Raw genomic sequence first — 57,671 nt, 5'->3', positions numbered from 1 at the left:
CGAGTGCGCCGAGCCGGTGCGCGATCCAGCCGTTCGGCCCCCACACCCAGTGCGCCAGCGGCACGTATACGCAGATGACCCAGACCGCGCAGAAGAGCACCCACGCCTTGAACCGGGTGCGGTCGGCGATCGCACCGGAGATCAGCGCCACGGTCAGGATCGCGAAGGTCAACTGGAACGCCATGAACAGCAGCTCGGGCACCGTGCCGTGCAGGTCGGTCGGCTTGGTGCCGGCCATGAACACGTCGCCGAGATCACCGAGCAGCCCGCCGCCCACATCGCCGCCGAAGGCCAGGCTGTAGCCGAAGGCGATCCAGACCACGGTCACCACCGCGATCGCCACGAAGCTCATCATCAGCATGTTGAGCACACTCTTGGCCCGGACCATGCCGCCGTAGAAGATCGCCAGGGCGGGGGTCATCAGCAGCACGAGCGCCGTGGCCACCAGCAACCACGCGGTGTCTCCGGCGTTCGGGGCGTCGGTCGCGACGGTCATGCGGCTCCCTCATGGGCCTGATCGGGTCGGGGACTGTGGTCAGGGTGGGCAGCCCGGGTTTCCTGCCGTATACCTCGGTGTTACGCGCGGGTTAAGGAACCGGCCCCGTGTTACGCGCGGATTGCCCGACGGTGAGCGAGTGCTCACACGGTGAGCGCCCCGACACGCTCACGAAATACACACCCGCGCAGCGCCGATCCGAAACACACCCGCACGGCACCGATCCGAAACACCACGCACGCAAGCAGCGCAGCCGCGGCAGGCATCGCCCACCTCGCGGCACCCATCCGGACCCTGTCTCGGTCCCCGCCCCGCTCCCGCCCCGCCCCCGGCCCTACTCCGGTGCCCGGCCGCCCGACCGTCGGGTGACCAGCCGGGCGACCGCGCCCAACCGCTCGCCGTGGCCCGTCACCCGCCGACCGGTCACCCCCTTGAGGCCGTTCACGGTCAGCGCGACCGCGACCCGACCGGCGGCGTCGAAGACCGGGGCGACCAGGGTCGAGATGTCGTAGACGGTGTCCGGGTCGACCGCGACCAGCTCGTACTCCTCCTCCCCGAGCGCGGCGGCCAACTCGGCCAACCGGTCGCGCAACAGCGTCGCCTCGCACGGGTGTTCGGCCATCCGCTCCAGCGTGTCGCCGATCCGGGTCCGGGTCGGACTGTCCAGGGTGATCGAGTAGCCGCGCTCGCGCACCGCCGCCAGCGTCGGCGGCAGGTGGATCCGGGCCGTACCGCGCACCCGTTCGTCCAGCCGGTCCAGCCACGCGTCCACCTCCGCCGGCGTGGACCAGGCGTGGAAGACCTGGCCCAGCGGTGGCACCATCCGCAACCGCTGCCCCACCCGCACGTCGGCGGAGGCCAGTTGCGGCCGGCCCTCGACGGCCAGGATGACGATCTCGTCGCCCACCGCGACGCTGGCGATCACCTCGGTGTCGAACTCGTCCGCCATCTCCCGCAGTTGGCCGCGAGCCAGGTCCACCGCCGGGTTGCCGCGCAGCGCCGCGTCCCCGAGCGCGACCAGGGCCGGACCCAACTCGTAGGTCTTGCGGCGCGGATGCCGCACCAGATATCCGGCGTCCTCCAGTGCCTGGAGCACCGACAACGCGGACGCGAGATTGATGCCGAGCGCGGCGTGCAGCTCGGACAGCGTGTACGCGCCGCCCGGATGCGCGGCGAAGAAGTTCAGAATCTCGACCGCACGACCGGCGGCCAGGGCGGGACGAACCATGACGGCGACTCTCCGACCCCCGGGCACCTTGTGGCCGGTACCTCGGCGGGTCACACTCGGGACCACGAAATACGGGATTCGAAAACATTTTTCAATATATCGAAAATGGAGTCCGCGATGAAGCTCGACGTGCTCTACGAAGTGGACGTGCCGCGCCCGTGGCACGGTGAACACCCGTACGGCCAACGGCGCGAGGAACAGCGTGCGTATCGCGAGGCGGTCGAGCAGATCCGGCTGGCCGACCGGATGGGCTTCAACACCGTCTGGGCGGTGGAGCACCACTTCCGCGAGGGCCGCTCGCACATGCCGGCCTCCGAGGTCTTCCTCGGTCACCTGGCCGGCATCACCGAGCGGATCCGGATGGGCTTCGGCGTCACGCTGACCCCGTTCGGGTTCACGCCGCCGCAGCGGATCGCGGAGAAGGTCGCGACCGTGGACATCCTGTCCGGCGGCCGGGTCGAGTGGGGGACCGGTCGGTCCACCCCGATGGAGCAGACCGCGTTCGGCGTGGACATCGCCCGCTCGCGGGACGACTGGCGCGAGGCGATCGAGATCGTCACCGGCATGTGGCGCGAGGAGTACTTCGAGTACGAGTCGGAGCGCTTCTCCTTCCCGCGCCGGATGGTCACGCCCAAACCGTTCCAGGACCCGCACCCGCCGTGCTGGATGGCCGCCACGTCACAGGGCTCGGCGGAGATCGCCGGCCGCAACGGGTTGGGCATGTTGTCCTTCTCGATCATGCAGCCGCTGGAGACGATGGCTGCCCAGGTGGCCGCCTACCGGGCGGCGGCACAGACCCCGACGCCGCTGACCGAGGTGACCACGAACAAGGTCGCGGCCTACACCCTGGTGCACACGACCGGACGCAAGCAGATCGACCGGCGGGTCTGGGACTCGGTCGCGTGGTGGTACAAGAACCTGGCGATGTTCACCCTCGAATGGGAACTGCCGCACCTCTCCCCGGCCGAACAGGACAAGACCTTCCCGCTCCTGAAGCCGATGTTCGAAGGCACCGTGCCGGTGGAGACCTTCGACGCGGCGGACATGATCGTGATCGGCGACGTGGAGACCTGCATCCGCAAGATGAAGCGCTACGCCGACCTGGGCGTGGACGAGCTGATCTGCTACGTCCAGTGGGGCTTTTTGGAACACCGCGACATCATGCGGACGATCGAAATCCTGGGCAAGGAAGTCATTCCGGAACTGGAGAAGTACCAGCCGAACACCTGACGCCCGACCCGTGTTGCGCGTCCCGTGCCCCGCAGCCCGCGAGGCGCGACGCCAGGATGTGCGATCCGGGCCGGACGATCCCTCGATTCCGGTGCTCACCAAGCGCGTTCGAGCGATGCGTTGTACGGTCCCTGGGTGACAGTCACACCGCTTGCCCACTGGCCCGCCGACTACCCGAGCGACTACGCGGTGGTGGACGTGGAGACCACCGGGCTCCGTAGTTCGGATCGCATCGTCTCGGTCGCCGTGGAGTTGCTCGATCGAGCCGGTACGGTGACCGACCGGTGGTCGACGCTGGTGGACCCGGAACGGGATCCCGGGCCGGTGCACATCCACGGACTGACCCCGGAACGGCTCGCGGGCGCGCCCACGTTCGACCGGATCGCGGACGACTTGGCCGAGTACCTGGACGGGCGGGTGCTGGTCGCGCACAACGCGCCGTTCGACTGGGGGATGTTGACCTCGGAGTACCGCCGGCTGGACACGCCGTGGCCGATGCGCCGACGGTTGTGCACGATGGCGCTGGCGCGACATCTGGAACTGCCGATCGGCGACTACAAGCTGGCCACCCTCGCGGCGCACTACCGGGTCCGCCAACTGCGCGCGCACGACGCGGTGGACGACGCGCGGGTGCTCGGTGAGATCTTCCGGTACGGCCTGCACGAGGCGGCCGGGGCCGGCCTGCCGCTGCCGTTGGCCGTGCCCGACAGCGGCTCCGGGCTGCGGCGCGGGGCGGCGGCGCGCAAGCGGATCCCGGAGCGGGCCGCCGGGCCGAAGGCGCCCTGCCCGTGGACGAATCCGGGCCGGCTCGACCTCGCGGTCGGTCTGGTCCAGGGCATGCGGGTGGCCTTCACCGGCGGCGCGGGCCATGCGCGCGAGCAGTTGGAGCGACAGGCGGCCGAGGCCGGTCTGTACGTGGCGACTTCGGTCAGCGGCAAGACCTCCGTCCTGGTGACCGAGGACCCGGGCAGCGGCAGCGGCAAGAACCGTACGGCCGCGCGCCTGGGCACGCCGGTGATCGACGAGGCCACCTACCTGCGGCTGTTGGCCCGGGTGCACCCGGGCACCCCGATCGCCGGATCCGCCCCGGTGCGAGTCCCGGCCCCACGCCCGGAGCCGGAACCCGAGCCGGAACCCGCACCCGCCTCGGGGGTGGCCGACACCCCGTCGCCGCCGTCCACCCGCCCGACGGTGCGTCAGGTCCTGGTTCTCCAGGGCCGGGACGAGCACGCCGAGGGCGGCCGGGTGCGCCAACTCGTGAGCGAATCGGGCGCCCGGCTCCGGATCAACCTCACCTCGACCGTGGACACCGTGCTGGTGTTGCCCGGCGCGGCGAGCGATCCCCGGATCGCCCGGGCCCAGGCGTTCGGCGCGGTCTGCCTGACCGAAGCCCAGTGGCGGGCGGCACCGACCGAGGCGCCGACCCCCGCCCCCGCCTCCTCCGGCCCCGGTGCGAGCGCGAGCAACCTTCCGCGCGGCGGCGCGGTGCAACTGCCCGGCGACGCCCGGCCCGGCCGGTGGATCCTGAACGCCTCGTGGGCGTGGGATCGCCCCGACGAGGACATCGACATCGTGGCGTTCCTGCTGGACGAGCACGAACGAGTACGCGGCGATTCCGATTTCGTGTTCTGGAACCAGCCGGTCGCCCCGCTGGACGTGGTCGCACTGGACGCGTCCGGCCCCGCCGAGCAGACCGTCACCCTCGAACTGGATGCGCTGCCACGTGACGTACATCGCGTCGTGGTCGCGGCTTCGGTCGACGGGACGAGCACGTTCGCGGCGGTCGGGCCGATCGAGATCGACGTGGCGCCGTTCCAGGCCACCTCGTTCCGCCGCTCGGTGCTCGACGCCGCCACGGTCGAACGGGTGTTGCTGCTCGGCACGTTCTACCGCCACGGTGTCGGGTGGAAGTTCCGTACGGAGGGTCAGGGCTACGAGTTCGACCTGGCCGGGTTGGCCGGCTCGTTCGGCGTGGAGATCGCCTGAGACCCCGTGCCGACCGGCGGGTAACCGGAGCACGATTCGGTGCCCGGGCGGTGGAGTGGTTTGCTTGACCCGGCCGACAGCAATCGAGGGCAAGGAGTGGTCATGGCGCAGGTCAGGGCAACCGCACACACGACTGTGGCGGCGGAACCGGAGGCGGTTTTCGCGGCCGTCGCGGATTACGCGGACGTGCGGCCCAAGCTGCTCACCGAGCACTTCTCGGAGTATGACGTGCGCGAGGGCGGCAAGGGTGCCGGCACGGTGGCGCACTGGCGCCTGCAGGCCACGAGCAAGCGCTCGCGCGACTGCCTGGTGACGGTCACCGAGCCGGCCGCCCTGACGCTGGTGGAGACCGACGCCAACTCGTCGATGGTCACCACCTGGACCGTGTCGGCGGACGGCGCGGGCAGCCGGGTCGAGATCGTCACGGTGTGGAACGGGGCCGGCGGCATCGGGGGCTTCTTCGAGAAGACCTTCGCGCCGGCCGGGCTCAAGCGGATCTACGACGGCGTGCTCGCGAAGCTCCCCGACGCACTCTGAGCAGACGCAGGCCGGCCCCGCCTCCAGGCGGAGCCGGCCTGCGTCGGGCCGGGACGTGCGTTCGATCCGCCGGCGGGTTCGTGGAACCCGGCGGGGGATCGGGGACCGGTCCCGACGGTCAGGTGAGCAGCGAGCCCGCGCCGAGGCCCAGGGCCGCGGCCGAGACCAGCCCGAAGAAGCCGACCCACACCGCCCCGGGGATCCGGGTCAGGTCGGCGAGCTGGTCCGCGTCCGACCAGGGGGCCCGCCCGCGGCTGCGCATCTGCTGGAGTTCGAGCACCGGCCGTACCCCGGCCACGAGCAGGAACCACACCAACAGGTAGGCGAACGCCGCCTGGATCCGCGCACTGGCCAGCCAGGAGATCGCGAAGATCACCCCGCCGGTCACCAGCAGCACCAGGGCGCCGAACCAGTTGCGTATCGCGATGAACATCAGCGCGAGCAACACCAGCGCCACCCACAACACCATGGTGATGTGCGCCCCCGCGAGCAGCGCCGCGCCACCCGCGCCCAACAGGGACGGCGTGATGTAGCCGGCCATCGCGGTGAGCACCATCCCCAGGCCGCGCGGCCTGCCCACGGACACGGTCACGCCCGAGGTATCCGAGTGCAGCCGGATCCCGGACAATCGACGCCCGCTGAGCAGCGCGACCATCGCGTGACCACCCTCGTGCGCGATCGTCACCACCGACCGCAACGGCCGCCAGGTCGGGCGATACAACACCACCACGACCGCGACCGCCCCGGTCACGAGCGCGAGCCAACTCGGCGGATCCGGTTGGGTCCCGATCACCCGGTCCCACAGATCCTGCAACGACACCGTGTCGACGCTGCTCACGCCACCCCTCTCGTCCGACTTCCGTCCCCGACCCCCGCCGCGAACGCTACCGCCCGCCCCGCCCCGTCCACCCCCACCCCAACCCCCCTGTAACGCGACTGTCGCCAACCCGAACCCCCACCAACACCCCACGCCTCCCCGCGCCCACGGCGGGGGCCGGCCGGGTGCGGTCTGCTGCGCTGAGCTCGCGGGGTGGGCCGGCCGGGTTCGTTGCGCTGACGGGGTGGGTGGGTCGCTGCGTTGTGCTCGCGGGGTGGGTCGGCTGGTTTGTTGCGGTTGCGAAGTGGGTCGGCCGGCTTGCTGCGCTCGCGGGGTGGGTGCGGTGCGGCGCGCTCGCGGGGTCGTTGCGCTTGGGGACTGTGTGGCTTCGTTTGTCGGTCTTGCTTCGGTTTCCTTACCTCGGTGGTTCGTTTGTTGGGTCGAGGTGGTGTTGTGGGAGCTCGACGCGTACCCCGCCGCCCAGGACGAGTCGGTCGTGGGGGGCGAGGAGTTCCTCCGTGTCCGCGTCGAGTGGGCGGCCGGGTTCGTGGGTCGAGCCGTTCCATCGCTCGATTTCCGTGCCGTTGGAGGAGCCCAGGTCGACGGCGAACACGTGCTCGCCGGCCCGCCCCTCCGCGAAGCGCAACAGCACGTGTTGGCGGCTCACATACCGCACCGCCTCGCCGAAGCGGTCCTGTCGGCTGCCCAGGTCGTAGCCGTTCGCGATCCGGCCCCGGCCGAGTACGAGGTTGCTGCCCAATTCCAGCGGGAGGCGCTCGATCGGCTCGCCGGTGGCGTGGTCGGCCAGCTCGACCTGCCGGGTCGGCCGCCGGGGCCCCAGCGCTCGGAGCGGGCTCGCGCACTCCGGGCAGACCGCCCCCGCGCGGGCATCCACGCGGGGCCAGACCGGGAGCCGGCCCGTCCACATGCGCGCGTACACACACAGCGGCTCCTCGCATCGCCACCGGGTGTTCGCGATCCCCGGGTGTTCGCCAGGGTCGAAGTGTTCGTCCCGAAGCCCCGCGAACTCCCCGCCGGCCGTGACCTCGTCGCCACCCGCGACCTCTCGGCCCCGGAACCCCGTGGCCTCCCCGCCCCGATGCCCCGCGCCCGCCCCGTCCTCGGAATCCCCCCGCCCCCGCTCCCGTTCCGCCCCGATTCCGCGCAGCACGAACCGCACTCCCCGGGCGTCCTGGTGCCAGTGATGGAACCGCTCCGGGTGTGCCGGGATCCACGGATGCCGGCGTCGGAAATCGAGGAAGAAGTCGCCGCTGAGCACGTGCAGTCGGTCGGCCTCGGCGCGTTCGAGGACGAGCGTGTCGGCGACCGGGCGCAGGGTCACCTCGCCGTCGGCCACGCGCCGCCGCAGGTCGCGTCGATCGGTCGCATCCAGCGCGTGCAACAACGCCTTGTCCGCGACGAGTTCGATCCGGACGTCGGCGCCGTGCCGAGCCCGCCAAGCGTCCACGGCGGCGTCCAGACGGGCCAGAAACGGCCCCTTCTCGCCGATCGGATACAGCTCTTCGGAGTGACACACATTGGCCACATCCACGATCGCGTCCCACACATCGTCCCCCTGATCGAGCCTCGCCCAATTCCTATCCGAAACCCGGTCGCCCCGCTCGGCTACACGCCCTAACGTGCCACCGTGATCCAGACCCTGGCCCTGTCCGCCCAAACCACCCCGACCGCCGACCTGTTGGCCCGGGCCGCCGTCGCGCGCGGAATGTCCGTCGCGGTGCTCACCGGCCCGCGTCCCGACCTGCGCGGATCCGCGGCCTACTACGGCGGCCCCCGATTCGCCGACACGGTGGTCGATTCGCTGGACGTGGCCCTGCTGGAGCCGGCCGACCACTGGCTGAGCACGCTGCCCGAGCGCTGGACGCGGCGGGAGATCACGGCGACGACCATGGACGAGGCGCGCCGGTTGCGAACGCCGGTCTTCGTCAAGCCGCCGAGCGACAAGTCGTTCGAGGCGGCCGTGTACGCCGACGGCACCCGGCTGCCGCGGACCGTGCCCGGCCGGACGCCGGTCCTTCTCAGCGAGATCCGGACATTCGTCGTCGAGTACCGGTTGTTCGTACTGGACGGCGTCGTGCACACCGGTTCGCGCTACGCGACCTTCGGCCAACTCGACCCGCTGCCGCTCACCGAGGATCCTCGGTCCGGCGAACTACTCTCCTTCGCGGCCGAGTTGCTCGCCCACCCGGACGCCGACCTGCCCGGCGCGGTGGTCGTGGACGTCGGCCTGGCCGGTACCGCCGATTCCGCCGAGGAGCACTGGGTCGTGGTCGAGGCCAACATGGCCTGGTTCAGCAACAGCTACGCCGCCGACCCCACCCGTTGCCTGGACACCGTCCTGGCCGCAGCCGGCCCGCGAACCGCCCTGCCCACCATCGATCGACGCTTCGTCCGCCCTGGATCCCAGCCGTGACCGGCGTCGCGCGTCACGGGGTGGGCCCGGGTCTGGAGCGGGGGTCGGGTCCGGCGGCCTCGGCGGCCAGGTAGACGGCGGCCAGGCTGGTGACGCAGGTCAGGTTGGTGCCCAGGCCCGGGGGGACGATCCAGGTCATCGACGAGCCGGGGTAGGGGCGCGGGCCGGGCAGGGTGAGGCAGCCGCCGTGGCCGACGTAGTGGTATCGCGTGCCGTCGGCCGGGCCGACCGCAGCGAGCCACACCTCGGCGCTGCCGGGCCCGACCAGGTAGGCCCACTTGCCCGCGTGCTCCTCGGCGATCACCGCGCCGGTGGGCTCGGCTGCGGCGGTGAGCAGATCCAGTACGACGGCGCCCAGTCGGGCCCGCATCACGACCGCGTCGAACAGCCGGCCGGTGTCCGCCGCGCGGCGTGCGCCGGGGTTGGTCAGCCAGGTGTACCGCGTGTCGCGCGGATCGCGGGTGGCGGCGCTGATCCACGCGATGCCTGCCTGGTTCACGCCGGCATCTTGCTCCTGCAGCACGTTCCCTCGCCTCCCAATGGTCGGGAAAAGGCGCGACCGGTCACTCGCGGATCGCCTGCCGAGTGGTCGAGGAGTCGCTGTAAGTAGCGTCCTCGGTGAGCGCAATAAGTGCAAGTCAAACAACTCACTCGACTTGCAGCGTGTCGGACATGAGTACCATGACGGCGCACACGGACGACCCCTCGGAAATCTGCGTGTGTCGGGGGTCTTCAGGTTGTTCGAGCTTGGTTTCCGGACCTCGTTCGGGCTTGCCGGATCGGGAGGACCCATGGGCGCCGAGCAATACCCCACAGTGCGCAGACGTGTTCTGGGCGCCAACCTGCGCCGCCTGCGCGAGGACAGGTCGCTGCTGCTCGAGGACGCCGCCGACGCCCTCTCCTGCCATCCCGCGAAGGTCAGCCGGATCGAGTCCGGCCGCAGCGGGATCCGCGCACTCGATCTGAAGGCGCTGCTCGACCTGTACGAGGTACGCGATTCGGCCGCGCGCGAGGGCTGGCTGGCGCTGGCCCGCGAGGGTCGTCGACAACGCTGGTGGCGCGACCTCGCCGATCGACTGCCGCAGGACTTCCTGGACTTGATCGGCTTGGAGGCCGAGGTGGCGTCCTGCCTGGGGTTCCAGCCGAGCATCATTCCCGGACTGTTCCAGACCGAGGAGTACGCCACGGCGGTGATCCGCGGCGGCACCGTGGGTCCGGTCGACGAACAATGCCGCACCCGGGTCCGGGTACGGCTGGATCGACAACGTGTGCTCACCCGCGAGGAACCGGCGCCGCTGGAGGTGCTGATGGTGATCGGCGAGGCCGCGCTGCGCCAGGAAGTGGGCGGACGACGGGTTCTGCGCGAGCAACTCGTTCACTTGATCGAAATTGCGCGACTGTCGAACGTGACCGTGCAAGTACTACCCTTTTCGGCAGGCGCCTATCCGGGCGGCCCCACGCCGTTCTCGATCTACGGATTCCCTCCCCCGTCGGGGATGGAAGTGGTTTCGCTGGAGAACATCACCAGCCACGCGTACCTGGAAAGAGCCCAGGACACCGCTCACTACGGCAAGGTCTTCGCCGACTTGCGGGGCATCGCCCTCAGCCCCGTCGAGTCCGAAGCCTTCATCGCGGCCAGTGCCCAGCACCTCGCAGACCGAGTCACTCGCGACCGGAGCGACTCGCCGACTGAGTAGGAAGAACGCCATGTCCGACAACGCCATGTCCGCGAACACCGCGCCCCGTTGGGCCAAAAGCTCCTACAGCATGCAGAACGGGGACTGCACCGAGATTCGCCCGCACCCGGACGGCACCGTCGACGTCCGGGACAGCAAGGACCCGGCCGTGGGCATGCTGACCCTCGCCCACACCCCCTGGACCACCTTCGTCGGCGCCCTGCGCACCAACCCCTGACCGACGCCACCCGACCGACCACCCCCGACCGACCACCCCTGACCGAGGCCGGCGGGCCGCCCCACCCCCCGAAGGGCGGCCCGCCGACCCACCGCACCGCACCCCCGACGCCGCGATCCGCCACGCCACGCCCGCGCCGCGCCGGAATCGGGTCGAGTCCAGCCCCGGCTCCCGGTACGCTCCGGGGGCATGGTCGCCCCCTCCGGATCCCCCCGCATGCCCGACAAGCCCACGCTCGACGGGCTGGAAGCGAAATGGTCGCGCGTCTGGGAAGAGACGGGCGTATACCGCTTCGACCGGAGCCGGACCCGCGCGGAGATCTACTCGATCGACACCCCGCCGCCCACGGTCAGCGGATCGTTGCACGTGGGACACGTGTTCTCGTACACCCACACCGACGCCGTCGCCCGCTACCGGCGGATGTGCGGACGCGAGGTCTTCTATCCGATGGGGTGGGACGACAACGGCCTGCCCACCGAGCGCCGGGTGCAGAACCACTTCGGCGTGCGCTGCGACCCCGCGCTGCCCTACGACGCCGACTTCGTGCCGCCCGAGCAGCCGGACGGGAAGTCGGACGACAAGCCGGACAAGAAGTCTGCCGGCCGGCAAATCCCCGTTTCCCGCCGGAACTTCATCGAACTCTGCGAGCAACTGACCCACGAGGACGAGAAGGCGTTCGAGGAACTGTGGCGGCTGCTCGGCTTGTCCGTCGACTGGACGATGACCTACCAGACCATCGACACGGCTTCGCGCACCGCCTCCCAGCGGGCCTTCCTGCGCAACCTGGAGCGCGGCGAGGCTTATCCGGCCGAGGCGCCCACGCTGTGGGACGTCACCTTCCGCACCGCGGTCGCCCAGGCCGAGTTGGAGGACCGGGAGCGTCCCGGTGCCTTCCACCGACTGGTGTTTCGCGGGCCGACCGGCGACGCGCTGGAAATCGCCACCACCCGGCCGGAGTTGTTGCCCGCGTGCGTCGCACTGGTCGCGCATCCCGACGACACGCGCTACGCCCACCTGTTCGGGAGCAGCGTGCGCACCCCCCTGTTCCGGGTGCCGGTGCCGGTCTACGCGCATCCGCTGGCCGACCCGGAGAAGGGTTCCGGGATCGCCATGGTGTGCACGTTCGGCGATACCACCGATGTCACCTGGTGGCGTGAACTACGTCTGAACACACGGGCCGTGCTCGGTCGGGACGGCCGCTTCCGGAGCGATCCACCGGCCGGGCTCGACACCCCCGAGGCGGTCCGCGCGTACGCCCGGCTGGCCGGCGCGACCGTGTTCACCGCGCGCGAGCGGATCGTGGCGATGTTGCGCGAGAGCGGCGAACTGGTCGGCGAACCGAAACCGATCACGCACGCGGTCAAGTTCTACGAGAAGGGCGACAAGCCGCTCGAAATCGTCACCACCCGGCAGTGGTACCTGCGCAACGGCGGGCGTGACGCGGACCTGCGCGACCGACTGCTGGCCCGAGGCGCCGAGTTGACCTGGCACCCCGCGCACATGAAGGTCCGCTACGACACCTGGGTCGAGGGCCTCAACGGCGACTGGCTGATCAGCCGGCAGCGCTTCTTCGGCGTCCCGGTGCCGCTGTGGTATCCGTTGGACGAGACCGGATCACCGCGCCACGACATGCCGTTGCGGCCGGCCGAGGCGGATCTGCCGATCGACCCGTACACCGACGTGCCGCCCGGCTACCGGGCGGAACAGCGGGGCGAGCCGGGCGGGTTCGTCGGCGACGCGGACGTGATGGACACGTGGGCGACGTCCTCGCTCACGCCGCAGATCGCGGGCGGTTGGGGGCGCGACGAGGATCTGTTCGCCCGGGTCTTCCCGATGGACCTGCGCCCACAGGCGCACGAGATCATCCGTACCTGGTTGTTCTCCGCCGTGGTGCGGGCGGATGCGGAGAACCACAGCCTGCCGTTCGCACACGCGGCGATCTCCGGTTGGATCCTGGACCCGGACCGCAAGAAGATGTCCAAGTCCAAGGGCAACGTGGTCACTCCGGTCGACCTGCTCGCGCAACACGGCTCGGACGCGGTGCGCTACTGGGCGGCGAGCGGCCGGCCCGGGGTGGACACCGCGTTCGACGTCGGCCAGATGAAGGTCGGCCGGCGGCTCGCGATCAAGCTGCTCAACGTCGGCCGGTTCGTGCTCTCGATCGGCGCGGCCCAGGCACCCGATGCCGCCCACGCACCCGATGCGGCCGGGGCACCCGACCCGACCGAAGCCCCCGCCGCGGTGTGCGAACCGCTCGACCTGGCCCTGCTCGCCGAGTTGGCGGAGGTGGCCCGCGCGGCGACCGAGGCGTTCGAAGACTACGACTACGCCCGGGCGTTGGCGCGCACCGAGCGGTTCTTCTGGTACTTCTGCGACGACTACGTCGAGTTGGTCAAGGCCCGTGCGTACGGCGAGGCCGGTTCGGCGGCGGGTGCCGAGTCGGCTCGGGCCACACTCGCGAGTGCGCTGTCCGTACTGCTGCGACTGCTCGCGCCGGTGTTGCCGTTCGCGACCGAGGAGGTGTGGTCGTGGTGGCAGCCCGGCTCGGTGCATCGGGCGGGTTGGCCCGCGCCGCAACCACCGGCGGCCGACCGGGCGTTGCCGGGCATCGCGTCCGAACTGATCGCCGGCGTGCGCAAGGCCAAGTCCGCCGCGCAGGTCTCGATGCGTGCCGAGGTGGCGGTGCTCACGGTCACCGGCGACCCGGCCGACCTGGCCCGGGTGGCCCTGATCGAGACGGACCTGCGCGCGGCCGGACACATCGCCCGTATCGATCCGGTGCCGGCGGAGGGCCCGCTCATGGTGGAGGTCGGCCTCCGGGGATGATCACCGACCGGGTTCGACGGCCATAATCATTGACTCGGCCAAGCACCCGTAGTACCCGTTGGCCATGACCACCGAGCACGCCGAGCCGCACGCCGAGCAGGCTGCCGCAGATCCGGCCGAGCAGCACACCGCGGACCACATCGAGCACCACCCCGACGACCGGTTCCACCCCCCGACCAGCGACGACCCGTACTGGTCGGAGACCTCCTGGTTCACCTTCACGGTGCCGCACAAGCGGCTGTCCGGACAGCTCTATCCGTTCTTCCGGGCGAACCAGGGGGTCGCGGCGGGTGGCGCGTACTTCTGGGACGACAGTGGGCAACACCCGCACGAGGCGGTCTACGCCAAGAACTTCTGGCACCTGCCGATCCCGGACCAGGACCTGACCGACCTGCGCATGCCGAACGGGTTCCGGGTGCGCTGCGTGCGGCCGCAGGCGGTGTACGAGATCGGCTACGACGATCCGGACGGCGGCGACGAGATCCACGTCGACCTGACCTTCACCGGGGTGCTGCCGCCGCACTACCTCGGGGACAAGCACGTGGACCAGCCCGGGCGGTACACCGGCACGGTGGTGCTGCGCGGCGAGGAGATCGCGGTCGACTCGTACGGCTTCCGGGACCGTTCGTGGGGGCCGCGTTCGCAGTTCGGTCCGGGCCTGATGCAGTCGCCCGCCAAGCGCGGCGGCTACAGCTACGCGACCGCCTCCGCGCGGGACGCCTTCCACAGCATCACCCTGGATTTCGGCTCGGGCTGCGTGTCCATCCACGGCTACCTGCTCCGCGACGGCACCTGGGCCAAGCTGGCCAAGGGGCGCCGCGAGGTGGTCGAACGCGACGACGCCACCGGCTGGGCGACCCGGATCGTCCTGGACGGCGTCGACGAACTCGGCCGCGAACTGCACGCCGAGGGGCGCATGCACAACCGGCTCGGCTTCTTCCTGAACCCGAATCTGTTCACCGTCAACGGCCTCACCGAGTGGACCTTCGACGGGGTCACCGCGTGGGGCGAGGACCACGAGAACTTCTCCGCCGCCGAGATCCGTCGGCACAGCCGCGCCTGGCGCGAGCGCTGACGCCGGCGATGTCGGTGTCGCGCCTGCTCGTCCGGTGAGCCGGCGAGCACGCCCCACATGTGACGTTGTCCACCCGATCCGGGCTTGAAGTTAGGCAAGCCTCACCTCTAGGTTGCGGAGTAGGACAAGGCAAGGCTTGCCTAATAACGGAAGCCTGCCTTCCGCTCTCTCCACAGCCCGAAAGGCCGCCGGATGCGTCTGCGTCGAACAAGCTTGAAGGTGGCCGCGGCCGTCCTCGCCATCACCGCGTTCGCCACGGCGTGCGGCGACGACGACAAGAAGTCCGACGGCAAGGCCGACCAGGCCCCGGCCGGTTCGGTGCTGCCCGCCACCGTGGACACCACGATGGGCAAGGTCACCGTCAAGGACGCGAGCCGGATCGTGCCGCTCGGCGGCGACATCGCGCAGACCGTGTACGCCCTGGGCCTGGCCCCGAACGTGGTCGGCGTGGACACCTCCGGCGCCGTCCTGCCGGAGAGCAAGGGCAAGCCGACCTTCGGCAACTCGCGCGGCCTCAACCCCGAGGGCATCCTCGCCCAGCGGCCCACCGTCGCCATCGGCAGCGCCTCGGTCGGCCCGCGCACCGCGATCGACCAGCTCAAGGCGGCCGGCGTACCGATCGTGCTGATCCCGGACAGCAGCAAGCCCGAGGACGCGATCACCCGGATCACCACCATCGCCACCGCGCTGGGCGTGCCGGACAAGGGCAAGACGCTGGCCGACCGGACCGCCGGCGAGATCGCCACGGCCAAGGCCAAGGGCGCGCAGGCCACCACCAAGCCGCGCGTGGCGTTCCTCTACATCCGCGGGCAGGCCAACCTGTACCAGATCGGCGGCAAGGGCCTGGGCCCGGACAGCATGATCACCGCGGCCGGCGGCATCGACACCGGCACCGAGCTGGGCGTCGAGATGTCCGCCGCGCTGACCCCCGAGGCGATGGTCTCGGCCAAGCCCGACGTCATCCTGGTCTTCCAGAAGGGCCTGGAGTCGGTCGGCGGCGTCGACGGCGTGCTCAAGCTGCCCGGTGTCGCCCAGACGCCCGCCGGCCAGAACCGCAAGGTCGTCGCGATGGACGACCTCGAACTGGGCGGCGGTGGCCCGACCGCGGGCGTCGCGCTGAACAAGCTCGTCGATCTGCTGCATGGCTAGGGACGGCCGGGCCGCGGCCCGCCGACCGCAAGCGCCGGACGGGCCGTGCCGGCCCGCCCCGCGCTTGCGCACGAACAACGGGAAGGGACGGGGGAGACCGTGGCAACGGTGACGGAGCGTCAAGAACCCGCGGACGAACCGCACTCACTGCCGCCGGTGGTCGAACTCGCGAAAACGACCACCCCGGTTCCCCCCGCGGCCTCGACGACCGCGGCGACCCCGGTCACCGCCGCGCCGCGTCGGCACGGCCGTTGGCTGATGCCGACCCTGTTGTTGCTGCTCCTGGTCACGAGCATCGTCTCGGCCGGCATGGGGGCCTTCGACATCCCCTCCGACCAGGTGCTCTCCTCGGCGCTGCGACATCTGGGCCTGGACGTCGGCCACGTCTCACAGGCCAACGAGGCGGTGTTGTGGAACATCCGCTTCCCGCGCATCGTGCTGGGCATCATGGTCGGCGCGTGCCTGGGCTGCGCCGGGGCCGCGATGCAGGGCGTGTTCGGCAACCCGCTCGCCGAGCCCGGCGTGATCGGCGTGTCCTCCGGCGCGGCCCTGGGCGCGGTCGGCGCGATCGTGCTGGGCGTGTCCACGTTCGGCTCCTGGACGGTGACCGCGTTCGCCTTCGCCGGCGGCCTGCTCACCACGCTGTTCGTCTATCTGCTCTCGCGTGCGGACGGCCGCACCGAGGTGGTCACCCTGGTGCTGACCGGCATCGCGATCAACGCGCTGGCCGGCGCCGCGATCGGGCTGTTCACCTTCGTCGCCGACGACGCCGAACTGCGCAGCATCACCTTCTGGAACCTGGGCAGCGTCGGCGGCGCGAGCTGGAAGATCATCGGCGCGCTCGCGCCGTTCGCGCTCGTCGGCCTGCTGATCCTGCCCCGGTACGCCCGCGCGCTCGACATCATGGCGCTCGGCGAACGCGGCGCCCGACACCTGGGTGTGGACACCGAACGGGTGCGCATCGTGGTGGTCGTGCTCAGTGCCACCCTGGTCGGCGCGGCCGTCGCCGCAGCCGGCGTGATCACCTTCGTCGGCCTGGTCGTTCCGCACATCATCCGGCTGATCGCCGGCCCGCGACACCGGCTGCTGCTGCCCGCGAGCGCCGTGCTCGGCGCGCTGGTCACCGTCGGTGCGGACCTCGCGGCGCGCACCATCGCGATGCCCAAGGAGGTTCCGCTCGGCGTGCTCACCGCGCTGATCGGCGCCCCGTTCTTCCTGTGGCTGCTGCGCAGGACCCGTTCCCGGCAAGGAGGTTGGGCCTGATGAGGCTGCTCGCCCGGAACCGGACCGCGGCGCTCGCGAGCGCGCCCGAAATCGGCAGGATCGGCGTCGAAGCGGAGGATGTCACCTATGGCATCACCGGCCGCAACCTGGTCGACGGCGTCTCGTTGACCGTGCGCCACGGCGAGATCGTCGCGGTGCTCGGTCCCAACGGCGCGGGCAAGTCCACCCTGCTCGGCCTGCTCACCGGCGACCTGACGCCGCATCACGGCACCGTGCGGATCGCCGATCGGGCGTTGGCCGACTACTCGCAGCGCGATCTGGCGCTGCGTCGCGGGGTGTTGCCGCAGAGCGTCACGCTGTCCTTCCCGTTCACCGTGGACGAGGTGGTCCGGATGGGCCGCGCGCCGCACGCGGGGCTGCCGAGCGACGAGTCCGAGGACACGATCGTGGCCCGGTGCCTGGCCGAGACGGACGTGGCGCACCTGGCCGACCGGGTCTACCCGTCGTTGTCCGGCGGCGAGCGGGCCCGGGTCTCGCTGGCCCGGGTGCTCGCGCAGGGCGCGCCCGTACTCTTCCTCGACGAGCCCACCGCCGCCCTGGACCTCAAGCACACCGAGGACGTGCTGCGGCTGGCCCGGGACCGGGCCCGTCGAGGCGACGCGGTGGTGATCGTGCTGCACGACCTCAACCTGGCCGCCGCCTACGCGGACCGGATCGCCCTGCTCGCCCGGGGCCGCCTGGTCGGGTGCGGCCCGCCGGAAGAGGTGTGCACCGCGCCGGTGTTGACCGAGCTGTACGGCCATCCCGTGGACGTGCTGCGTCGGCCGGGCACGGACGAACTGCTGATCCTGCCGTCGCGCTGACGCCGCCGGCGGGGCGCCCCGGGAGGCGGCGCCCGGGGGCGGCGGGCGCCGGGCCTTGATCGGCACCGCCGCAGGTGCGGTGCCCGGCGCGACAGCGCTACGGGTGCAGTGCCTTGTGCAGCGCCGCGAAGGAGCCCGAGGCGCACTCCGCGCAGCGCGGGACCAGGTCCACGAAGCTCATGAAGCCGTGCACCATGTCCTCGAACAGCTCGCACTCCACCGTGCCGCCCGCCGCGCGCAGCCGCTCGGCGAAGTCCGCGCCCTCGTCGCGCAGCGGATCGTGACCGGCCAGGACCACGTGCGCCGGGGCCAGGCCGGACAGGTCCTCGATGGTGCCGATCGCGGCGTACGGGCCCAGTTCGTCGAGTCCGCGTCCGCCGAGATAGTGCGCCATGAACCAGGCGATCGAGGCGGCCGAGAGCAGCGGCGCGTGCGCGTTCTCGATCCGTGACGCGGTGCCCTCGACGCCCGTTGCCGGATACCACAACATCTGCAACGCCGGTTGGGGAAGGCCGTGTTCGCGTGCCAGCAGGCAGGTGGTCGCGGACAGGGTGGCGCCCGCGCTGTCCCCGGCCAGCGCGATCCGGCTCGGATCGACGCCCCATTCGGCGGCGTGGTCGAGCACCCACCGGTAGGCGGCGAGGGCGTCCTCGATCGCGGCCGGGAACGGGTGTTCCGGGGCGAGCCGATAGTCCACCGAGATCACCACACACTCGGCGTGCCGGGCGATCCGCCGGGCCAGCGCGTCGTGGCTGTCCAGGCCGCCGATCACGAATCCGCCGCCGTGGAAGAACACGGTCACCGGCAGATCGGGCTCCGCCGAGGGCCGGTACACCCGCACGGGCCGGTCGTCCTCGGCGCCCGCGATGGTGCGATCCTCGACCCGGGCCAGCTCGGTCATCACCGGCAGCAGCCCGATTCCGGCGTCGATGGTCGCCCGCGCGCCGGCCGCGTCGCCCACGAACAGATCCTCCGGCATGAGACTCAACAACTCCACGAGCTGCGGATCGATCGACACGGTGTTCCCTCTCCGTCACCCACATACCGGCCGGTACGGAATGTACGACGCATGCCTCGTGGGCGGAACCCACACGGCGGCCCTCCCGAGGCTCAGACCGCAGCGTCCGGCGAGCGCCGACCCAGGATCGAGTCCAACGGTCGCAACGCCGCGTCCGGCGCCAAGCGCCCGGCCACCCGCAGGAGTCCGTCCCGGATCGCCACGGCGCCCCGACCCTCCCACTGTGCCATCGCCCCCAGCCGCCGCGACTTGCGCACCACCTCCGAGGTGTGTGCCAGCCGTCGCTTGGTGTACGCGGGCAGCGCGTCGGCCACCTTGCCGGCGGGCACGCCGGTGAGCACGTCGGCGAGTTCGATGGCGTCCTCCAACGCCTGATTGCCGCCCTGACCCAGGTTGGGCGTCATCGCGTGCGCCGCGTCGCCGATCAACACGACCCGCCCCCGGTGGTGCGCGGGCAGCGGCTCGGCCATTTCGTGCACGTCCAGGTGCAGGATCTGCTCGGGCGTCGCCGCCTCGATCAGTTGCCGGGTCGGCGCGTGGAAGTCGCGGTACAGGCGCAGCAGTTCGGCGCGCTCGTCGCCGTGCACGACACCGGCCGGGCGGTTCGCGGTCGCGTACCAGTACACCCGGCCGTCGGCCAGCGGCATCGAGCCGAAGACCAGGCCGCGGCCCCAGGTCTCGCCCGGTACGACCTCGACGTGCGGCACGATCGCACGCCAGGTGGTGAATCCGGCGTAGCGCGGACCGGGGTGCTCGGGGAACAGCGCGCCGCGGATCGGCGAGCGGATCCCGTCGGCGCCGACCACGAGGTCGGCGGTCAGGGTCTCGCCGGTCGTGGTGGTCACCGACGCGCGCCGGTCCGCGCCGCCCGGTCGCACGCCGGCCACCGTCGTGCCGGTGCGCAGCGCGTCGGCCGGCAGGCCCGCGAGCAACACCCGCATCAGCTCGGCCCGCGGCGCCACCACCATCGGCTCGCCGAAGCGCTCGACGAACGCCTCGGCGCTGGTGGGCGCGAGCACCCGCCCGTCCGGCCGACGCAGCGTCGCGGCGCCCCGGATCGCGGCCGAGTCGCGAAGTTGCCTGCCCGCGTCGACGGCGTCCAGCGCGCGCAGTCCGTTGGGGGCGACGGCGATGGCCGCGCCGATCGGCTCCAGGGTGGCGGCGCGTTCCAGGACGAGCACGGACCAGCCCCGGCGGTGCAGGGCGATCGCGGCGGTGAGTCCGCCGGGGCCGGCGCCGACGACGATCGCTTCGGGCTTGGTGACGGACATGGTTCCCCCGATGTCGATGCGGATGTCGGTGTCGACGTCCGCGCCTTCGCATCCACTACAGGTGTAGAGGCCGTGATGCCGACTCTACATCCGTAGTGGCCATTTCCTCTACGGTTGTAGTGGAGGTATCTCTACGGCCGTAGAGGGTGAATCTCTACAGCCGTAGCGGACGCATGGCAGGCTGGCCCGCGTGACCACCGCGAAGCGCACCAGCCCCGACCGTCCGGACCGCCTCGTCCTGATCGGCGACACCGCGATCCGCCTGCTCGTCGAGCGCGGCATGCGCGGCCTGACCCATCGCGCCGTCGACGAGAGCGCGGGGCTGCCGCCCGGATCGACGTCGTACTACGCGCGCACGCGCGCCGCGCTCCTGGAGGTGGCGCTCGCGCGGATGACCGTGCTGGAAGCGGGCGAGTTCGCGCCCATATTGGCCGACGGCGAGGTGCACCTCGCGCTGCCGGGCGACGTGGCGGGCGTCGCCGACCTGGTTGCGACGATCGTGAGCGCCGCGATCCGGAGCGGGCGGGACCAGAAGATCGCCCGCTACGAACTGGCCCTGGAGGCGACCCGCCGGTCCGAGCTGCGCACGATGTACGACGAGGCGGGCGCCGCGTTCCGGGGCGCGGCGGTCGGCATGCTCGCCGCGCTCGGCTCGACGACGCCCGAGCGGCACGGCCGCTTCGTGGTCGCGTGGTGTGAGGGGGTGATGTTCGACGCGATCGCCGGCGCGGGCTGGGCGACGCCGCCGTCGCGGGCCGACATCCGGGTCGGGGTCGTCGAACTGCTCTCCGGGATGCTCGGAGTCGGTGACGCTCGGCGCGGCCCGGAAAGCCCCAATGAGTGACATGAGCGACTCACCGGATCGTTCGTGACCTCCTTGGTCAAAAGTCGTTTCATCCTGACTTAGTCTGTTCACTTGTGAGTAACGAGCACGTGCGCCAGAGGGGCGACAAGCACCACCGGGTAGGGGAGTCGCACTACCTCCCGGAGTCGGATCTCAAGGACAAGGGCCTGCGCCGAAATTCCATCGGTCTGCTCGGGAGCGTGGTCGTCGCCATCTCCACGGTGGCGCCCGTGTACACCCTCACCGGCGCGCTCGGGCCCACGGTCAACAAGGTCGGCACGCAGGCTCCGGCGATCTTCCTGGTCGGCTTCGTCCCGATGTTGCTCGTCGCGTTCGCGTACCGCGAGCTGAGCAAGGCGGTGCCGGACGCCGGTACCTCGTTCACCTGGACGGTCAAGGCGTTCGGCCCGCGCGTGGGCTGGATGTGCGGCTGGGGTCTGGTGATGGCGACCGTCATCGTGTTGTCCAACCTGGCCGGCATCGGTACGTCGTTCTTCTACCTCGCGCTCGGTGAGGCGTTCGACAGCGACTGGGTCCGGAACCTGGACGACAACAAGCTGGTGCACGTGCCCACGTGCCTGGCCTTCATCGCGATCGCCACCGCGATCAGCTATCGCGGGATGACCGTTACCAAGCGGGTCCAGTACGTGCTCGTGGCCCTGCAACTCGCGGTGCTCGCGTTGTTCGTCGTGATGGCGATCACCAAGGCCACGGCCGGCGACGTGCCCACGTCGATCCCGTTCTCCTGGGACTGGTTCAACCCGTTCTCCATCGACGGCGGCTTCACCGCGCTGACCGCGGGTCTGTCCTTGTCGATCTTCATGTACTGGGGCTGGGACACCGCCCTGAGCATCAACGAGGAGACCGCCGGCGGCCCCAAGGTGCCGGGCCGGGCCGCGATCATCTCGGTGTTGTTCATCGTGGTCGCCTACCTGATGACCGGTGTCGCGACGCTGATGTACGCGGGCACCGGGACCACCGGACTGGGCCTGAACAACGACGAGGACGACAACATCTTCGCCAAGCTGGCCGACCCGGTGATGGGTTCGGGCCTGGGCATCCTGATGTTCGTCGCGGTACTGGCCAGTTCGGTCGCCAGCCTCCAGACCACCTTCATCCCGGTCGCGCGCACGCTGTTGTCGATGAGCGCGTACGAGGCGGTGCCCAAGGTGTTCTCGCGCGTGCATCCCACCTTCAGGACACCGGGGTTCGCCACCATCTCGGCCGGCGTCGCGACCGGTGCGTTCTACACGATCATGACGATTCTGTCGGAGAACGTGCTCACCGACACGATCTACGCGCTGGGCCTGATGATCTGCTTCTACTACTCGCTGACCGCGTTCTCCTGCGTGTGGTACTTCCGCAAGGACCTCTCCCGCAACCTCCACGAGACGATGATCAAGGGCGTACTGCCCGCGCTCGGCGGCCTGATGCTGGGCGCGATCTTCCTCAAGACGCTGGTGGACGTGGCCGACCCGAACTACGGCGACGGCAACCGGGTGGCGGGCGTCGGCAGCGTCTTCATCATCGGCGTTGGCCTGCTGGTCCTCGGCGCGATCCTGATGGAACTCCAACGCCTCAAGAGTCCGGCCTTCTTCCGCGGCGAAGTCCTCAAACGCGACACCCCGGTCCTGGTCCCGGACGAAGACTGACACCCCGCCAGGAGTACAACTCCCGCAGCCGCCGACACCCCACCGGGCCCGAACTCCCGCTCAACCCTTGTTCGTCGCATGCGGACAGGGGTCGGCCGGCCCGGCGCGCCACAACGACCGCGGCGGAGCGAGCGAGGGCCGCAGCTCACCCGTCAGGGCGCAACCCGGCCCGATCGAACGACGCACACCCGCACCGGGTTTCCGGGGCCGTCAACGTCCGTCCCAGTCGCCGGCGAGGCGGGCCACCAACTCGCCATGGGGCGGCATCAGTTCTCTGTCGAAGCGGGTCGAGGGGCCGACCACCACGAGCGCGGCGATCGGCAGGCCGTCGGCGCCGCACAGCGCCGCACCGACGGCGCGTGTGCCGTCGGACACCTCGTTGTCGTTCAGGCCCCACCCACGCTCTCGGGTGGCCCGAAGGGCCTGGTCGGTGAGTTCGGGATCGACGCGACGCCAGGCCGGCAATTGTTCCGCGGGCAGGCGGGCCGCGATCGCACGCAACGCCGAGCTCGACCTCGCCGGCATCTCCGAGCCGACGGTGACCGAGACGCGCAGCGTGTGACCGCTTTCGACGACATCGGCGATCAGGAGCCGATTGCCCTCCGGGACCACCAGCATCGCGGTCTCCCCGGTCGCGTCCCGGGCGGCCTCCAGCAACGGGCGGGCGCTCTCGGCGAGCGACATCGAGGAGGACTCGCGCAGCACCGCGAGCAGCTTGGGGGCGAGGTACCAGCGACCGTCCGCGGTGCGCTGCAGCCACCCCGCGGCGTTGAGGGTCACCGCGAGCCGATGAGCGGCACTCTTGTCGATCCCGGTGATCCGCGCGAGATCGCTGACCCCGGTCGGCTGCTGCCGGGCCACCTCTTCGAGAAGCCGGCACGCGTTCCGCACCGACCGGATTTCCTTGACCGAGGACACTAGGCGCTCCTATCCTCACCAGGAAACACAATCATGTTACATGGTAACACGATGAGGAGCGTCACCATGGGCGCCGACACCACCGGCACCGGCCTTCCCTGGGTCGAGGCGATCGCGGATTCCTTTCCCCGCCACTCGTTCGGCCGGTTCCACACCGTGCACCTCCCCGCGCTCGGTGCCGAACACCGCGACCTCTTCGTCGACGACCTCGACGGCGTGCCGCCACTGGCGTTCCGCCTCCCCGACGGTCGCGCCTACACGTGGATCGCGGGGCCGAAGGGGGTCGAGGCGGTCGAGGGCGACGCGGGCGCGGCCACCGTGATCGAACTCGACGAGCCCACCTTCTCCGAGTACGTCAACGAGCTCCTGACCGCCACCGGCTGTGTGCGGACCGAGCGCGCGGAGGTCGTGCGCGGCACCCTCCAGGACTGGAAACGGTGGGAGCCGGCTACCCGGGCCCTGCTGACCGGGCGGCCCATCTACACCAACGCCGTCCGGGAGACCCTGGTCGACCGCGACGGCAAACCGCTGGACCTGCGTCGCAGCTTCCCCGCCGACGGCAACCGCGAGGAGATGCGGCACTTCCTCGACACCACGGGCTTCCTGCACGTCAAGGGCGTCTATGCCGAGGCCGAGGTGGCCCGGTTCGCCGCGGAGGTCGAGCACGTACGCTCCCGAACCACACCGGGCGACCGCTTCTCGTGGTGGTCGCTCAACGGCGACGGGGAAGAGGTCGTCACCCGGATCAACTACCTCGGTCGCCACTCCGAGGTACTCCAGGAGCTGTGTTTCGAGCCCCGCATGACCGAGCTCGCCCGCCTGGCCGACCCCGGGTTCCGCGTCTGTGACGATCGCCTCGACGGCCCGATGGTGTTCGTCAAGTCCTCCGACCTGGTCAAGGGCGACGGCAACCTGGGCTGGCACACCGACGACGGCATCGGCGGCCACCCCGCGCTGTGCCCGTTGATCCAGGCCGGCATCCAACTCGACCACGCCAACCCCGCCAACGGGCAACTCATGGTCCTGGCCGGCTCCCACCGCCACGCCAACCACTGGCTGAAGTGGGGCGAGGAGGGCGACCTGCCGGTGGTCAGGATCGAGACCGAGCCCGGGGACCTCACCCTGCACTTCGGCGACATCATGCACAGCACCCCGCCGCCGACCGGCCCGGGCGCCGGCCGCCGCGCGCTGTACTACAAGTTCTCCCAGGAGAAGACCTTCGAGTGGGTGCCGTCCGGCTGCCACTACAACGACGCCCTCTTCCATGCCGACAAAGCCGGAAGGATCGCCGCCCGCGCCGCGACCCAATAGGTACGCGTGTCCGGCCCTTCGGATGTCGGGGCGGGGTTCGTGGTGAAGGGGCGCGGCGGCTCCGGACGACAAGACGTCACCGGGTCGGTGGTCGGTGCGGATGGGCAAGCGCCCGGTCGGGTGGCAAGTCACCGCGCCATGCCGACCGGGGCGCCCCACCCGCTCCGACGCGGGCTGCCGCACGTGGTGCTCAGCGCACATTTGGCCGCCGCATACGTCACGGAGTGTCGACCGGCAGCTTCAGTGGGCATTTCCCGATCCGGCTGCGGGCCTTGAAGCCGACATCCTCGTGGGTGCATTTCCGGTGCCGCCGCAGGGGGCTACTTGCCGGTCCCCGCCCGCGCGCGCCCGGCCGGTGGGGGGCGGGGGGCGCGCGCCGGGGGGGGGTTCTGTGGGGGGCCCCCCGCCGGCGGGGGGGGGGGGGGGGGGGGGGGGGGGGCCCCCGCGGGGGAGGGGTGGCGGGTGTGTGCCGGGGTTGGTCAGCGGTTCTGGATGGCGTCCATGGCTACTGCGACGCTGATGGCGAGGCGGCGGTCCATGGTGGAGTCGGGGAGCTTGACCAGGTACTGGTCGCGGAGCTTCATCTGGCGCTCGACGGTCAGGACGGGCTTGCCGCTCTCGTCGACGAAGTCGAAGTGGTACGTGGGGGCCGGCAGCCAGGCGCCGACCACGGGTATGAACCCCCACACGCGGCGCAGGATCGCGCCGAAGAGGCTGCGCTCCTGGCCGACGGCCTTGGCGGCGTCCGGGCGTTCGAGGTTCCAGGTGGAACGCAGGAGGGACTTCTTGAAGTCCTTCGAGAACATGCCGAGGTTGGTGCCCTCGACGCCGGTCACGTCGTGCTGGGCGCGTACGTCGAGCATTTGGCGCGCCTTGAAGCGGGCGAGTTCGGTGGTCTTGGTGTCATCCGTGTAGAGGATGACCTCTTCCTTGAGCTTGCCGCGCTTTTGCTGTGCGAACGCGATCACCGGTCCGTGCTTCCCGTCCGGACCGACCAGGTGGACCACGTACTGGTTCACGATCGGGCGGAAATTCTGACGGATGATGAGCTGCGTTTCGTTCTGGAACGGCATGGTCATGGCGTGCGGGATCCCCCAGGGGTATGCGGAGCGTTGAAGGCGCGGAGATCCGGAGAACCGGAGACGCGGAGCCTTGGAAGCGCACAACCTATCGGTGTTCCAACGACATGGGCAGCCGAGATTTCCAGTGGAAACTTCTCGTTGCGCTTTTGTGTCGCGCGCGTTCGCCCCAGACACCCCATTTCGCCGATCGGGATGGCGAGATGGCACTTTCCGTAGTCGGGGGGCTACGCAAATGGGTGGGTGGGGTGTGGAGTTCCTTTGCGGTGCAGCGAAAATGCCCAGTGGTGTGGTGGTGCGTGCTCGACTTCGTGAATCCGGCGTGCCCGGAACAGGCCGCCGTCGGGCGGCTGGACGGATACCGCGCGGCCGGGCGCGAAATCGTCGAGCGCGATCACGTCGCCGGCCGGTTGGCCCGGATGCCGGGTGGCATCGATCATTCGTACGCGGCCACCCGGCAACCGCGGGTCCATTCCGGACTGGGTGAGGCGGCTCATGGAGCTTGCGGAGCAGACAACCCGAATCCGGCAGTACATGGCGCACGTTGTGCCCGGGCTGCTTCAGACGGAGGACTATGCCGAGGCACTTCTCCGTGCGTAGGGACCCGAGCACTCGAAGAGCGTCTTCACCTGCGAATGACGCGACAAGTCCGTGCTGCTGCGACCGGTGGGCGGCGAGGCGGTTATGGTGCGCCGACTCCGTCATCTTCGGACTATGACGGATCTACCCGAGATCTCGGTCCACGTGTTGCCCTTCATGCCGCGTACACGGAAGGTGCCCGATACCGGCCGCCCACGAGCGCCGGCAGGAGTCGGCTCTCCCACCGATATTGTCGGCAGAAATGCTCGATTACATGTCAGGGGACACGTGACCGAGTCCGAGCACTTGGCCATGCCAGGCCGACGTGTCGGTCTTCCCGGCCGCGACCCGGCGGCTCCACCATGAGCCGAGGATGGGCCGACATATCCGAGGCGACCGAGGCTGGAGTCCGGTCCCGGCTGCACGAGGTCCTTCCGGCCAGGCTTCGCAGCACGAACGCCCTGGGCTTCCCCCGGGCAGCCGTCGACGGCTACCGCAACGACGTCACCCCCGACAGCCCGGTGGCCGACCTCAGGCCGGCTTGCGCCACACGGAGATGTGCTTCGCGGAGTCCTGGGTGAACGGAGCCTCGTCCCAGTCCGCGACGCGACGTTCCAGTTCGAGCCCGGCGATCCGTGCCATCAGGTCGAGCTCTGCCGGCCAGGCGTACCGGTGCCGGGAGTTGTCGCGGCGGTAGCAGCCGTCGTCGCCGTCGCGGGTGAAGTGGTGCGAGACGAGAATCTGCTCGACCAGGTCGAAGGTGTCGAAGCCGAGATGCTGCTCGGAGACATCGAACGGCACCGCGACCTGGCCGGGTGGCAGGAACCGCAGCGGCGGCACACCCAACTCGATGACGAATCGGCCGCCGGGCTCCAGATGCCGTGCGGCGTTGCGGAAGCACTCGACCTGCTCGTCCTGAGTGAGCAGGTTCGTGATGGTGTTGTAGACGAGGTAGACCAGGGTGAACTCACCGGGAACGACAGTGGTGGCCATGTCCCCGATGACTACCGGGAGTGTGTCCTCGTCGATCTTGCGTCGTAGCACCGCTGCCATGTGCTCGGACAGTTCGATGCCCACTACCGGCACGCCGCGTTCCCGGAGCGGGACTCCCACTCGCCCGGTTCCGATGGCGAACTCCAGTGCCCGGCCGTCTCCGGCGAGCTCGGCGAGGAAGGCGAGAGTCGGCCCGAGAACAGCAGCCGAGGACGCTTCGGTCTCCTCGGCGTCGTAGCGGTCGGCGGTGGCACGGGTCCACAGTTCACTGCTCGTCACGGACGGCCACTCTGCCGGATGCCGAGCGGCGCTGTCGACCGCCCACAACTCGTCGTCGCCTTCCCATGGTTTCGACCCAACCACCCCGCACCCCGGATCATCGGTTCCGGAGTGATCCAACGTCGTGGCTTGCCCTTGACGGCCGCGCTCGGCGCCTGACAGGGCGTGGGATTGTCGCGCCTTCCCGGGATTTGGGGAAGGGGCGCCGTCGGGTTCAGCCCGTGAGGGCGGCCAGGCGGAGGTCGACGACCAGGGTGTCGATGGCTTCGCGGTCGGGGTGGTCGGGGAGGGCCGAGTCGATGGCGTCGAGGGTGGCCTTTTCGCGTTCGAAGCGTTGGGCGAAGGCTTCGGGGTTTTCGGCGGCCAGTCGGCCGACGGCGAAGAGGTCTTCGCGGTGGGCGCTCACGTCGAGAAGCAACTCGCCGGTGCGTAGGAGTTGTTGGCCCTGAAGCAGCAGGCGCAGGCAGTGCCGGCCGTGTTTGGCGGTGCGCTTGGCCGTGTCGGCGGAGAAGCCGGCCTTGCCCGCCTCGTGCCGGCCCTGTAGCCGCTTGGCCTGCTGGACGGCGTAGCCGCCGTAGGCCGACCGTACGTACTCCGTGGACAGGAACGCGCCGCGCAGGGCCCGGAGTCGGCGGCCGGCCTCGGTCTCGACGCGGTACTCGGGGAGCCAGAGCAGCTCGGTCACCGTCGGGTTGCACTTGAGCGCCAGGCCGCAGTACTTGCCCAGTTCGTGCATCGTCACATCGGGCTTGGTGGTCACCTTGGAACTGCTCGTCGCGTTGGCGCCGTTCAACCCCAGGACCTCCCGCGAATCGGCGATGTACACCCCGAGCAGGTCCTCGTCCGACTCCGGCGTGGCCAGTCCGTAGGCGGTCGAGCCGACCACCCCCATCAGCAACGTACGCATCCCGCCGATCCCCGCTTCCCCGTGATGATGATCGTGGCACCGTTCGATTCCGAAGTATCCGATACGGCGGGTGCGATGCGAATCCGGTTTTTCCTTCAGCGTCGACCGGGTCGCCGGCTCAGCGCGTGGCCCAGCGCGAGGACCCACACCAGCAGCAGCGGCAGGGAGAGCAGGGCCAATCCGCCGAGCGCGGTGTTCAGGAGCAGGTAACCGAGGCCCGAGCCGACGATCGCGGCGGCCAGCGCGTACCCGGTGAACGATTCCCAGCGGCGCAGCGGTACGACCCGACGGGCCGCCACGGCTCCCACCGCGAGCGCGGCGAGGGCGAACATCTTGACGCCGTCGATGCGTTGGACCAGGTCGAACAGCCCACCGGCGAGGCCCGGATCGGCCGCGTCCGCCCGGCCGATCGCGACCAGTTCGAGCACGAGCTGGAGCACGGCCAGTCCGGCGGCGGTCGTCCCGGCCCAACCGGCGAAGCGGGCTCCCCGATCCCCGCCCGCCCGACGCAGCAAGGCGATACCGAGGACGGCCAACGCGCCGGCCGCGAGCCCGTGCACCAGCACGGACTGGGCGACGGCCCGGCCGGCGTCGCCCGCATAGGCCGAGGTGACCTCGGCGGCCGAATCACCAAGCTTCGGTGTGGCCCCTGCCGCGACGGTGAGCCCGGCGACCCACACGGCGGCGTGGCCGACCCCGGCGGCGAGCGAGCGCCTGCTCGGCGTACCCGGTGCGTCGGGCGCGACCTGCCCGGTCGAAGCGGTCGTCGTCTGCGCGGTGGTGATGGTCATCAGTTCTCCCGAGACTCGATGAGCTAACGCTGTTAGCTGCTCTGTGTCCATCATCCGGCTAACGGCGTTAGCCGTCAAGTGACCCCCGCCACCCCGCGCACCCGGCACTTGCACTTGCCTGATACCCCCGAGGGGTATAACTTTTGGTTGTGGCCGCCACCAAGGCCACCGCGAGTGGTCCGACCGGGCCCGCTCGGCCGGATCGCACGACGCACGGGAGATCGCCATGACCGTCCACGCCCACCACACCGCCGCCGCCGGCACCCCCGAGGGACTCCAGGTCTCGCGCGACGGCTACACGCTGGTCCCGGTCGCCGCGCCCGCCGGCACCTTCGCGTTCCGCATCGACGGCCCCGACGGAGCCCCGGTGCGCGAATACCTACCGCAGCACGACAAGGACCTGCACCTGATCGTGGTGCGGCGCGACCTGAGCGGCTTCCGCCACGTACACCCGGTGCTCGGCGAGGACGGCGTGTGGACCCAGGAGTTGACCCTCGACCGGGCCGGCACCTATCGGGTCTTCACCGACTTCGCCCCGGCCGCGACCGGCACCCCGCTCACCCTCGGCGTCGACATCCAGGTCGCCGGCGACTTCCGGCCGGTGCCGTTGCCCGCGCCGGCGCCGACCGCGGAGGTGGACGGCTACACGGTGACCCTGGCGGGGGAGCCGGCCGCCGGGCAGGGCGCGCACATCACCCTCTCGGTCGCCCGGGACGGTCGGCCCGTCACCGACCTGGAGCCCTACCTCGCCGCGTTCGGCCACCTCGTGGTGCTGCGCGAGGGCGACCTGGCCTACCTGCACGTGCACCCCGGCGGCGCGCCCGGCGACGGAGTGACCCCGGCCGGCCCGGAGATCGCCTTCCACACCGAGCTGCCCAGCGTCGGCATCTACCGGTTCTTCCTCGACTTCAAGCACGGGGGCGTGGTGCGAACCGCCGAGTTCACCGTCGAGGCCGGCAAGCCCGCCGCCCCGGCCGACCCGCACGCGGCCCACGCGGGGCACCAAGGCCACCAGAACCACGACAGCCACCAAAACCACGACAGCCACCACGGTCACCACGGTCACCACGGCTGACCCGACTCCACCCACATCGACGCGACCCCGCCACTCCCGGGCCGCGTCGATGTCGTGTTTTCCCGGCCAAAGGGGTACCGGAGCGATGCCCACCGCCCGCCCCGCCCCGCCCGGAGCACTCGAATGGCCCACCCGCGCCCGCCACGCCCCTCCGCACCCCCCGAGCATCCGGCGAACGCCCGGCCCCGCACCCCTTCCGCGCCCCGCACCCCTTCCGCAGCCAAGCTACCGGCCGTTAACATCCGGAAGCTGCCGTCGACATGCCCCGTCATGTTCGACAGGTGAGGAGGCGTGCTCGTGCCCGTTCTTCGTTCCCGGCTCGATCCCCGGTCGGACATCTACCGGGACAACCGCACCGCGCAACTCGCCGCGCTCGCGGCGCTGCACGAACAACTCGACCTGGCCCGCGCCGGCGGCGGCGAGCGCTACGTCGAACGGCACCTGGCGCGCGGCCGATTGACCGCCCGTCAGCGCATCGAGCTGCTGCTCGACCGGGACGCGCCCTTCCTCGAACTGTCCTCGCTCGCCGCGTGGGGCACCGAGTTCACCGTCGGCGCGGGCCTGGTCACCGGCATCGGCCCGGTCTCCGGCGTCGAGTGCGTACTGATCGCCAACGACCCGACCGTGCGCGGCGGTTCGCTCAACCCGTACGCACTGCGCAAGAACCTGCGCGCCCTGGAGATCGCCCGCCGCAACCGCCTGCCGGTGATCAGCCTGGTCGAGTCCGGCGGTGCCGATCTGCCCACCCAGGCCGAGCTGTTCGTGCCGGGCGGTCGGGTCTTCCACGACCTGACCGAGCTGTCCGCGCTGGGCATCCCCACCATCGCGCTGGTGTTCGGCAACTCGACCGCGGGCGGCGCCTACATCCCCGGCCTGTGCGACCACTCGGTGCTCGTGGCGGGGCAGGCCAAGGTGTTCCTCGGCGGCCCACCGCTGGTGCGGATGGCCACCGGCGAGGAGGCCGACGACGAGGAACTGGGCGGCGCCGCGATGCACGCCCGGGTGTCCGGGCTGGCCGACCACTACGCCGTGGACGAATACGACTGCCTGCGGATCGGTCGGCGGATCGTGGCCGAGCTGAACTGGCACAAGCACGGCCCCGGGCCGACCCACCCGGCGGACGAGCCGCTGTACGACATCGACGAGGTGCTCGGCCTGGTCTCGGCCGACCTGCGCGTGCCGTTCGATCCCCGCGAGGTGCTGGCCCGGGTGGTGGACGGTTCGCGGTTCGGCGAGTACAAGCCCGGCTACGGGACCAGCCTGGTCACCGGATGGGCCTCGGTGCACGGCTTCCCGGTGGGGGTGTTGGCCAACGCGCGCGGCGTGTTGTTCGGCGAGGAGTCGCGCAAGGCCGCCGAGTTCATCCAGTTGGCGAACCGCTCGCACACCCCGCTGCTGTTCCTGCAGAACACCACCGGCTACATGGTGGGCACCGCGTACGAACAGGGGGGCATCGTCAAGGACGGCGCCAAGATGATCAACGCGGTGACCAACTCGACCGTGCCGCACCTGACCCTGAACATCGGCGCGTCCTTCGGCGCCGGCAACTACGGCATGTCGGGCCGCGCCTTCGACCCCCGGCTGTTGTTCGCCTGGCCGACCGCGAAGCTCGCCGTGATGGGCGCGGCGCAACTGGCCGGCGTGTTGTCCATCGTCGGCCGGCAGGCCGCCGCGGCGCGCGGGATCGCCTTCGACGAGGAGGTGGACGAGTTGCGCCGGAGTGCGATCGAGGCGCAGATCGAGCGCGAGTCGCACGCGTTCTTCGTCACCGCGCGGCTCTACGACGACGGCGTGATCGATCCGCGCGACACCCGCACGGTGCTCGGCATCGCGCTGTCCGCGGCGCACTCGGCACCGGTCGCGGGCACCACCGGCTACGGGGTCTTTCGCATGTGACGCCGGCCGAGGGCACCCCAGCCGACCCGCCCGCCAGGCGGCAGCACACCGCAGGCACCCCGGCCGCCTCGCCCACCCGGCGCCGGGACACCCGAGGCACCCCAGCCGCCCCGCCGCCCGGAAACCGCACACCGAGGGGATCGTATGCCGTTCATCCGCAGGCTGTTGATCGCCAACCGCGGCGAGATCGCGGTCCGGATCGCCCGCACCGCACACACGATGGGCATCGACACGGTGGCCGTGTACGCCGATCCGGACACCGACTCGCCCCATGTCGCGGCGGCCGATCAGGCGGTCCGGCTGCCCGGCGAAACCGCCGCGGACACCTACCTGCGTGCCGACCTGCTGATCGAGGCGGCCCGGAGCACCGGCGCCGACGCGGTGCACCCGGGCTACGGATTCCTGTCCGAGAACGCCGACTTCGCCCGGCGGGTCGAGGCCGCCGGGCTCGTCTTCGTGGGGCCCGCGGCGCGGACCATCGCCGCGATGGGCGACAAGCTCGCCGCGAAGGAACTGCTCGGCGCGGCGGGTGTGCCGGTGTTGCCCGGCGGGATCGTCCGCGAGGACGGCGACGCGCGCGAACTCGCCGCCCGGATCGGCTTCCCGCTGCTGGTCAAGGCCGCCTTCGGCGGCGGCGGCCGAGGCATGCGGGTGGTGCGCGAACAGGCCGCGCTGGCCGAGGCGGTGGCCGGCGCCCGGCGCGAGGCGGGCGCCGCGTTCGGCGACGACACCGTCTTCCTGGAGCGTCTGGTGGAGCGCCCCCGACACGTCGAGGTGCAGATCTTCGGCGACACCCACGGCACGGTGCTCGCGCTCTTCGAGCGGGACTGCTCGATCCAGCGCCGGCATCAGAAGCTGATCGAGGAGAGCCCCTCCCCGGCCGTCGACCCGGCGCTGCGGGCCCGGTTGTGCGCGGCGGCGGTGACCGCCGGTCGGGCGATCGGCTATGTCGGCGCGGGCACCGTGGAGTTCGTGCTCGACCGGGCCGGCGCGTTCCACCTCCTGGAGGTCAACACCCGACTCCAGGTCGAGCACCCGGTCACCGAACTGACCACCGGCCTGGACCTGGTCCGGCTGCAACTCCTGGTCGCCCAGGGCCACCCGCTGCCCGCCGAACCGGTCGCCGCCGGCCACGCCATCGAGGCCCGGCTGTACGCGGAGGACCCCGGCCGCGGCTACGCCCCCTCCGTCGGCACGCTGCACCGCTTCGAACTGGCCGAGCGGGACGGCATCCGGGTGGACGCCGGCGTGGCCGAAGGGAGCCGGATCGGCCCGCACTACGACGCGCTGCTGGCCAAGGTGATCGCGTACGCGCCGACCCGCGACGAGGCCTGCCGCAAGCTCGCCCACGCGCTCGCCCGGGCCCGACTGCACGGCGTGCGCACCAACCGCGACCTGCTCGTGGGCATCCTGCGCTCGCCCGAGTTCACCGCCGGAGACGCGGACACCGGCTTCCTGGATCGACATCCGCCGGCCGAACTGTGCGCCCCCGACCCGGCGGCGGCGGCGATCCACGCCGCCGCCGCGGCCCTGGCCGGACAGGCCGAACGGCGGGCGGCGGCCCGCGTGTTGGGCGGCATTCCGAGCGGCTGGCGCAACGTCCGCAGCGCCGACCAGCAGGTGACCTACGCGCACGACACCGACGGCCGCACGGTGGTCACCTATCGTCTCCCCGACCAGGTCGCGATCGACGGAAAGCCGTTGCCCGGTCTGGTCGTTCACGCCGCACACGCGGATCGGGTGGACCTGACCGCGGACGGGGTGCGGCGCACCGTCTCGGTGCACCGGGTCGGCGACACGATCCACCTGGACAGCCCGCTGGGCGCGAGCGAGCTGACCGAGCTGCCGCGACTGCCGGAACCGGCCGAACCCGTTCGGGAGCCCGTCGGTTCGCTGTCGGCCGCGATGCCCGGCACGGTGGTCCGGGTCGCGGTCGAAGAGGGCCAACACGTCGTGGCCGGACAACTCGTCCTGGCCGTCGAGGCGATGAAAATGGAACACGAGGTGCTCGCACCGCACGCGGGCGTTGTCGGTCGACTGACCGTGCGTCCGGGCGAACCGGTGGACGCCGGCACGGTGTTGGCGATCGTGGCCCCCGACGCCGACGCCGACGCCGAGACTCACGCGGAGGCCGTGCGATGAGCGCCTCGACCGACGGGACGCCGGCCCGCCGCCCGGTCCGGATCGCGAACTGCTCCGGTTTCTACGGCGATCGACCGGCCGCCGCACGCGAGATGGTCGAAGGCGGCCCGATCGACGTGCTCACCGGCGACTACCTGGCCGAACTGACCATGTCCATCCTGTGGAAGGCCCGGAACAAGGACCCCGGCGCCGGCTACGCGCGCACCTTCGTCACCCAGATGGAACAGGTGATGGGCACCTGCCTGGACCGGGGCATCCGGATCGTCTCCAACGCCGGCGGGCTCAACCCGGCGGGCCTGGCCGAACGCCTGCGGGCGAGCGCGGAACGCCTGGGCCTGGCCCCGCGGATCGCCTACGTGAGCGGCGACGACGTACTGGACCGGATCGACGCGGGACCGCGCGCGGTGACCGCGAATGCCTACCTCGGCGGCTGGGGCATCGCCGAAGCCCTCACCCGGGGCGCCGACATCGTGGTCTGCCCGCGGGTGACCGACGCCTCCCTGGTGGTCGGCCCCGCCGCCTGGTGGCACGGCTGGCGGCGCACGGACCACGACCGGCTCGCCGGCGCCGTCGTCGCGGGCCACGTGATCGAATGCGGCCCGCAGGCCACCGGCGGCAACTACCCGTTCTTCGGCGACCTCCCACGCCTGCACCGGCCGGGCCGCAGCCACGACTTCGCGCTGGACACCCGCCGCCCCGGCTTCCCGATCGCGGAGCTGGCCGCCGACGGTTCCTCGGTGATCACCAAACACCCGGGCACCGGCGGCCTGGTGTCGATCGGCACGGTCACCGCGCAACTGCTGTACGAGATCGCCGGACCCGCCTACGCCAACCCCGACGCGGTGGCCCGCTTCGACACCATCACGCTCGGCCCGGCAGGTCCGGACCGGGTGCGCATCCGCGGCGTACGCGGACTGCCGCCGCCGCCCACCCTCAAGGTCGCCGTCAACGAACTCGGCGGCTACCGCAACACCATGACCATGGTGCTGACCGGCCTGGACATCGAGGCCAAGGCCGCGCACGCCGAACGCATGCTCTTCGACACGCTCGGCGGCCGGGACCGGTTCGCCGAGGTCGACGTACGGCTGCTGCGCTACGACCGACCCGACGCGCCGACCAACGAGCAGGCCACCGCGCACCTGCGGGTCACCGTCAAGGACCCCGACCCGACCAAGGTCGGCCGCGCCTTCTCCGGCGCGGTCGTCGAACTCGCGCTGGCCGGCTACCCGGGCTTTCACACCACCACCCCGCCCACCACCGAGACCGCCTACGGCGTCTTTCGGGCCGGGTGGATCCCGGTCGCCGAGGTCGAGCACACCGTGGTGCTGCCCGACGGCACCTCGCGGGCGATCGCGCCGCCCGAACACACCGCGCCGCTGCCCGCCGCCACCCCGCCGGCCGAACCACCGGTCCGCCACCCGGGACCGACCCGCCGGGCGCCGCTCGGACTGGTCTGCGGCGCCCGCTCCGGCGACAAGGGCGGCGACGCCAACCTGGGTCTGTGGGCCCGCAGCGATGCCGGCTTCCGCTGGCTGCGCGGGCATCTGACGGTCGATCGACTACGCGAACTGCTGCCCGAAGCAGCCGAGTTGCCCATCCAGCGGTATGTGCTGGCGAACCTGCGCGCGATCAACTTCGTGATCGTCGGCCTGCTCGGCGAGGGCGTCGCCGCCACCACCCGCCCGGATCCACAGGCGAAGGGTCTGGCCGAGTACATCCGGTCCCGACACACCGACATCCCCACGACGCTGTTGGACGGGTGAGCCATGGACTTCCGAGAGAGCGACGAACACCGGGCCCTGCGCGCCGCGGTGGGCGCGATCACCGACGGATTCGGCCCCGGCTACTTCGCCGAGCACAGCCGCGACCGCCGACCCACCACCGAACTGTGGCAGGCCCTGGGCAAACACGGCTACATCGGCGTCAATCTGCCCGAGGAGTACGGCGGCGGAGGCGGCGGCCTGGTCGAACTGGCGATCGTCTGCGAGGAGGTCGCCGCACACGGCTGCCCGCTGCTGTTGCTCCTGGTCTCCAGTGCGATCGCCGGCGAGGTGCTCACCCGGTTCGGCACCGCCGGGCAAAAGCGCACCTGGCTGCCCCGCCTGGCCGCGGGCACCGGCAAGATCGTGTTCGCGATCACCGAACCGGACGCCGGCTCCAACACCCACCGCCTGGCCACCACCGCGACCCGCGTCGGCGACGGCTGGTCGGTGCGCGGCACCAAGCAGTTCATCTCCGGAGTCGACGAGGCCGACGCGATCCTGGTGGTCGCCCGGACCGGCACCGACCCCGAATCCGGCCGCGCCCGGCTCTCGCTGTTCCTGGTCGACGCCGCCCACCCGCGCCTGACCGCGACCCCGCTGGCGATCGAGGGCTCCGCACCCGAGCGACAGTTCACCCTCTTCTTCGACGACGTACCGGTCGCCCCCGACCGACTGATCGGCACCGAGGGCGACGGACTGCGCCAGGTCTTCCACGGCCTGAACCCGGAACGGGTGACCGGTGCGGCACTGGGAGTCGGCATCGCCCGCCACGCGCTTGCCCGCGCCGCCGACTACGCCCGTACCCGCGAGGTGTGGGGCCGCCCGATCGGCACCCACCAGGCGATCGCCCACCCGCTCGCCGAGGCCGCCGTCGAGGTCGAGTCGGCCGCGCTGATGACGGCCCGCGCCGCCTGGCTGCACGACGCGGGCGAAGCGATGGTCAAGGCCGCCGGAGAGGCCGCCAACATGGCCAAGTACGCCGCCGCCGAGGCGGCCATCCACGCGGTGGACGCCGCCATCCAGACCCACGGCGGCAACGGCATGAGCCGCGACTACGGCCTGGTACCCCTGTGGGGCATGGCCCGCGCGTTGCGGATCGCGCCGGTCAGCCGGGAGATGATCCTCAATCACGTGGCGCAACACACCCTCGGACTGCCGCGCTCGTACTGATCGACACCCCCGTGTGTACCGGTCCGCGCTACGACCGCGGAGGACCCGGCGTACTTGCGTGCGACTTGTGAATGACCCGGTTCGGGACTCGGGATCGACGCGGCAGCACGCGGCCGGGCAGAAGATGGAGAGGCAGGCTGCTCCGCTCCCGGCGCGACTGTGTCGGGTGTCGGCCGGGACCGGTGTCATCGGTCGGGCTCGGCGAAGAAGGCAGTGGAAGCGTGGATCAGATGTTGGCGGGGCGTCCCTTCTGGGACGTGGACATCACGAGCATGTGGTTCGTCATAGGCATGGCGCTGGCCACGGCAGGCACCGCCTTCGCCACCATCTGGTTCTGGAACCGCCCCACGCTCCAGCGCACCCGCCGGATCTGCACGCTGCTGTTCACCCAGCTCATGGTCACCTTCACCATCCTGGCCGCGGTCAACGCGCAGATGTACTTCTACTCGACCCTGTCCGACCTGATGCACATCGCGGACGGGCCGCCGGTGCCGGACGTGTCGGTGTCCACCGTCAAGGTCAAGCACCTCGACCCAAGGCCGGCCGTGCCGTTCTCCGACGACCACGGCAAGGGGCTGCCGTTCATGGTCACCAAACCCCCGCTGACCGACCAGCCCCGAACCCCCAAGCCGCGACGGTCCGGCGCGGACCCCAAACACGGCGTGCTGGTCAACACCTCCATCCAGGGCACCCGCACCGGCTACAAGCTGGACACCTTCGTCTACCTGCCCGCCGCCTACTTCAACGCGGAGAACGCTCGCGCCCGCTTCCCGGTCATCCAGCTCACCTCCGGCTTCCCCGGCACCCCCGACACCTGGCTGCGCCGGATGAAGGTGCACCAGATGCTCGCCGGGCTGATGGAAACGGGCAAGATGCCGCCGACCATCGTGGTGATCGCGGCGCAGAACCCGATCGCGGGCCGGGACAGCGAGTGTGTGGACGCCCCCGGCGGTGCCCGCGCCGACACCTACCTCGGCCAGGACGTACCGGACGCCATAGCGGCCAACTTCCGCACCGCGCCCGCGCCGGCCGGATGGGGCCTGCTGGGCTACTCCACGGGCGGCTTCTGCTCGGTCAACCTGGCGCTGCGCCACCCCGACCGCTACACCGCCGCGGCCAGCCTCTCCGGCTACTTCAAGGCGATCACCGACGTGACCACCGGCGATCTGTACCGCGGCGACGACGCGCTGCGCCGGGCCAACAGCCCGCTGCACACCGTCGACGACGTGCGCAGGCCGCCGGTGCGGATGTACCTGTTCGCGGCCAAGGGCGAGGGCAAGACGGTCCGCGAGGCCCGCGAGTTCGCCCGCAAACTGCGGCCGACGGACAGCGTGAAGGTGCAGATAGAGTCGTCCGGCGGCCACAACTTCGGTACCTGGGCCAGGGGCCTGCCGGGCGCGTTCGAGTGGCTGGGACGCGAACTGGCGACCGGACCGGGCGGCGAGGTGCGCGGGCCGGCCTTCTCGGGCGGGCGACCGCTGCACTGAGACCCCGGCGGCGGGTGGGCGGGCGACCCGGCCGATCCCTTCAATACGGCCCGGTACGGTGCGAGACTTCTGCGGCGCCATCCGAACGGAAGCCCAGGGCCCGCGCCCGGCTCGGGAGCGGGACGCCGTCGCACCGAGACGAGGATCGCCCATGCATCCCGGTGTCACCGCCGCCGCGCACCCGCACCGCCCCGCCGTGATCATGGCCGGCACCGGCCGGGTCGTCGGCTACGCCGAACTGGACGCGGAGTGCAACCGCTTCGCCCACCTGCTGTACGACGCCGGGCTGCGCCCGGGGGACCACGTCGCGATCGCGCTGGAGAACCACCCGCTCTACCTCGCGCTCACCTGGGCCGCGCAGTGCTCGGGGCTGATCTACACGCCGGTGGGCGTACGACTGCATCCGGACGAACTGGCCTATGTCGTGGACAACTGCGGGGCCCGGGTGTTCGTCACCTCGGCCGCGCAGGCCGAACTCGCGGGCGCCATCCGCGACCGGGCGCCCCGGGTGGAGCGGTGGCTGATGCTGGACGGCGCGGTGCCCGGCTTCGAACCGTACGAGGTCGCGGTCCGCACCTGCCCGAGCACGCCGCTCGCGAGCCGGTTCGAGGGCGCGGACATGCTCTACTCGTCCGGCACCACCGGTCGCCCCAAGGGGGTACTGCCCAAACGCGAGGAGCACCCGCTGGGCACCGGGCCGGCGCTGACCCTGTTCCGCCTGATCGGCGCGCTGTACGGGATGGACACCTCGGGCGAGGGCGGCGACGTCTACCTGTGTCCCGCGCCGCTCTACCACGCGGCGCCGCTGCGCTACTGCATGCAGTTCCTGCGCGCCGGGCACACCGTGGTGGTCCTGGAGCGTTTCGACCCGGAGGCCGCGCTGGCCGCGATCGAGCGGTATCGGGTGACGCACAGCCAGTGGGTGCCGACGATGTTCGTGCGGATGCTCAAGCTGCCGGCCGACACGCGCGAACGCTACGACCTGTCCTCGCTGCGCTACGCGGTGCACGCCGCCGCGCCGTGTCCGCCCGAGGTCAAGGAACGCATGCTGGACTGGTGGGGACCGGTGTTGCACGAGTACTACGCCGGCACCGAGGGCAACGGCTACGTCGGCTGCGGGCCCCGTGAGTGGCTCGCACACCGGGGCACGGTCGGGCGGGCGATCCTGGGCACGCCGCACATCTGCGACGGTGCGGGGCGGGAACTGCCGGTGGGCGAGGACGGTCTGGTCTACTTCGCCGACGGGCCGCAGTTCTCGTACCACGGCGACCCGGACAAGACCGAGGCCGGCCGCGATCCGGCGGGCCGGGGCTGGACCACCCTCGGCGACATCGGGCACCTGGACGCGGACGGCTATCTGTATCTGACGGATCGCCAATCGCACATGGTGATCAGCGGTGGGGTGAACATCTATCCGCAGGAGGTGGAGAACCTGCTCGCGCTGCATCCCGCGATCGCCGACGTCGCGGTGTTCGGCGTCCCGGACGCGGAACTGGGCGAACAGGTCAAGGCGGTCGTGCAACCGGCCGAAGGCGCGACGCCGGGGCCGGAGTTGGCCCGCGAGCTGATCGCCTACTGCCGGGCCCGGATCGCGCACTACAAGTGCCCGCGATCGGTGGACTTCCGCGCCGAGTTGCCTCGGCATCCGACCGGGAAGTTGTACAAGCGGCTGCTGATCGACGAGTACCGGGCGGCAGCGTCGGGTTCGACCTGAGGATCGGCAATTGCCTTGGCGTACGGCCCGGGTGCCTTGATACCGTCCGCGCGTGTTCACCCTTGCCGAACCTCCGGTCTTCGCCCGTCTGCGGGACGCCCGTTCCGTGTTGATCGCGGGGGCGGGGGGTGGTTTCGACGTGTTCTCCGGACTGCCGCTGGGGCTCGCGCTGGCCGAGCAGGGCAAGCGGGTGCACTACGCGAACCTGTCGTTCGTGACCGTGGATCGGCTGCCGTCGGCGAGTCGGCTGTTGCCCGGACTCGCCGCGGTGCGACCGGACACATCGGGCAACGACGACTACTTCCCGGAGCGCACGCTGGCGAGCTGGCTCGGGCGCAACGGTTTCGCCGACACCGTCTACGCGTTCGGGAAGACCGGGGTCAAGCCGCTGCGGGCCGCGTATCGGCGGTTGGTCAAGGACCTGGACGTGGACGCGATCGTGCTCGTGGACGGCGGCACCGACATCCTGATGCGCGGTGACGAGGCGTCGTTGGGCACCCCGGAGGAGGACATGGCCAGCCTCGCCGCAGTGGCGGGTGTGCGGGTGCCGACCCGGCTGGTCGTCTCGCTCGGCTTCGGCATCGACTCCTACCACGGCATCTGCCACGCGCAGGTGTTGGAGAACCTGGCGGCGCTTACCCGGGAGGGGCACTACCTCGGCGCGTTGTCGATTCCGCGCGAATCGCGGGAGGGAGCGCTGTACCTGGACGCGGTGGCGTACGCGAACCGGCGCACCCCGCAGCGGCCGAGCATCGTGCAGGGCTCGGTCGCCTCGGCCCTGCACGGGCGGTTCGGCGACGCGCACTTCACCGAACGCACCGGAAACAGCGAGCTGTTCATCAATCCGCTGATGAGCGTGTACTTCACCGTCGACCTGGTCGGCCTGGCCGAACGCTCGTTGTACCTGTCGCGGCTGGAGGGCACCGAGAGCATCTGGGACGTCGCGCGGCGCATCGACGAGTTTCGCGACGAGTTGGCGTTCACCCGGCCGAGGCAGGCGATCCCGCACTGAGGCCCGGCGGGGCGCCGACCGGATCGGTGACCGGGCGTCAGGTCTCGTGCGACGGGCGGTATTCCTCCGGGCTCAGGCCGAACGTCCAGGCCACACCCTCGCGGGCGGTCTCGGTGTCCGGCGGCACGCGCAGCCAGTAGGTGCGGGTGCTGCCGTCCGGTTCGGGCGTGGAGTTGAGCACCTCGACCATCATGATCGGTTCGTCGTCGTCGAGTTCGATCTCCCACAACACGCCGGTCTCGTCCCGATCCAACGGCTGGGCACCGACCTCGCGCAGGTAGCGGTCGTAGCCGTAGATCTCCAGCATCACCCGGCGCAGCTCGGCGTTGTCCTCGTTGTGGATCGCGCGTACGGTCAGCCGGCTGCCGCCGGGGCCGAGACCGCCGACGAAATCGGCCGGCACCGGCATGCCGCGCCACGCGTGCAGCGCGAAGCCGTCGGCGTAGGTCAGCGCGGGGCCGTCGCCGTTGTGCAGCCGCGACTGGTCGTCGCGATGCATCGTGGTGGGCCGTTCGCTGACCAGCACGACCCGCTCGTACGGCCACCACCAGCCGACGTGCCGGGCCACCTCGGCGAGTTCGGCCAGGACCGGGAAGTCGAACTCGGGGAAGCGCTCCTTGAGTCCGTCGAAGACCGCGAGCCAGGCCGCGTCGTGTTGGCCGCCCAGCGCGCTGTGCGTGGTCGCGCGGACCTTGTCCGCGATGTCCCAGCGGCCGCGCGAGGCGGGGGTGCGCACCGAAGGGTCCCACGCGCCGACGCCGGAGTGCACCGCCTCGCGGATGCGCTCGGTGAGCTGCCGGGTGGGCTCCCACAGCCGGTCGGCGCCCTCGGCCCAGGCGAGCTCCCAGCCGCCCGCCCCCAGCACCGCGGTGGCCTGGGCCTTGGCGGCCGTCCAGGGGCCGCTCCAGAGCCGTTCCTGCACAGGCCGGCCCGGCCGCCCGGGCACCTTGACCGACAGCCGGGTGGCGGCCAGGTCGGCGGGCTTGCACGTGCCCGCCGCCACGGTCGCGGCCACCGCCGCCGCGAGGGGCGAGTCGTACCAGACCACCCGCTCCGGCTCGGACAACCCGGCGGCCCGATACACGGCCCGGATGGCCTCCTCGGCGGCGGGCCGATCGGCGGGACCGGTGGCGGCGGCGACGTGCGCCCAGTCGGTGGTGGCCTCGGCCAGGGCGAGCCGATCCGCGAGGCCGAGCACCGGCCGAGGGGCGGGTCGCGGCCGGCCGACGACCGGCGCGTGTTGCGGGGTCGGCCGGGCGCGGTCGGCGGCGGCCCGGGCGTCGTGGGCGGTCGGCCCGGTCGCCCCCGCGGGCTCGGCGGCCCGGGTCGGCGCGTGCAGCGGGGTGCGCCGTGCCCGGTGGGGGCTCGGCTGTGGCGGCTCGTGCGGTGCCTCGTCGAGCGGGGGAGTGGCCCGCGCCGCGGACTCGGCCTCGCGCGCGGCCCGTTCCTCGCGTGCCCGCAGCGCCGCCCAGGCCGCCGCCGCCGGATTGGCGGGCGGCGCGGGCGGGTTTGGCGGGCGCGGGGCGAGGGCCTTGCGCGGCAGCGCGATCCCGGGCAGCTTGCGGGGCGGCGTGGCCATCGTGTCTCCCGTGGTGTGCGGTTGCGCCCGGTCGGCGGCGAAAGCTCGGGCCGGACCGGTCGGCTCGACGCGTCGGATGATCCTCGCCCACCGGATCGGCTCGGCGCGTCGGGGTGTGTCGAGCGCGGAGACCATGGTTCCACCGGCTCCGACCCGGCTGCGGTGGATGTCGGCTCCGACCCGATCCCGAGCCCGCGTTCGAGCCGGCGAGCCGGAAAGAGCCCGGGCCCGAAGGCGCGTCGGCGGACGTGCCGGACCGGATCTAGTCCGCCACCATCCGGACCGCGCCCGGGATGTACTCGCGTTGGCGGACCACTCGGTACCAGCCCTTCGGCAGGTCGATCGTGGCGTGTTCCTCGTGCACGATGCGGGTGGCCTCGTCCAGGTGCAGGTGGCCGATCAGCATCGGTTCCGGGGCCAGGTACAGCGTGCCACTGCCGACCACCGCGTGGGCGTGCCCGGTGGCCTCGCCGAGCGCCAGCACGAGTCGGCCGCGGGCGTCCCGGGGTTTGGTCGGCAGCGCCTCGACGCCGGTGGGCACGGTCTGTGCCTTGATCGGTTGCAGCAGGATGTCGCCCTGGCGAAACATGGCAAACCTCCATCGGGATGGTCGAATCGACGGTGGCTCAACCCCACCGCCGAACACGCTAACCACCCCGACCGACAGGCCGCGCCGCCGATCAGTAGCCCGCCGGCCGGATCAGCCCGGTCTCGTAGGCGTACACCGCGGCCTGGGTCCGGTCGCGCAGGCCCAGCTTGACCAGGATGCGACCGACGTGGGTCTTCACCGTCTGCTCGGCCACCACCAGGCGGGCCGCGATCTCGGCGTTGGACAGGCCCTGGGCGATCAGCGACAACACTTCGGTCTCGCGTTCGGTGAGGTCGCCGACGCGGTCCTTGAGCGGGACCCGCGGCGCACCGGCCAGACGGGAGAACTCGCCGATCAGGCGCTTGGTCAGGTTCGGCGCGAGCAGCGCGTCCCCGGCGGCCACCACCCGTACCGCGTGCGCGAGTTCCTCGGCCGAGGCGTCCTTGAGGAGGAAGCCGGACGCGCCCGCGCGCAGCGCCTCGTACACGTACTCGTCCAGATCGAACGTGGTCAGCACGAGCACCTTGGTCGCCGTGCCGGCGGATCCGGTGATCCGCCCGGTGGCCTCGATGCCGCCCAGCCGAGGCATCCGGATGTCCATCAGCACCACGTCGGGCGCGAGTTCGGCCACCTGCCCGACCGCGTCGAGGCCGTCGACGGCCTGCCCGACCACCTCGATGTCGGGCTCCGCGTTCAGCAGGACGGTGAAGCCCTGCCGGACCATCATCTGGTCGTCGGCGATCAACACCTTGATGCTCACGAATCGCCCCCCAAAGGCAGTCTGGCCACGACCTCGTAACCGCCGTCGGGGATCGGCCCGCCGGCGAAATCGCCCCCCAGCATGGCGACCCGCTCGCGCATTCCGAGCATCCCGTGCCCGCCGCCCGGCGGAGTCGACGGGGCGGACGAATCGAGCGGCTCGCTCGCGGTGTTGGCGACCCGGATCGCCAAGCCGGTCGCCTGATAACCCAGCTCCACCCGAATCGCCGCTCCCGGCGCGTGCCGCAACACGTTGCTGAGCGCCTCCTGCACGATCCGGAACGCGGACAGCTCGACCCCGGGCGGCAGTGCCCGCCGCTCGCCGGTGATCCGGGTGTCCACCTCCAGACCGGCGCCGCGCACGTTGGCGACCAGCTCGTCCAGCCGATCCAGGGTGGGCTGTGGGGCGTGCCGGACGGCCTCGGACAGGTCGTTCTCGGAGCGCAGCACACCCAGCACCCGGCGCAGCTCGGTGAGCGCGTCGACCGCGTTCGCCCGGATGCCGACCAGGTTTTCCTTGAGCGCCTCGGAGGGATTGTCCACCAGATGCGGCGCGACCTGGGCCTGGATCGAGATCACCGACATGTGGTGCGCGACCACGTCGTGCAACTCGCGGGCGATCCGGGTGCGTTCCTCCAGAAGGGTGCGCCGGGCCCGCTCCTCGGCGGTGAGTTCGGACTGGACCACCAACGCGGTCCGGGCCTGCCGACGGCCGCGCAGCGAGGCACCGACCACCGCCGCGATGGTCAGCGTCACCGCGGCCGATTCCAGGTCGAACCTGCGCATGGGGGCGAAGAAGGTGACGTGCAGCAGTGTCCCGATCAGCAGGCTGATCGTCAGCACCTCGAACGTGACGCGCGGCCGGGCCCGCAGCGCGACCATGAACACCGCGGCGGCGTGCAGCGCGATCCCGGTCCCGGTCCACGGGTACAGCTGCGGGGTGTCCGGGTTCGCCGCCAGCGCGACGACGACCATCGCCGCGGTCACCGCCCACCACGCCTGCACCGGCCGGAACATCGCGACCACGATCGCCACCGACGGGGCGCCGCCGAGCAGGATGCCGGCCGGCTGGCTCAGGCCGTACTGCCAGACGAGTTGGTTGATGTTGACCACCGCGGCCGGGATCGCCAGGAACACCAACAACACCGCGGACGCGGGTTGCCAGTCCCGCCAACGGCGCGGCAGCGGGTCGGGAGCGCCCGTCCACAGGTCGGCGCGCAGGGTGCGCACGAGCGCGCCCACCGCCGTCCTGATCCGGCCCCCGCCCTCCCCTCGCACAAGATCAACTCTAGGCACGCCGCACCTCCGCCGTCCGGGCGGGCCTCGTGCGCGCCTTCGGCACCGACGCTAGGCGCGGTCCCCGGCCGCGGACATCCCGCCAGGGGGCTCACCCGTCGAGTGGCTCTCGGGTACTACGGGTATCGGTGCGGCGCATCGCACCGACCCGCACCGACCCGCCGTCGGGGCCGCCGGACCGAGCCGGCGTGGCCCCACCCTCAACTGCGCTCCTTGACCCCCGCCAACATGCCCTCGATGCGGTCCGGCGGCCCGGGCCGGGAGAAGTACCAACCCTGCCCGGCGTCACAGCCGATCGCCCGCAGCCGCTCCGCCTGGACCGCGGTCTCGATGCCCTCCGCGGTCACCGTCAGGCCGATCGCGTGCGCCAGTTCGACCAGCGAGGCCACGATCCGGCCGTCCACCGGATCGGAGTCGCCGGGTTGCCGCAGGCCCTCGACGAAGGAGCCGGCGATCTTCAGCTCGCAGACCGGCAGTCGACGCAGGTAGGCCAGGTTCGAGTAGCCGGTGCCGAAGTCGTCGATCGCGATCCGGATGCCCATCGCGGCCAGTTCGCGCAGTCGCTCCAGCGGACCACCGTCGGTGGACATGATCTGACTCTCGGTCAGCTCGAATTGCAGTCGGCCCGGATCCAGGCCCGTCTCGGCCAGCACCCGCTCCACCTGGCGTACCAGGCCCGGTTCGCGGCACTGGCGTTCGGCCAGGTTGACGCTGATGAAGGGGGCGCCGTCCGGCTCCAGGTCCTGCCAGCGGCGTGCCTCGCGGCACGCCTGCTCCAGCACGTGCATGCCCAGCGGCACGATCAACCCGGTCTCCTCGGCCAGCCCGATGAAGCGGTCCGGGCCGACCAGGCCGTTGCGCGGATGGCGCCAGCGCACCAGCGCCTCGACGCCGAGCACACCGCCGTCGGCGAGCGAGACGAGCGGCTGGTAGTCGACGTAGAACTCGCCGTGGTGCAACGCGGCGGGCATCTCCGCGGACAGCGTGTAGCGCGCCACCTCGCGGTCGTTGCGGTCGGTGTCGAACACCGTCCAGCGCCCGCGCCCGTCGGACTTGGCCCAGTAGAGCGTTATGTCGGCCGCCCGCAGCGTGTCCGCCGGGCTGGTGCCGGCCACCGGCCGCTCCACGATGCCGATGCTCGCGGTGACCGTCAGGTCGTGGCCGCGGATGCGGAACGGCTCGCGCAGCGCGGCGAACACGCCGTCGGCCAGCGCCACCACCTGGCCGGTGCCGGTGGAGTGCTCGACCAGGATGACGAACTCGTCGCCGCCCATCCGCGCCATCAGGTGCCCGGCCTGGCCCGCGTACCGACTCAGCCGCCGGGCGACCGCGACCAGCAACTGGTCGCCCACGTCGTGCCCGAGGCTGTCGTTGACCACCTTGAACCCGTCCAGGTCCAGGTAGCACAGGCCGACCCGGTCACCGGGGCCCGGGTGTTCGAACGCGGCGGTCAGTCGTTCGACGAACAGCGCGCGGTTGGGCAGCCCGGTGAGCTGGTCGTGCATCGCCTGGTGGCGCAGCCGGGTGTGCAGGCGGTGCCGGTCGGTGACGTCCTCCAGCATGCAGACCTGGTACTCGGGGCTGCCCTTGGAGTCGCGGACCAGGGACAACGACAGGTGCGTCCACAACGTCTCGCCGTCGGCCTTCTCGAACTGCTTCTCCAGGGCGAAGTGGTCGCGTTCGCCGCTGATCAACTCGTCGTAGAGCTTCCACATGTGGTCGGTGTCGCCGTCGTGCATGAAGTCGCGGACCTGCCGCTTGCACATCTCCTCGACGCTGGCCGCGAACATCGTGGTCATCGCCTGGTTGACGTCGATCACGTTGCCGTCGACGTCGCCGATCCCGATGCCGATCGCGGCCTGGTCGAAAACGGCCCGAAAGCGCGCTTCACTCGTGTGCAGTGCGTGCTCCGCGCTGTCCCGGGCGACCAGGACGGCGGCGTGGATGGCCTCCTGCTCGTCCAGGGTCCGCCGGCGCAGCGCCTCCGCGTAGCCCGCCGCGAGCGCCCCCATCAGCCCGGCGATGCGCTCCAGGTACGCGTCGGGATCCCGACCGCGGGAGACCGCCTCGCGGCGCAGGATGGGCCACCACGGGCCGACCAGGCCCAGGGTGCGCTCCAGCGTGCCGCTGCCGGTGAAGTGTTCGCCGACGAGGGACGCGCCGACCTCGCGCGCCGCGGCCGGGTCGAACGGCTCGGTGCGCAGCGCCTGCGCCAGGCGCAGCGCCTGGTCGCGCAGGTATTGCTCGATCTCGGCACCGCTCAACGGGACGAAGCTGGTGCCTTCGACGGCCCGGGCCCAGTCGCGGGCGAATCGGCTCAGCGACGGCCTGGCCCCGCCGGCTCGCGCGTCGTCCGTACCGCCGTTCACCCTGCGCTCCCCACGGTGGTCCGGGCGCACATGCCGGTCCCCCGGCACGCCTGGACCCACGCTGTGCCCGGCGCCCATGATGGTCGATCCACCGCCCCACCTTTCCTCCTCGGGGGCGATCCGTCACCGTGCAATGTCGGTGCGGTCGCCGCTCGGACGAGCCGGCCACAATCCCCAGCGGCCGTGTGAACGAGCCACATCACCCGTTATCACCCGTTCGGACGAGCCGGTTGGTACCTCCGGTGTGTCCCGACGATCGCGTGATCATCGTTGACGGTATCCGCCGCGGCGCGGAAACGTCTTGTAGTTGGACACGGCGCGAGGAGCATCACTCCGGAGAGGGACATGTGGTGCGCGCGGGTCCGTACCGAATTGTGGCGTACGCCCTCGCACTCCGGCGCACGCAGGGCTCCCCACGCGACGACTGACGGACCATCAGGTTGCCGCCCCCGGGCAACGGTACGCTCTACCGCCACGAGTCGGCGAGGTGGGGCGCCGTCGCCGCGGTTGCCCGGCGGTCCACCCGAGTGGAGGAAGTGGTCCCGATGTTGGTGGAACTCGCGGTAGGGGATGCGTACGGGGCGGGATTCGAGTACGCCGATCGTTCGTTCGTCGTGCGAGGCAACACACTCGCCGGTTATGTGCAGCATCCTCGTCATCGTGACGTGCTGCCCGGCCGATATACCGACGACACGCAGATGAGTATCGCGGTCGCCGAATGGTTGCTCGGCGACGATCACGGGATACCGGCGCTCGCGGACCTGTTCGTGCGGGCGTACAAGCGTGACGCGCGCGCCGGTTACGCGCGGGGGTTTCGTGGCGTACTGGAGGAGGTCGCCGACGGCACGGAGTTGCTGGCGGTATTGCGGCCGGAGAGCGACAAGAGTGGCGCGGCGATGCGCGCGGGCGTGCTGGGCCTCTTGCCGGACCCGGCCGACGTGCGCCGGATGGCGGCGACGCAGGCCCGGATCACCCACCGCACGCTCGGCGGGATGACCTCGGCGACCGCGGCGGCGCTGGCGGTGCACTACTGCCGGTACGGCCTGGGTCCGGTCGCCGAACTGCCGACGTGGCTGGTGGCGACGCTGCCCGCGTCGACCGGGCCGGCCGTGTGGGCGCAGCCGTGGCGCGGCAAGGTCGGCTCGCCGGGCATGGACAGCACCCGCGCGGCGATCACCGCGCTGGCCGCGCACACCGGCACGGCCGCGTTGTTGAAGGCGTGTGTGGCGTACACCGGCGACGTGGACACGGTGGCCACCATCGCGCTCGCGGCGGCGAGTTGCTCGGCCGAGTACACCCAGGACCTGCCGCCCGCGCTGGTGGCGGGCCTGGAGAACGGCCCCTACGGACGAGAGCATCTCGCGGGCCTGGACGCGCGGTTGGCGGCCCGGTTCGGCTGAGCCGCGCCGGGCGGGCCCGGTCGGCCGCGGCGCGTCGGTGAAAGACCGGCGAAAGATCCGGCCCGGGACGTCCCGAGGGACGGATCGGCGAAACGCGAGAGGCCCCCCGGCGGACCGGGGGGCCTCTCGTTTGCCTGGAGCCCCAATACGGAATCGAACCGTAGACCTTCTCCTTACCATGGAGACGCTCTACCGACTGAGCTATTGGGGCCTGCGCGGCGAAAACTTACCGGATCCGCGTTCGGTTCGCCAACTTGATCCACGAGCGGATCCGGATCGACCTCGTCGGGCGCGCTTCACCACTCGCCGGGGCTCATCGTGAAGTGCGCATACGGGACGGTCCACACCACTTCGCGGGCCGCCTCCGCACGTTCGTCGTAGGCGGTGCCGTGGTCGGCGGTGACGATCGCGAAGCAGGGCCTGCGGCAGCTCATCGCGCGAAACAGCCGGCCCAGGTGCCGGTCCACGTACTCCAGCGCGGCGGCGTGCGTGTCGCGGTTGTCGCCGTCGGCGGCGGTGGCGCCCGGGGTGTGGAACCAGTTCGGCTGGGCGATGGCGGCGACGTCGACGAGCAGGAAGAGTCGGCGGTCCGGGTCGAGGCCGCCGACCACCAGTTCGGCGCGGGCGACCTGGGCCTCGAACGAGATCGGTGAGGTGACGCCGAGTTCGGGGTCCCAGTGGCTCTCGGCGAACATCCCCGGCAACACCGAGTCGAGCGCGCCCTGTTTGTCGAAGCAGCCGACGCCGCCGATGCACGCGGTGTGGTAGCCCGCCTTGGTCAGCGCGCTGGGCAGGTCCGGGGTGTCGAACAACCACGTGTGCGCGTCGGTGGACTCGGTGTCGCCGCGTCGGGCGGCGAACAGGCGCGGGTGCGGGCCGGGGCCCGCCGGGGTGGGCAGGTAGCCCGCCAGGAACGCGGTGTGCGCGGCGAAGGCGAGGGCGGCCGGGGTGTAACGGCGTTGCCAGCCGCCCTCGGGCAGGACCCGGGAGAGGTTGGGCAGCCTGCCGGCCGCGGCGAGCTCGACGGCCACGTCGTACCGCAGCGCGTCGAGCGTGACGAGCAGTAGGTCCTGCTCGCCCACGACGGCGTTCATGTCGGGACCGGTCATATCGGACATGCCACCTTCTCCGCATCTGCTCGGGTGTTCGGGGCCGCCGCCGGTGGTCCGCACGCGGGCGGCGAATGGATCGCCCATGCCTACCAGAGGGAGGCGACTCTTCGAGGGATAACCCCCTCGCCGGTGTCCGGGTCGCCGTGTATGTTGTTCTCAACCTAAGAACATCTCATTCGGAGAACAACCGTCGAGTCGGTGTCGGGAACGTGAACCGGCGGGACTGCGTCGGACGTGCATCGCAGTGGGCACATCGGAGGGAAGTGCGACATGGCCGACACTGCCATCACCGAACGCGAATGGCTCGCGTCCTACGACCCCAGGGCCTGGGATCCGATCGCGGTGACCGTCGACATCGTCGCGCTGACGATTCGCCAACTCGGCGGCGCCGACCGGGCGGGCACCGCGCCGGAGGGCACCGGCGAGGAGTCGCCCAAGGCACTGCACGTGCTGCTCGTGCGGCGCGGCGAGATGCCCTTCGCGGGCCGGCTCGCGCTGCCCGGCGGCTTCGTGCGGCCCGTGGTCGACCCGGACGGCACCCGGCACGAGGAGGACCTGGGCGAGGCCGCCGCGCGCGAACTGGCCGAGGAGACCGGGCTCGCCGCCGGTGCTCGACTCGACCGGGTGCACCTCGAACAACTGGGCACCTACGGTGCGCCCGGACGCGACCCGCGGATGCGGATCGTCTCGGTCGCGCACCTGGCCTTCGCGCCGGACCTGCCCGACCCGACCGCCGGCGGCGACGCCGCCCACGCACTGTGGGTGCCGGTGGCCGAGGTCGATCCGGACACGCTGGCCTTCGACCACGCGCGCATCCTCGCCGACGGCCTGGAGCGCGCCCGTGCCAAACTCGAATACTCGCCACTGGCCACCGCGTTCGCCGGTGAGGAATTCACCGTCACCGAACTGCGCGAGGTCTACCAGGCGGTGTGGGGACAACCCATGCACGCCGGCAACTTCCACCGCAAGGTGCTGTCCGTGCCCGGCTTCGTCGAGGACACCGGCGCCACCACCGCGCGCGGCGGGGCTCGCGGCGGTCGCCGCGCCCGGCTGTACCGCGCGGGCCCCGCACGTCTGCTGCACCCGGCGCTGCTGCGCCCGTCCCCGGAGGAGGACTCCCGATGACAAGGACGCCCGGCACCACCTCGACCACCCCCACGACCTACCCGGCCGCGCTCGACCTGCTGAGCCGCGCACCGGACCCACAGGGCGTCTTCGGGCCCTACGACGGCACGCCGGAGGCGTGTCTGCGCGCCGGCAACCGCACGTATCGCCAACTCGCCCGGCTGCTCCACCCGGACACCGCGCCCGCCGATCGGCGCACCGAGGCCGCCCGCGCCTTCGCCGAGTTGGGCGAATTGTGGAACCGCTATCAGCAGGACATCACCGGCGTGACCGGCCGTCAGGTGGTGATCACCACCAAGCGCCGGGTCTACTCGGTCGGCGAGGAGCGCGCGAGCGGCGACATCGCCACGCTGTACAAGGTCGGCTACCGGGCCGAGGACGACGGCGAGGCGCGGGCGTTGCTCAAGCTGCCGCGTTCGGTGAGCGACAACGACCTGATGGAGCGCGAGGCCACCGCGCTGGAACGGATCGCCCGCGAAGGCGATCCCCAGTACGCGAACTACGTGCCCCGGCTGATCGAGACCTTCCGGCACCGGGACGCCAAGAGCGGGATCGAGCGGCGCGCCAACGTCCTCGAACGGGTGCGCGGCTTCCGCTCGTTGACCGAGGTGCGCGAGGCGTACCCGGACGGCCTGGACGCCCGCGACGTGGCGTGGATGTGGCGCCGCCTGCTCGTCGCGATCGGATACGCGCACCGGGCCGGCGTCGTGCACGGTGCGATCACCCCCGACCACGTGCTCATCCACCCGCGCGAGCACGGACTCGTCCTGGTCGACTGGTGCTACTCGGTGTTGCTCGACGCCCCGGCGGACACCGACCGGCCGGAGGCGATCCTGCGGGCCAAGGCGGTCGAGCACGTGCCGGCGATGATCGACCGGCACGCGGACCTGTATCCGCCGGAGATCCCCGGCAAGCAGCCGCCGGAGACCGCCGCGGACGTCTACATGGCCACCGCGTGCATCACCGGCCTGCTCGCCCCGGACGCGCCCAAGCCGCTGCTGCGCTTCGCCCGAGGCTGCTCGCTGCCCGCTCCCGCCCGCCGTCCGCACGACGCGTGGAAGCTGCTCGGCGAGTTGGACGAACTGCTCGGCAAGCTCTACGGACCGCGCCGATTCCGGCCGTTCGCGATGCCCACGCGCCGCGAGACCAAGGTTCCGGCGCCGGCCGCCGAAACCGCCCGCACCGGCGACGAGCCGGTCGATTCCATCTAGTCGCGGGTCGGCCCGCCGGGCCGACCCGCGCACGGATCCCAACGCATCCGATCGGGGAGTGAGCACCATGGGCAGTGGCAACTGGTCCACCAACGTCTACGACGCGGCGCAGAGCTACAACGCGGCCGCCGGACGCAGCGCGTTCCACTACGACCACGTCACCAAGCGAAGCACGCCGCACAGCGCCTGGAAGGCGCACGACGACCTGGATCCGCGCCTGGCGAGCGTGCGGGAGAGCCGGGACAGCGACGAGCACCCCACCTCGGTGGCCATCTCGGTGCTGTTCGACGTGACCGGTTCGATGTTGCGGGTCCCGCAGACGCTGCAGACCAAGCTGCCCGAGTTGTTCGGCCTGCTGCTGCGCAAGGGCTACGTGCAGGATCCGCAGATCATGTTCGGCGCGATCGGCGACGCGACCTGTGACCGAGTGCCTTTGCAGATAGGCCAGTTCGAGTCGGACAACCGGATGGACGACCAGCTCGGCAACATCCTGCTGGAGGGTGGCGGCGGCGGCCAGAAGCGCGAATCCTACGAGTTGGCCCTGTACTTCATGGCCCGGCACACCTCGATCGACTGTCACGACAAGCGCGGCAAGCGCGGCTATCTGTTCGTGATCGGCGACGAGATGCCCTACCGCCGGGTGCGCCGCGCCGAGGTGAAGGAGTTCATCGGCGACGACCTCGCCGAGGACATCCCGATCGAGCGCATCCTGGCCGAATTGCAGCGCATGTACGAGGTCTACTACATCCTCCCGGCCGGTTCGTCCTACGTGGGCGACGCCGAGGTGCTCGGCGAGTGGAAGGGCCTGCTGGGGCAGCACGTGATCGAACTCGACGACCCGGACGGCGTCTGCGAGACGATCGCGCTGACCATCGGCCTGGCCGAGGACGCGATCGACCTGGACGAGGGCCTGGAACACCTGCGCGAGGTGGGCGCCACCGCCCAGGTCGCCAACGTCTCCAAGGCGCTGGCCTCCTACGCCCGCACCGGCGGCGCGGTGGCCGTCTCCGGCTCGCTGCCCGGCCTCGACGGCGTCGGCGACGCGGGCACCACGCGTCTGTGACACCACGTCATATCGCGGTCGTCGACCTGGGGTTCGGCGACGCGGGCAAGGGCGCCACGGTGGACCGGCTGTGCGCGCGAGCGCGCGAGGAGGGGCGGCCGGTGCACGCCGTGGTGCGCTTCAACGGCGGTGCGCAGGCCGCACACAACGTGGTCACCGACGACGGGCGGCACCACACCTTCGCCCAGTTCGGCGCGGGGACCTTCACCCCGGGCACCCGCACCCACCTGTCCCGGTTCATGCTGGTGGACCCGCTCGCGCTGGCCGCCGAGGCCGAGCACCTGCGCGCGCTCGGCGTGCCCGAGCCGCTCGCGCTGCTCACCGCGGACCGGGAGGCGTTGTTGACCACGCCGTACCACGCGGCGGCCAACCGGGCCCGGGAGTCGGCCCGCGGCGCGAACCGGCACGGGTCGTGCGGAATGGGGGTGGGCGAGACGGCGGCCTTCGCGCTGGCCCACCCGCAGGACGCGCCGCGGGTGGGGGACTGCGCCTCGCCGGTGTTGTTGCGGCGGCGGTTGACGGCCGTACGGGACGCGCTGAGCGCCGAATTCGGGACACCCCTGGGTCCGGACGTGTCGGCCTGCGTGGCGGCCTTCCTGGGCTTCGGGAGGGCCGTGCGGATGGTGGATCGCGCGTACGCGCGCGAGTTGATGCGCGCCGGTCCGGTGGTCTTCGAGGGTGCGCAGGGGGTGCTGTTGGACGAGTGGCACGGGTTCCATCCGTACACCACCTGGTCGACCACGACCTTCGCGAACGCCGAGACGCTGGTCGCCGAGGCGGGCGAGGAGCTGTATCGGCTCGGCGTGCTGCGCACCTACACGACGCGGCACGGCGCGGGGCCGTTGCCCACCGAGGACGCGGCGCTGACCGCCGCGCTGCCGGACCCGCACAACGGGACCGGGCGTTGGCAGGGCGCCTTCCGGGTCGGGCACTTCGACGTGCCGGCGCATCGATACGCGGTCGCGGTGTGCGGGGGAGTGCACGGGCTGGCGCTCACCCACGCGGACGTGCTCGGGCGCCCCGGCGAGTTGGTGGCCGGGTCGTACCTCGGCGAGGAGCCCTCGGCGAGCCCGGTGCCCGACCTCGCGCACGCCGAGCAACTGACCGGGCGGATGTTCGCGGCGCGACCGGTGTTGCGGCCGGCGCCGACGCCCGAGCAGTGGCCGGAATTCGTCGCCGCCGAGCTGGGTGCCCCGGTGACCTTGCTCTCGTTCGGTCCGCGCACCGGTGACAAGTGCGAGCAGCCGGTACTAGGCTCGTATTACTCTCCGGTAACATAGCTGTCCGGAGATCGAGACCGGGCCGGTGGTCAGCGGCTTTGCCGAGACCGCGTACTCTCGAAGCAGAAGTTGACGGACCGTCAGAACTGAATGTGCCCTGTGTCACGCGTGCACCTTCGCGCGAGCGTGGCATCGTGGCGCGGAGATTGATGGATCTTGGGGCCGGAACCGTGGGCCTGTCGCCGCCCCCGTCGACGGGCATGACACCCTCGGACCGGCACCTGGGTGACCGGACGACCACAGGAGAACTGTTGTGAAAATCGTTGTCTGCGTGAAGTACGTACCCGACGCGACCGGGGACCGGGGCTTCAACGACGATGGCACCACCGATCGTGAGTCGGTCGACTCGTTGCTGTCGGAGCTGGACGAGTACGCGATCGAGCAGGCGCTCAAGATCGTGGAGTCCGGCGTCGAGGCCGAGATCACGTTCCTGACGGTCGGTCCGGACGATGCCAAGGACGCGCTGCGCAAGGCGCTGGCGATGGGTGGCGACAACGCCATCCACGTCAACGACGACGACATCGCGGGCACCGACGCACTGGGCACCTCGCTGATCCTGGCCAAGGCCATCGAGCGCGCCGGCTTCGACCTGGTCGTCTGTGGCATGGCTTCCACCGACGCCTCGATGGGCGTCGTGCCGGCCATGCTGGCCGAGCGCCTGGGCGTCCCGCAGGTCACCTACCTGGACGAGATCACGGTCGAAGGCGCCACCGTCAAGGGCGGTGGCACCGTCAAGGGCCGTCGCGAGGGCGACGTGGCCACCGAGCTGATCGAGGCCGCGCTGCCCGCCGTCGTGTCGGTCACCGACCGCACCGGCGAGGCCCGCTACCCGTCCTTCAAGGGCATCATGGCGGCCAAGAAGAAGAACGTGGAGTCGCTGGACCTGGACGACCTGGGCATCGAGTCGGACCAGGTCGGCCTGTCCGCGGCCTGGTCGATCGTGGACACCGCGACCAAGCGCCCGCCGCGTGCCAAGGGCGAGGTCGTCGAGGACGAGGGCGAGGGCGGCGTGCAGCTGGCCGCGTTCCTCGCCGCCAAGAAATTCATCTGAGTCGGTCGGCAGCACCGGACTGTTTCGACACGTTTGTGTCGGTCGCTCCTCGGGACGACCAAGCATCGCAACCCGGCCGGAGAAATCCGGGCCGACCGGACAAGGAGAGAACCCCACATGGCCGAGATTCTCGTTCTCGTCGACCACGCCGACGGCGCGGTTCGCAAGCCGACCCTGGAACTGCTGACCCTGGCCCGCCGCCTCGGTGAGCCGGCCGCGGTCTTCCTGGGCAAGGGCGCCGAGGGTGCCACCGAGACGCTGGGCAGGTACGGCGCGCAGAAGGTCTACGTCGTGGACGCCCCCGAGGTCGCCGACTACCTCGTCGCCCCGGCCGTCGACGCGCTGACCCAGATCGCCGAGGGCGGCGAGCCGGGCGCGATCCTGGTCGCCTCCTCCGCCGAGGGCCGCGAGATCGCGGCGCGCGTCGCGGTGCGCCTGGAGTCGGGCCTGATCACCGACGCGGTCGACATCGAGGCCGGCGCCGACGGCCCGGTCACCGAGCAGTCGGTGTTCGCGGCGACCTACCAGGTCAAGGCACACGTCACCAAGGGCACCCCGATCATCACGGTCAAGCCCAACGCCGCCACCCCGGAGGAGGCCCCGGCCACCCCCGCCGTGGAGGCCGTGACGGTCGACTTCACCGCCCTCGCCACCGGTACCAAGGTCGTCTCGCGCGCCCCGCGCGAGAAGTCCGACCGCCCCGAGCTGACCGAGGCCGACATCGTCGTCTCGGGTGGCCGCGGCGTCAACGGCGCGGAGAACTTCCACGTGATCGAGTCGGTCGCGGACGCGCTCGGCGCGGCCGTGGGCGCCTCCCGCGCGGCGGTCGACGCCGGCTGGTACCCGCACAGCCACCAGGTCGGCCAGACCGGCACCCAGGTCTCCCCGCAGCTCTACGTCGCGGTGGGCATCTCCGGCGCGATCCAGCACCGCGCGGGCATGCAGACCTCGAAGACCATCGTCGCGATCAACAAGGACGAGGACGCGCCGATCTTCGACCTGGTCGACTACGGCGTGGTCGGCGACCTGTTCAAGGTGATGCCGCAGCTCGAGGCGGAGATCAACAAGCGCAAGTAGGTGGTGGTGGGTCGACGCCGCCCTGTCGGGGTGGCGTCGCTCAACGCTTATCGCTCGCCGCGACCCCGCGCCGGCAGGAC

General features: G+C 71.3%; 48 protein-coding genes, 1 tRNA gene and 1 pseudogene (1 of these 50 running past the window's edge). 30 read left to right on the top strand and 20 right to left on the bottom strand.

Annotation, left to right across the window (positions count from 1 at the left end; genetic code table 11):
* Positions 1-496, bottom strand: the beginning of a protein-coding gene (locus tag ACFXMF_RS16850) for an ammonium transporter (RefSeq protein ID WP_360314722.1). It extends 818 nt beyond the left edge of the window; the window shows 496 of its 1,314 coding nt (coding positions 1-496); the start codon lies at positions 494-496; its stop codon lies off the left edge, out of view.
* A gap of 334 nt (positions 497-830) precedes the next feature.
* Entirely contained in the window at positions 831-1,724 is an 894-nt protein-coding gene (locus tag ACFXMF_RS16845) for a helix-turn-helix domain-containing protein (RefSeq protein WP_360314724.1), read from the bottom strand.
* A gap of 117 nt (positions 1,725-1,841) precedes the next feature.
* Here ACFXMF_RS16845 and ACFXMF_RS16840 point away from each other — a divergent pair, with 117 nt between their 5' ends.
* The 3 genes from ACFXMF_RS16840 (at position 1,842) to ACFXMF_RS16830 (ending at position 5,477) form a co-directional block, all read left to right on the top strand.
* Positions 1,842-2,954: an LLM class flavin-dependent oxidoreductase gene (locus ACFXMF_RS16840; protein WP_360314726.1), complete on the top strand. Its 1,113-nt coding sequence runs from the start codon at positions 1,842-1,844 to the stop codon at positions 2,952-2,954.
* A gap of 135 nt (positions 2,955-3,089) precedes the next feature.
* The gene (locus ACFXMF_RS16835) at positions 3,090-4,940 is read left to right on the top strand and encodes a TerD family protein (protein WP_379990520.1); all 1,851 of its coding nucleotides are present in this window, start codon (positions 3,090-3,092) and stop codon (positions 4,938-4,940) included.
* 102 nt (positions 4,941-5,042) lie between these two features.
* Positions 5,043-5,477, top strand: coding sequence for an SRPBCC family protein (locus ACFXMF_RS16830; RefSeq protein ID WP_379990519.1), 435 nt, complete (start codon positions 5,043-5,045; stop codon positions 5,475-5,477).
* A gap of 118 nt (positions 5,478-5,595) precedes the next feature.
* Here ACFXMF_RS16830 and ACFXMF_RS16825 read toward each other — a convergent pair whose 3' ends face one another.
* Positions 5,596-6,315 carry a M50 family metallopeptidase gene (locus ACFXMF_RS16825; protein WP_360314732.1) on the bottom strand — a complete coding sequence of 240 codons (720 nt, stop codon included), beginning with the start codon at positions 6,313-6,315 and terminating at the stop codon, positions 5,596-5,598.
* Between the two features lie 394 nt (positions 6,316-6,709).
* Positions 6,710-7,846 (bottom strand): FHA domain-containing protein, encoded by a 1,137-nt coding sequence (locus ACFXMF_RS16820; RefSeq protein ID WP_379990518.1) that lies wholly within the window; start codon positions 7,844-7,846, stop codon positions 6,710-6,712.
* A 96-nt stretch (positions 7,847-7,942) separates the two neighbouring features.
* Here ACFXMF_RS16820 and ACFXMF_RS16815 point away from each other — a divergent pair, with 96 nt between their 5' ends.
* Positions 7,943-8,728 carry an ATP-grasp domain-containing protein gene (locus ACFXMF_RS16815; protein ID WP_379990517.1) on the top strand — a complete coding sequence of 262 codons (786 nt, stop codon included), beginning with the start codon at positions 7,943-7,945 and terminating at the stop codon, positions 8,726-8,728.
* A gap of 13 nt (positions 8,729-8,741) precedes the next feature.
* Here the strand turns inward: ACFXMF_RS16815 and ACFXMF_RS16810 are convergent, their stop codons facing one another.
* Positions 8,742-9,227, bottom strand: a complete 486-nt coding sequence (locus ACFXMF_RS16810) for a hypothetical protein (protein ID WP_360314738.1) — start codon at positions 9,225-9,227, stop codon at positions 8,742-8,744.
* A 292-nt stretch (positions 9,228-9,519) separates the two neighbouring features.
* Here ACFXMF_RS16810 and ACFXMF_RS16805 point away from each other — a divergent pair, with 292 nt between their 5' ends.
* The 7 genes from ACFXMF_RS16805 (at position 9,520) to ACFXMF_RS16775 (ending at position 17,779) form a co-directional block, all read left to right on the top strand.
* On the top strand, positions 9,520-10,425 hold the full coding sequence (locus tag ACFXMF_RS16805; RefSeq protein ID WP_360314740.1) for a helix-turn-helix transcriptional regulator: 906 nt from the start codon (positions 9,520-9,522) through the stop codon (positions 10,423-10,425).
* A 10-nt stretch (positions 10,426-10,435) separates the two neighbouring features.
* Positions 10,436-10,642: a DUF397 domain-containing protein gene (locus ACFXMF_RS16800; protein WP_379990515.1), complete on the top strand. Its 207-nt coding sequence runs from the start codon at positions 10,436-10,438 to the stop codon at positions 10,640-10,642.
* 216 nt (positions 10,643-10,858) lie between these two features.
* The gene (gene valS / locus ACFXMF_RS16795) at positions 10,859-13,468 is read left to right on the top strand and encodes a valine--tRNA ligase (protein ID WP_379992602.1); all 2,610 of its coding nucleotides are present in this window, start codon (positions 10,859-10,861) and stop codon (positions 13,466-13,468) included.
* 64 nt (positions 13,469-13,532) lie between these two features.
* Entirely contained in the window at positions 13,533-14,543 is a 1,011-nt protein-coding gene (locus ACFXMF_RS16790) for a hypothetical protein (RefSeq protein WP_360314746.1), read from the top strand.
* Between the two features lie 219 nt (positions 14,544-14,762).
* Positions 14,763-15,692, top strand: a complete 930-nt coding sequence (locus tag ACFXMF_RS16785; protein ID WP_360314748.1) for an ABC transporter substrate-binding protein — start codon at positions 14,763-14,765, stop codon at positions 15,690-15,692.
* Positions 15,693-15,848: 156 nt separating this feature from the next.
* Positions 15,849-16,955, top strand: a complete 1,107-nt coding sequence (locus ACFXMF_RS16780; protein ID WP_360314900.1) for an iron ABC transporter permease — start codon at positions 15,849-15,851, stop codon at positions 16,953-16,955.
* Entirely contained in the window at positions 16,955-17,779 is an 825-nt protein-coding gene (locus tag ACFXMF_RS16775) for a heme ABC transporter ATP-binding protein (RefSeq protein WP_379992033.1), read from the top strand. Before ACFXMF_RS16780 ends, ACFXMF_RS16775 begins: the two co-directional genes overlap by 1 nt.
* A gap of 97 nt (positions 17,780-17,876) precedes the next feature.
* Here ACFXMF_RS16775 and ACFXMF_RS16770 read toward each other — a convergent pair whose 3' ends face one another.
* Together ACFXMF_RS16770 and ACFXMF_RS16765 are read right to left on the bottom strand one after the other, a co-directional pair.
* A complete protein-coding gene (locus ACFXMF_RS16770) occupies positions 17,877-18,797 on the bottom strand; it encodes an alpha/beta hydrolase (RefSeq protein ID WP_360314752.1) in 921 nt (306 codons plus the stop codon).
* Between the two features lie 92 nt (positions 18,798-18,889).
* The gene (locus tag ACFXMF_RS16765) at positions 18,890-20,068 is read right to left on the bottom strand and encodes an FAD-dependent monooxygenase (protein ID WP_360314754.1); all 1,179 of its coding nucleotides are present in this window, start codon (positions 20,066-20,068) and stop codon (positions 18,890-18,892) included.
* Between the two features lie 190 nt (positions 20,069-20,258).
* Between ACFXMF_RS16765 and ACFXMF_RS16760 the strand changes: the two genes are divergently transcribed.
* Positions 20,259-20,912 carry a TetR/AcrR family transcriptional regulator gene (locus ACFXMF_RS16760; protein ID WP_379992030.1) on the top strand — a complete coding sequence of 218 codons (654 nt, stop codon included), beginning with the start codon at positions 20,259-20,261 and terminating at the stop codon, positions 20,910-20,912.
* Positions 20,913-21,001: 89 nt separating this feature from the next.
* Positions 21,002-22,564 carry an APC family permease gene (locus ACFXMF_RS16755; RefSeq protein WP_360314902.1) on the top strand — a complete coding sequence of 521 codons (1,563 nt, stop codon included), beginning with the start codon at positions 21,002-21,004 and terminating at the stop codon, positions 22,562-22,564.
* Between the two features lie 210 nt (positions 22,565-22,774).
* Here the strand turns inward: ACFXMF_RS16755 and ACFXMF_RS16750 are convergent, their stop codons facing one another.
* Positions 22,775-23,482, bottom strand: a complete 708-nt coding sequence (locus tag ACFXMF_RS16750) for an IclR family transcriptional regulator (RefSeq protein WP_360314758.1) — start codon at positions 23,480-23,482, stop codon at positions 22,775-22,777.
* Positions 23,483-23,533: 51 nt separating this feature from the next.
* Here ACFXMF_RS16750 and ACFXMF_RS16745 point away from each other — a divergent pair, with 51 nt between their 5' ends.
* Positions 23,534-24,793 (top strand): phytanoyl-CoA dioxygenase family protein, encoded by a 1,260-nt coding sequence (locus tag ACFXMF_RS16745; RefSeq protein ID WP_379992029.1) that lies wholly within the window; start codon positions 23,534-23,536, stop codon positions 24,791-24,793.
* 479 nt (positions 24,794-25,272) lie between these two features.
* Here ACFXMF_RS16745 and ACFXMF_RS16740 read toward each other — a convergent pair whose 3' ends face one another.
* The gene (locus tag ACFXMF_RS16740; RefSeq protein ID WP_360314764.1) at positions 25,273-25,872 is read right to left on the bottom strand and encodes a hypothetical protein; all 600 of its coding nucleotides are present in this window, start codon (positions 25,870-25,872) and stop codon (positions 25,273-25,275) included.
* Between the two features lie 227 nt (positions 25,873-26,099).
* Positions 26,100-26,369: a hypothetical protein gene (locus ACFXMF_RS16735; RefSeq protein ID WP_379992159.1), complete on the bottom strand. Its 270-nt coding sequence runs from the start codon at positions 26,367-26,369 to the stop codon at positions 26,100-26,102.
* Here ACFXMF_RS16735 and ACFXMF_RS16730 point away from each other — a divergent pair.
* Positions 26,368-26,817 (top strand): annotated as a pseudogene (locus ACFXMF_RS16730) (Scr1 family TA system antitoxin-like transcriptional regulator). The gene ACFXMF_RS16735 and the pseudogene ACFXMF_RS16730 overlap by 2 nt on opposite strands.
* 165 nt (positions 26,818-26,982) lie before the next feature.
* On the opposite strand, the gene ACFXMF_RS16725 reads toward ACFXMF_RS16730, so the two are convergent.
* From ACFXMF_RS16725 to ACFXMF_RS16715, 3 genes are all read right to left on the bottom strand, one after another.
* Positions 26,983-27,723: a class I SAM-dependent methyltransferase gene (locus tag ACFXMF_RS16725; protein WP_360314768.1), complete on the bottom strand. Its 741-nt coding sequence runs from the start codon at positions 27,721-27,723 to the stop codon at positions 26,983-26,985.
* Between the two features lie 214 nt (positions 27,724-27,937).
* The gene (locus ACFXMF_RS16720; RefSeq protein WP_360314770.1) at positions 27,938-28,630 is read right to left on the bottom strand and encodes a DNA polymerase beta superfamily protein; all 693 of its coding nucleotides are present in this window, start codon (positions 28,628-28,630) and stop codon (positions 27,938-27,940) included.
* A 95-nt stretch (positions 28,631-28,725) separates the two neighbouring features.
* Positions 28,726-29,421: a hypothetical protein gene (locus tag ACFXMF_RS16715; protein WP_379992160.1), complete on the bottom strand. Its 696-nt coding sequence runs from the start codon at positions 29,419-29,421 to the stop codon at positions 28,726-28,728.
* Between the two features lie 226 nt (positions 29,422-29,647).
* On the opposite strand from ACFXMF_RS16715, the gene ACFXMF_RS16710 reads away from it, so the two are divergent.
* The 8 genes from ACFXMF_RS16710 to ACFXMF_RS16675 all read left to right on the top strand — a co-directional run bounded on the left by ACFXMF_RS16710 (position 29,648) and on the right by ACFXMF_RS16675 (position 41,680).
* Complete coding sequence (locus tag ACFXMF_RS16710; protein WP_379992161.1) at positions 29,648-30,496, top strand: hypothetical protein; 849 nt, start codon at positions 29,648-29,650, stop codon at positions 30,494-30,496.
* Positions 30,497-30,793: 297 nt separating this feature from the next.
* The gene (locus tag ACFXMF_RS16705; protein ID WP_379992162.1) at positions 30,794-32,392 is read left to right on the top strand and encodes an acyl-CoA carboxylase subunit beta; all 1,599 of its coding nucleotides are present in this window, start codon (positions 30,794-30,796) and stop codon (positions 32,390-32,392) included.
* Between the two features lie 144 nt (positions 32,393-32,536).
* On the top strand, positions 32,537-34,534 hold the full coding sequence (locus tag ACFXMF_RS16700; RefSeq protein WP_380020673.1) for an acetyl/propionyl/methylcrotonyl-CoA carboxylase subunit alpha: 1,998 nt from the start codon (positions 32,537-32,539) through the stop codon (positions 34,532-34,534).
* Positions 34,531-36,297, top strand: coding sequence for an acyclic terpene utilization AtuA family protein (locus ACFXMF_RS16695; RefSeq protein ID WP_379990656.1), 1,767 nt, complete (start codon positions 34,531-34,533; stop codon positions 36,295-36,297). Before ACFXMF_RS16700 ends, ACFXMF_RS16695 begins: the two co-directional genes overlap by 4 nt.
* Positions 36,298-36,300: 3 nt before the next feature.
* Positions 36,301-37,467: an acyl-CoA dehydrogenase family protein gene (locus tag ACFXMF_RS16690; protein WP_360314781.1), complete on the top strand. Its 1,167-nt coding sequence runs from the start codon at positions 36,301-36,303 to the stop codon at positions 37,465-37,467.
* A 230-nt stretch (positions 37,468-37,697) separates the two neighbouring features.
* A complete protein-coding gene (locus tag ACFXMF_RS16685; RefSeq protein WP_360314904.1) occupies positions 37,698-38,954 on the top strand; it encodes an alpha/beta hydrolase-fold protein in 1,257 nt (418 codons plus the stop codon).
* A 151-nt stretch (positions 38,955-39,105) separates the two neighbouring features.
* Complete coding sequence (locus ACFXMF_RS16680; protein WP_379990657.1) at positions 39,106-40,668, top strand: AMP-binding protein; 1,563 nt, start codon at positions 39,106-39,108, stop codon at positions 40,666-40,668.
* A 52-nt stretch (positions 40,669-40,720) separates the two neighbouring features.
* Complete coding sequence (locus tag ACFXMF_RS16675) at positions 40,721-41,680, top strand: DUF1152 domain-containing protein (protein WP_379990659.1); 960 nt, start codon at positions 40,721-40,723, stop codon at positions 41,678-41,680.
* A gap of 37 nt (positions 41,681-41,717) precedes the next feature.
* Here ACFXMF_RS16675 and ACFXMF_RS16670 read toward each other — a convergent pair whose 3' ends face one another.
* The 5 genes from ACFXMF_RS16670 to ACFXMF_RS16650 all read right to left on the bottom strand — a co-directional run bounded on the left by ACFXMF_RS16670 (position 41,718) and on the right by ACFXMF_RS16650 (position 48,350).
* The gene (locus tag ACFXMF_RS16670) at positions 41,718-43,259 is read right to left on the bottom strand and encodes a DUF6745 domain-containing protein (protein ID WP_360314787.1); all 1,542 of its coding nucleotides are present in this window, start codon (positions 43,257-43,259) and stop codon (positions 41,718-41,720) included.
* Positions 43,260-43,521: 262 nt separating this feature from the next.
* Positions 43,522-43,848 (bottom strand): hypothetical protein, encoded by a 327-nt coding sequence (locus ACFXMF_RS16665; RefSeq protein WP_360314789.1) that lies wholly within the window; start codon positions 43,846-43,848, stop codon positions 43,522-43,524.
* A gap of 91 nt (positions 43,849-43,939) precedes the next feature.
* Entirely contained in the window at positions 43,940-44,608 is a 669-nt protein-coding gene (locus tag ACFXMF_RS16660; protein WP_360314791.1) for a response regulator transcription factor, read from the bottom strand.
* On the bottom strand, positions 44,605-45,885 hold the full coding sequence (locus tag ACFXMF_RS16655; protein WP_379990661.1) for a sensor histidine kinase: 1,281 nt from the start codon (positions 45,883-45,885) through the stop codon (positions 44,605-44,607). Before ACFXMF_RS16655 ends, ACFXMF_RS16660 begins: the two co-directional genes overlap by 4 nt.
* A 218-nt stretch (positions 45,886-46,103) precedes the next feature.
* Positions 46,104-48,350, bottom strand: a complete 2,247-nt coding sequence (locus tag ACFXMF_RS16650; RefSeq protein WP_379990662.1) for a putative bifunctional diguanylate cyclase/phosphodiesterase — start codon at positions 48,348-48,350, stop codon at positions 46,104-46,106.
* A gap of 467 nt (positions 48,351-48,817) precedes the next feature.
* Here ACFXMF_RS16650 and ACFXMF_RS16645 point away from each other — a divergent pair, with 467 nt between their 5' ends.
* Positions 48,818-49,672, top strand: a complete 855-nt coding sequence (locus ACFXMF_RS16645; RefSeq protein ID WP_360314797.1) for an ADP-ribosylglycohydrolase family protein — start codon at positions 48,818-48,820, stop codon at positions 49,670-49,672.
* 135 nt (positions 49,673-49,807) lie between these two features.
* On the opposite strand, the gene ACFXMF_RS16640 is transcribed toward ACFXMF_RS16645, so the two are convergent.
* Positions 49,808-49,883, bottom strand: a tRNA-Thr gene (locus ACFXMF_RS16640).
* Between the two features lie 85 nt (positions 49,884-49,968).
* Positions 49,969-50,766: an STM4013/SEN3800 family hydrolase gene (locus ACFXMF_RS16635; protein ID WP_360314906.1), complete on the bottom strand. Its 798-nt coding sequence runs from the start codon at positions 50,764-50,766 to the stop codon at positions 49,969-49,971.
* 288 nt (positions 50,767-51,054) lie between these two features.
* Here ACFXMF_RS16635 and ACFXMF_RS16630 point away from each other — a divergent pair, with 288 nt between their 5' ends.
* The 6 genes from ACFXMF_RS16630 (at position 51,055) to ACFXMF_RS16605 (ending at position 57,591) form a co-directional block, all read left to right on the top strand.
* Positions 51,055-51,909, top strand: a complete 855-nt coding sequence (locus tag ACFXMF_RS16630; protein WP_360314799.1) for an NUDIX domain-containing protein — start codon at positions 51,055-51,057, stop codon at positions 51,907-51,909.
* Entirely contained in the window at positions 51,906-53,120 is a 1,215-nt protein-coding gene (locus ACFXMF_RS16625) for a lipopolysaccharide kinase InaA family protein (protein ID WP_360314801.1), read from the top strand. Before ACFXMF_RS16630 ends, ACFXMF_RS16625 begins: the two co-directional genes overlap by 4 nt.
* Positions 53,121-53,187: 67 nt before the next feature.
* On the top strand, positions 53,188-54,183 hold the full coding sequence (locus ACFXMF_RS16620) for a hypothetical protein (RefSeq protein WP_360314908.1): 996 nt from the start codon (positions 53,188-53,190) through the stop codon (positions 54,181-54,183).
* Positions 54,180-55,463: an adenylosuccinate synthetase gene (locus ACFXMF_RS16615; protein ID WP_360314803.1), complete on the top strand. Its 1,284-nt coding sequence runs from the start codon at positions 54,180-54,182 to the stop codon at positions 55,461-55,463. The genes ACFXMF_RS16620 and ACFXMF_RS16615 overlap by 4 nt, the downstream gene beginning before the upstream one ends.
* A gap of 253 nt (positions 55,464-55,716) precedes the next feature.
* Complete coding sequence (locus ACFXMF_RS16610; RefSeq protein ID WP_360314805.1) at positions 55,717-56,514, top strand: electron transfer flavoprotein subunit beta/FixA family protein; 798 nt, start codon at positions 55,717-55,719, stop codon at positions 56,512-56,514.
* Positions 56,515-56,631: 117 nt separating this feature from the next.
* Positions 56,632-57,591, top strand: coding sequence for an electron transfer flavoprotein subunit alpha/FixB family protein (locus tag ACFXMF_RS16605; protein ID WP_360314807.1), 960 nt, complete (start codon positions 56,632-56,634; stop codon positions 57,589-57,591).
* The last annotated feature ends 80 nt before the right edge of the window (positions 57,592-57,671 follow it).

The organism is Embleya sp. NPDC059213 (genome assembly GCF_042754445.1).
Classification (GTDB): domain Bacteria; phylum Actinomycetota; class Actinomycetes; order Streptomycetales; family Streptomycetaceae; genus Embleya.
This window is presented reverse-complemented; position numbering and strand designations above follow the sequence as displayed.

Coding starts and splice junctions, on each gene's coding strand:
- ACFXMF_RS16620 (WP_360314908.1), top strand. CDS start 53,188: ATGGGCAGTGGCAACTGGTCCACCAACGTCTACGACGCGGCGCAGAGC.
- ACFXMF_RS16790 (WP_360314746.1), top strand. CDS start 13,533: ATGACCACCGAGCACGCCGAGCCGCACGCCGAGCAGGCTGCCGCAGAT.
- ACFXMF_RS16665 (WP_360314789.1), bottom strand. CDS start 43,848: ATGTTTCGCCAGGGCGACATCCTGCTGCAACCGATCAAGGCACAGACC.
- ACFXMF_RS16625 (WP_360314801.1), top strand. CDS start 51,906: ATGACAAGGACGCCCGGCACCACCTCGACCACCCCCACGACCTACCCG.
- ACFXMF_RS16800 (WP_379990515.1), top strand. CDS start 10,436: ATGTCCGACAACGCCATGTCCGCGAACACCGCGCCCCGTTGGGCCAAA.
- ACFXMF_RS16720 (WP_360314770.1), bottom strand. CDS start 28,630: ATGCGTACGTTGCTGATGGGGGTGGTCGGCTCGACCGCCTACGGACTG.
- ACFXMF_RS16700 (WP_380020673.1), top strand. CDS start 32,537: ATGCCGTTCATCCGCAGGCTGTTGATCGCCAACCGCGGCGAGATCGCG.
- ACFXMF_RS16690 (WP_360314781.1), top strand. CDS start 36,301: ATGGACTTCCGAGAGAGCGACGAACACCGGGCCCTGCGCGCCGCGGTG.
- ACFXMF_RS16715 (WP_379992160.1), bottom strand. CDS start 29,421: ATGACCATCACCACCGCGCAGACGACGACCGCTTCGACCGGGCAGGTC.
- ACFXMF_RS16630 (WP_360314799.1), top strand. CDS start 51,055: ATGGCCGACACTGCCATCACCGAACGCGAATGGCTCGCGTCCTACGAC.
- ACFXMF_RS16650 (WP_379990662.1), bottom strand. CDS start 48,350: ATGGGCGCCGGGCACAGCGTGGGTCCAGGCGTGCCGGGGGACCGGCAT.
- ACFXMF_RS16740 (WP_360314764.1), bottom strand. CDS start 25,872: ATGACCATGCCGTTCCAGAACGAAACGCAGCTCATCATCCGTCAGAAT.
- ACFXMF_RS16845 (WP_360314724.1), bottom strand. CDS start 1,724: ATGGTTCGTCCCGCCCTGGCCGCCGGTCGTGCGGTCGAGATTCTGAAC.
- ACFXMF_RS16695 (WP_379990656.1), top strand. CDS start 34,531: ATGAGCGCCTCGACCGACGGGACGCCGGCCCGCCGCCCGGTCCGGATC.
- ACFXMF_RS16765 (WP_360314754.1), bottom strand. CDS start 20,068: ATGTCCGTCACCAAGCCCGAAGCGATCGTCGTCGGCGCCGGCCCCGGC.
- ACFXMF_RS16775 (WP_379992033.1), top strand. CDS start 16,955: ATGAGGCTGCTCGCCCGGAACCGGACCGCGGCGCTCGCGAGCGCGCCC.
- ACFXMF_RS16670 (WP_360314787.1), bottom strand. CDS start 43,259: ATGGCCACGCCGCCCCGCAAGCTGCCCGGGATCGCGCTGCCGCGCAAG.
- valS (WP_379992602.1), top strand. CDS start 10,859: ATGCCCGACAAGCCCACGCTCGACGGGCTGGAAGCGAAATGGTCGCGC.
- ACFXMF_RS16685 (WP_360314904.1), top strand. CDS start 37,698: ATGTTGGCGGGGCGTCCCTTCTGGGACGTGGACATCACGAGCATGTGG.
- ACFXMF_RS16605 (WP_360314807.1), top strand. CDS start 56,632: ATGGCCGAGATTCTCGTTCTCGTCGACCACGCCGACGGCGCGGTTCGC.
- ACFXMF_RS16840 (WP_360314726.1), top strand. CDS start 1,842: ATGAAGCTCGACGTGCTCTACGAAGTGGACGTGCCGCGCCCGTGGCAC.
- ACFXMF_RS16735 (WP_379992159.1), bottom strand. CDS start 26,369: ATGAGCCGCCTCACCCAGTCCGGAATGGACCCGCGGTTGCCGGGTGGC.
- ACFXMF_RS16805 (WP_360314740.1), top strand. CDS start 9,520: ATGGGCGCCGAGCAATACCCCACAGTGCGCAGACGTGTTCTGGGCGCC.
- ACFXMF_RS16745 (WP_379992029.1), top strand. CDS start 23,534: ATGAGGAGCGTCACCATGGGCGCCGACACCACCGGCACCGGCCTTCCC.
- ACFXMF_RS16680 (WP_379990657.1), top strand. CDS start 39,106: ATGCATCCCGGTGTCACCGCCGCCGCGCACCCGCACCGCCCCGCCGTG.
- ACFXMF_RS16635 (WP_360314906.1), bottom strand. CDS start 50,766: ATGAACGCCGTCGTGGGCGAGCAGGACCTACTGCTCGTCACGCTCGAC.
- ACFXMF_RS16830 (WP_379990519.1), top strand. CDS start 5,043: ATGGCGCAGGTCAGGGCAACCGCACACACGACTGTGGCGGCGGAACCG.
- ACFXMF_RS16710 (WP_379992161.1), top strand. CDS start 29,648: ATGACCGTCCACGCCCACCACACCGCCGCCGCCGGCACCCCCGAGGGA.
- ACFXMF_RS16645 (WP_360314797.1), top strand. CDS start 48,818: ATGTTGGTGGAACTCGCGGTAGGGGATGCGTACGGGGCGGGATTCGAG.